The following is a 57,671-nucleotide window of genomic DNA, read 5'->3' on the forward strand; positions in this document are numbered from 1 at the left end:
ATCAGGCCTTGTTTTTCGCCGGTAACCGACATGTACGCTGGTGTTGCCATGGGGTGCTCTCCTTGCGGATAAATTTAAGGTGCCCGGGAGGCGAAATCGCCCGGTGGGTGCCTGACTGTTATCAAGGGGCGTGCCAGGTTTTGCGAAGTCCCCGGAGGGCGGGGGGCAGAGTGCTCTGGCCTGCGATTGTGAGGGTTTTTCACTGGGGAGCGAGGGCAAAAGTGCGCAAGAAGTTGCGCAGTACTGCGCAACTTCTTGCGCACTTGGCTGCAGGCCTCGAAAGGCATGGCCTGCAGGGCAATTGCCCCATGAAATATTACGACCAACTGCGCAACTTCTTGCGCAGTATGGCTCATTGATAGCATTGGCCGGAAACGCGGGTTTTCAACAAATGACCAATCCGGCACCATTTTTTGCCGTTCCGTCACTGGTCAGCCATCTTCCGGTTACTGGAAAGTCGCAAGCCAGAGCCTGTTGTGCTTAACGTCCACAGGTCAGGGGGTTAAAAAGCGTCTTATTAATGAGACACCACCCTCGGCTATACTCCCCGCATTTCGACTTAGGCACGAGGAATCACTGTGAAGAACTGGACGTTGCGCCAACGCATTTTGGCGAGCTTTGCGGTGATTATCGCCATCATGTTTTTGATGGTAGTTCTCTCGTATTCGCGGCTGTTGAAGATCGAAGCCAGTGAAAACAGCGTCCGCGATGATGCGATTCCCGGGGTTTATTACAGCTCGATGATCCGTGGTGCTTGGGTCGATAGTTACTTGCAGACACAAGAACTTCTCGGGCTAAAGGAAGGGCAGGGGATTTCCAGCGAGGATGCGGCGGATTACAAGGCGTTCGAAAACCGCCTGCAAGAACAAATGGCCAACTACCGCAAAACCATGGCCACCGAGCAGGACCGTACCGAGTTCGCCGCGTTCGAGAAGTACCACGACGCCTACATGCAGATTCAGGATCAGGTGCTGGACCTGCACGGACGCAACCTGGAAGCCGATGCGCTCAAGCTGTTCAACGAGAAGCTGACCCCGGCGTGGTACAGCGGACGGATGAAGCTCAACGACATCATCGGCGAGAACAAAACCGTCGCCGATCAGGCCATGGCCAATATCGACGACGCAGTAGCGGCTGCCAAGGTCAGCATGCTCATCTCGCTGCTGGTCGCCGTACTGGCGGCCGGTGCCTGCGGTTTGCTGTTGATGCGCGCGATCATGGCGCCGATGAACCGCATCGTGAAAATCCTCGAAATCATGCGGACCGGCGACTTGAGCGGCCGTTTGAATCTCGACCGCAAAGACGAATTCGGTGCGGTGGAAACCGGCTTCAACGACATGATGACCGAGCTCACCGCGTTGGTTTCCCAGGCCCAACGTTCGTCGGTGCAGGTGACCACGTCGGTGACTGAAATCGCCGCCACTTCCAAGCAACAACAAGCCACCGCCACCGAAACCGCTGCCACGACCACGGAAATCGGCGCAACGTCCCGTGAAATTGCCGCGACCTCGCGCGATCTGGTGCGCACCATGACTGAAGTGTCGACCGCTGCCGATCAGGCGTCGGTGGCCGCCGGTTCCGGTCAGCAGGGCCTGGCCCGCATGGAAGACACCATGCACTCGGTAATGGGCGCTGCTGATCTGGTCAACGCCAAACTGGCGATCCTCAATGAGAAGGCCGGCAACATCAATCAGGTGGTGGTGACCATCGTCAAGGTCGCTGATCAGACCAACCTGCTGTCGCTCAACGCCGCTATCGAAGCCGAGAAGGCCGGTGAATACGGTCGTGGTTTTGCCGTGGTCGCCACCGAAGTGCGACGTCTGGCGGATCAGACTGCTGTGGCGACTTATGACATCGAACAAATGGTCCGCGAGATCCAGTCGGCGGTGTCTGCCGGGGTGATGGGCATGGACAAGTTCTCCGAAGAAGTACGCCGCGGCATGTCCGAAGTGCAGCAGGTTGGCGAGCAGCTGTCGCAGATCATTCATCAGGTACAGGCACTGGCGCCGCGGGTGTTGATGGTCAATGAAGGCATGCAGGCCCAGGCCACCGGCGCCGAGCAGATCAACCATGCGCTGGTGCAGTTGGGCGATGCCAGCAGCCAGACCGTCGAGTCGCTGCGTCAGGCCAGTTTCGCCATCGACGAACTGAGCCAGGTGGCCGTCGGGCTGCGCAGCGGCGTTTCGCGATTCAAAGTCTGATGAGCGAAATCATCGCCAAACGCAGCGCCGCGCAGATGGCGAAGCAGGCGTTGTTCCTGCTGTTTCGCATCGGCAGCGAGCGCTACGCATTGCGCGCCACCGAAGTGGCGGAAGTGTTGCCACGCCTGCCATTGAAACCGATTGCCCACGCACCGCATTGGGTTGCCGGGGTGTTCGCCTATCGCGGCGCGGTGGTACCGGTGATCGATCTCAGCGCGCTGACGTTTGGCAAACCCGCCGAGGCGAGGACCAGTACGCGACTGGTGCTGGTTCACTACCGTGCGGACGAAGATCAACCGGGGCAATGGCTTGGGCTGATTCTTGAACAGGCCACCGACACCTTGCGTTGCAATCCGGAAGATTTTCAGCCCTACGGCCTCGACAACCGTGAAGCGCCATACCTCGGCCCGGTGCGTGAAGATGCGCAGGGGCTGGTGCAGTGGGTGAGGGTCGATGACTTGCTCGATGACGCCGTGCGCACGTTGCTGTTTCCCTCGCCGCCGCGTGATCCGGCGCAACTGGAGGCGCAGTCATGAGTAGCGATCAGCGGTTTTTCGACTTCCTCAAGGAGCGGATTGGCCTCGATGTCACCTCGGTGGGCCCGGCGATCATTGAGCGCGCGGTGCGCCAGCGCACGACGCTTTCGCAAGCGGCGCACGCCGACGAGTACTGGCAACTGCTGCAAGGCTCGCGGGACGAGCAACAGGCACTGATCGAAGCGGTGATCGTCCCCGAAACCTGGTTTTTCCGGTATCCGGAATCCTTCGCCACACTCGGCAAACTCGCGCGCCAGCGTCTCGCCGAGCTGAACAACATGCGTGCGTTGCGCATTCTCAGCCTGCCGTGCTCTACCGGCGAGGAACCTTATTCGATTGCCATGGCGTTGCTTGATGCCGGGCTTAAACCGCATCAGTTCAAGGTTGACGGCATGGACGTCAGCCCGCTGTCGGTGGAAAAGGCGCGGCGGGCGCTGTACGGCAAGAACTCGTTTCGCGGCCAGGATCTGGACTATCGTGACCGTCACTTCAGCGCTGAGCAGGACGGTCATCGCGTCAACGAAACCGTGCGCGAGCAAGTGCGCTTGCAGGTCGGCAATGTGCTCGATCCGACGCTGTTGGCCACCGAGCCAGCCTTCGATTTCGTGTTCTGTCGCAACTTGCTGATCTATTTTGATCAGCCGACCCAGCAGCAAGTCTTCGAGGTGCTCAAGCGCCTGACCCACGTCGACGGCGTGCTGTTTATCGGTCCGGCCGAGGGCAGCTTGCTTGGGCGTCTGGGCATGCGCTCGATTGGCATTGCGCAGTCGTTTGCGTTCAGTCGCCAAAGTCATCCACAGCCAGAACCGATGCCGATTTCCAAGCCGGTTGCGTTACCGGTCAGCCAGCCGATACGCAGCACGCCGCCACCGCCGGTGCGCAATCGACCGTTTGCCGCGCCGACACCGCTGCCAGTGACGAGCAAAAGCGCGAATCCGGACGCCGCCACCTTGTTGGCGAACATCGCCGCGCTGGCCAACGAAGGCAAAAGCGCCGAGGCCCGCGCCGCATGCGATCAATACCTGCGCAGCCACGAACCCGTGGCGCAGGTGTTCTATTGGCTGGGCCTGCTCAGCGATGTCGCCGGCCTGACGCTCGAAGCTCAGGGGTTCTATCGCAAAGCCTTGTACCTCGAACCGCAACATCCCGAAGCGTTGATGCACCTGGCTGCCCTGTTGCAGGCTCAGGGCGACAGCGTCGGTGCCAGACGATTGCAGGAACGCGCCGCACGCAGCGGCCGCACCGCCGACAGTGAGCGAAAACGATGATCGCCGACACCTTGAACGTCACCCACGAAGACGCCCGGGCCATCGATGATTGCTGGAATCGCATCGGCATCCACGGTGACAAGTCGTGCCCGTTGCTGGAAGAACACATCCATTGCCGCAATTGCTCGGTGTATTCCGCCGCTGCCACACGCCTGCTCGATCGTTATGCCTTGCAGCAGGACGAGCGCGACCCGGTGGCGGCGGTGGTCGAAACCGACCTGAAGACCCGATCGCTCCTGATGTTCCGTCTCGGCGAAGAGTGGCTTGGACTGGCCACGCGCAGCCTCGTTGAGGTGGCGCCGATGCAGGCGATTCACTCGTTGCCGCACCAGCGTTCGCGTGCCTTGCTCGGCGTGGCGAATGTGCGCGGCGCACTGGTGGCCTGCTTGTCGCTGGTCGAATTGCTGGATCTGGATGGCAACGCGGCACCGGCGGCCGGCGCGCGGATCATGCCGCGCATGCTGATCATCGCCGCCGATGGCGGGCCGGTGGTCCTGCCGGTGGATGAAGTCGACGGCATTCATGCCATTGACGAGCGAATTCTTGATGCCGCCTCGCAGTCCGGTACTCAAGCCAGTGCCAAATTCACCCGTGGCGTGCTGCAATTGCGGGGTCGCAGCCTGCGTTGGTTGAATGAAGAACAGCTGTTGTCCGCCGTGACCCGGAGCCTCACATGACCCCCGAGCAAATGCGCGACGCCTCGCTGCTTGAGCTGTTCAGCCTTGAAGCCGAAGCCCAGACCCAGGTCCTCAGCGCAGGGCTGTTGGCACTGGAGCGCAACCCGACCCAGGCCGATCACCTCGAGTCATGCATGCGCGCGGCGCACTCGCTCAAAGGTGCGGCGCGGATCGTCGGCGTCGACAGCGGCGTCAGCGTTGCCCATGTGATGGAAGATTGTCTGGTCAGCGCCCAAGAGGGGCGGTTACTGCTGCGCCCGGAACACATCGACGCGTTATTGCAGGGCACCGATTTGCTGATGCGTATTGCGACGCCAGCGAGTGCGCCGCAACCGGCAGACATCGAAGCGTATGTGGCGTTGATGGGGCAACTGCTTGACCCGTCGGCCACGCCGATTCCGGTCACCGCCCCCGTCATGGCCGAGTTGCAGCTTGAAGCGCCTTCGCCAGTTGAATCTGCGCCAGCGCCTTCCATGGAAGCCTTGGTCGAAACATCCGAACCAGTACCCCGCAAAAACAGGCGGACCGCTGAGGGGGGCGAGCGCGTATTGCGCGTCACTGCCGAGCGCCTGAACAGCCTGCTCGATCTGTCGAGCAAATCACTGGTGGAAACCCAGCGCCTCAAACCGCATCTGGCCACCATGCAGCGTCTCAAGCGCATGCAGAACAATGGCCTGCGCGCGCTGGAAAACCTCAATGTCCATCTCAAGGAGCATGCCCTCAGCCTTGAGGCGCTGGAAGCGTTGGAGGATGCGCGGCGCCTGCTTTCCGAATCACAACAGCTGCTGGCCGAAAAGAACGCCGAACTCGATGAGTTCGCCTGGCAAGCCAGCCAGCGTGCACAAGTGCTCTACGACACGGCACTGGCCTGTCGCATGCGTCCCTTTGCTGACGTGCTCAGCGGTCAGGCGCGGATGGTGCGTGACCTGGGCCGCAGCCTCGGCAAGCAGGTGCGACTGGAAATCGAAGGCGAGAAAACCCAGGTCGACCGCGATGTGCTGGAAAAACTCGAAGCACCGCTCACCCATCTGCTGCGCAACGCTGTCGACCATGGCATTGAAACCCCGGAACAGCGCTTGCTCAGTGGCAAACCCGAGGAGGGCCTGATCCGCCTGCGCGCCTCGCATCAGGCTGGGTTGCTGGTGCTGGAGTTGAGCGATGACGGCAACGGCGTCGATCTGGAGAAAGTCCGCCGCAGCATTGTCGCGCGCCAATTATCCCCAGCTGAAACAGCGGCGCAGTTGAGTGAAGAGGAGCTGCTGACTTTCCTGTTCCTGCCCGGTTTCAGCCTGCGCGACACGGTGACCGAAGTGTCCGGCCGTGGTGTCGGCCTCGACGCCGTGCAGCACATGGTGCGCCAGTTGCGAGGTGCGGTGGAGCTGGAGCAGACGGCGGGCGAGGGCAGCCGTTTTCATCTGGAAGTGCCGCTGACCCTGTCGGTGGTCCGCAGTCTGGTGGTGGAGGTCGGTGAAGAAGCCTACGCGTTCCCGCTGGCGCACATTGAACGCATGTGCGACCTGGAGCGCGATGACATCGTTCAGGTCGAAGGTCGTCAGCATTTCTGGCACGAAGGCCGGCATGTCGGGCTGGTCGCTGCCAGTCAGTTGTTGAACCGCCCGGCCAGTCAGAACAGCAGCGAAACCCTGAAGGTCGTGGTGATTCGTGAGCGCGAAGCGATTTACGGCGTAGCGGTCGAACGCTTCGTTGGCGAGCGCACGTTGGTCGTACTGCCACTGGACGAGCGTCTGGGCAAAATCCAGGACATCTCCGCCGGCGCCTTGCTCGATGACGGTTCGGTGGTGCTGATCGTCGATGTCGAAGACATGCTGCGTTCGGTCGACAAACTGCTCAATACCGGTCGCCTGGAGCGCATCGCCCGTCATGGCAACCAAGCCGCAGAGGCAGCGCGCAAGCGGGTGCTGGTGGTCGACGACTCGCTGACCGTGCGCGAACTGCAACGCAAGCTGCTGCTCAATCGCGGCTACGACGTGGCTGTGGCGGTGGACGGCATGGACGGTTGGAACGCGCTGCGTTCGGAGAATTTCGATTTGCTGATTACCGACATCGACATGCCACGCATGGACGGAATCGAACTGGTGACCTTGTTGCGCCGCGACAACCGTTTGCAATCAATGCCGGTGATGGTCGTCTCGTACAAGGATCGCGAAGAGGATCGCCGCCGTGGACTGGACGCCGGCGCCGACTATTATTTAGCCAAAGCCAGTTTTCATGACGACGCCCTGCTTGATGCAGTGGTCGAGCTCATCGGAGGAGCACGGGCATGAAAATCGCAATCGTCAACGACATGCCAATGGCGGTAGAGGCCTTGCGCCGGGCATTGGCCTTCGAGCCGGCGCATCAGGTGGTCTGGGTCGCCTACAACGGCGCCGAGGCGGTGCGCCTCTGCGCGGAAAATACGCCGGATCTGATTCTTATGGATTTGATCATGCCGGTGATGGACGGCGTCGAAGCCACCCGGCGGATCATGGCCGAGACGCCGTGTGCCATCGTCATTGTGACGGTCGATCGCCAGCAGAACGTACACCGGGTCTTCGAAGCGATGGGGCATGGCGCGCTGGATGTGGTCGATACGCCGGCCATTGGCGCAGGCAATGCGCAGGAAGCGGCGGCACCGTTGCTGCGTAAAATCCTCAACATCGGCTGGCTGATCGGCGAGAAAACCCCGCGAGCGCGGCCGGCGCCAATGCCCCAGCGCAGTTCGGGCTCGCCCCAGCGGCTGGTGGCGATCGGCTCGTCTGCTGGCGGGCCGGCGGCGCTGGAGGTCTTGCTCAAGGGGTTGCCGCGCAATTTTTCCGCGGCCATCGTGCTGGTGCAGCACGTTGACCAGGTGTTCGCTGCGGGCATGGCCGAATGGCTCGCCAGCGCCAGTGGTCTGGACGTGCGTCTGGCGCGTGAAGGCGAACCGCCGCAGGCCGGCGTTGTGCTGCTGGCCGGCACCAACCACCATATCCGCTTATTGAAAAACGGTACGCTGGCCTACACCGCCGAGCCGGTCAACGAGATCTACCGACCTTCGATCGATGTGTTTTTCGAGAGCGTCGTCAGTTATTGGAACGGTGATGCGGTCGGGGTTTTATTGACCGGAATGGGGCGAGATGGCGCGCAAGGGCTTAAGCTCATGCGCCAACAGGGCTATTTGACCATCGCCCAGGATCAGCAAAGCAGTGCGGTGTACGGCATGCCCAAGGCTGCCGCGGCGATCGATGCCGCCGTAGAAATCCGCCCAGTGGAAAAGATAGCGCCACGATTGCTGGAGATTTTCCCGAAATGAACAGTTTTATCCGCAATCCTGGCCTCCGCAGTACTCAGGTGACAGCCCATGAATGACTTACAGATCGACGACATTAAAACCGACGAAAATGCCGCCATGGTGTTGTTGGTAGACGATCAGGCGATGATCGGCGAAGCCGTGCGCCGTGGGCTGTCGAACGAAGAAAACATCGACTTCCACTTCTGCTCCGACCCGCATCAAGCCATTGCGCAAGCGGTGCGGATCAAGCCGACGGTCATTCTCCAGGACCTGGTGATGCCCGGTCTGGACGGCTTGAGTCTGGTGCGCGAGTACCGCAATCACCCGGCGACCAAGGACATTCCAATCATTGTCCTGTCGACCAAGGAAGACCCGCTGATCAAGAGCGCGGCGTTCTCCGCAGGGGCCAACGATTATCTGGTGAAGCTGCCAGACACCATCGAACTGGTGGCGCGCATCCGCTATCACTCGCGCTCCTACATGACGTTGCTGCAACGGGACGCGGCGTATCGAGCGCTGCGCGTCAGTCAGCAGCAGCTGCTCGACACTAACCTGGTGCTGCAACGCCTGATGAACTCCGACGGCCTGACCGGGCTATCGAACCGCCGTCACTTCGACGAATATCTGGAGCTGGAATGGCGCCGCTCGTTGCGTGACCAGAGCCAGTTGTCGTTGCTGATGATCGACGTTGATTACTTCAAGTCCTATAACGACACGTTCGGCCATGTCGAAGGCGATGAAGCCTTGCGCAAGGTCGCCACGGCCATTCGCGATGCCAGTGCGCGCCCGTCGGACTTGCCGGCGCGTTACGGTGGCGAGGAATTTGCGCTGGTGCTGCCGAATACTTCGCCGGGCGGCGCACGGCTGGTGGCGGAAAAACTGCGCCAGACCGTGGCTTCATTGAAGATTCCACACATTGCGCCCAGCGAAGGGACGAGCCTGACTATCAGCATTGGTCTGGCGACCATGGTGCCGCAGGCGGGCAGCGATTGCCGCTTGCTGATCTCGGCGGCGGATCGCGGGTTGTATCTGGCCAAGAACAATGGCCGTAATCAGGTCGGGATCGAGTAACCCGACTCCCACGACAAATGCAAACCCTACAGTTCATTAATGCTCGATTCGCCCCGCCAGACGGGCTGCCGTTACAGCCCGATTACGTTATACTCGCCGGCTTTCAAAAGTTCGCCAACGAGTGCTGCCCGCCATGGAAATCAACCCGATCCTGAACACCATCAAGGACCTGTCCGAGCGCTCCGAAACTATTCGGGGGTATCTTTGACTACGATCAAAAGCATGAGCGTCTGACTGAAGTCAATCGCGAGCTTGAAGATCCGAGTGTCTGGAACAAACCTGAATACGCCCAGGAGCTGGGCCGCGAGCGCTCTGCGCTGGCGCAAATCGTCGATACCCTCGACGAATTGAACGGCGGTCTGGCCGATTGCCGCGACCTGCTCGACATGGCTGTCGAAGAAAACGACGAAGGCGCAGTGGGCGATGTCGTCGCTGAACTGGCCCGTCTCGAGGCCAACCTGGCCAAACTCGAATTCCGCCGCATGTTCAGCCACGAGATGGACCCGAACAATGCCTACCTGGACATTCAGGCCGGTTCCGGCGGCACCGAAGCCCAGGACTGGGCCAACATCCTGCTGCGCATGTACCTGCGCTGGGCTGACAAACGCGGTTTCGACGCGACCATCATGGAACTGTCCGCCGGTGAAGTTGCCGGGATCAAGGGCGCGACCGTGCACATCAAGGGTGAATACGCCTTTGGCTGGCTGCGGACCGAGATCGGCGTGCACCGTCTGGTGCGCAAGAGCCCGTTTGACTCCGGTAACCGTCGCCACACCTCGTTCTCCGCGGTTTTCGTCTCGCCAGAGATCGATGACAAAGTGGAAATCGACATCAACCCGTCAGACCTGCGGATCGACACCTATCGTTCCTCGGGTGCCGGTGGTCAGCACGTAAACACCACCGACTCGGCCGTACGTATTACTCACGTACCGACCAACACCGTGGTCAGCTGCCAGAACGAGCGTTCCCAGCACGCCAACAAGGACACCGCCATGAAAATGCTGCGGGCCAAGTTGTACGAGCAGGAAATGCAGAAGCGCAACGCCGCTTCCCAGGCGCTGGAAGACACCAAGTCCGACATCGGCTGGGGTCACCAGATTCGCTCTTACGTGCTCGACGCGTCGCGAATCAAGGACCTGCGGACCAACATCGAACGCAGCGACTGCGACAAGGTGCTCGATGGCGACATCGACGAATACCTGGAAGCCAGCCTGAAATCGGGGCTGTAAAAGACGCAATACAGGATCGGCTGATTCAACGCGATCCCTGTAGGAGCCAGCCCTGCTGGCGATCCCCGGGCTGCAAGGCCCGGGGGCAACGAACCTGATGGAATATCTAAAGACATGAGCGACCAACAACTCGATCCGCAAGCCCTGCAACAGGAAGAAAACTCCCTGATCGCCCTGCGCAAGGAAAAGCTTGCTGCCGAGCGCGCCAAGGGCAATGCCTTCCCGAACGACTTCCGCCGCGACAACTACTGCGATGCGTTGCAGAAACAGTACGCGGACAAGACCAAGGAAGAGCTGGCAGAGGCTGCAATCCCGGTCAAGGTTGCCGGTCGCATCATGCTCAACCGTGGCTCGTTCATGGTGATCCAGGACATGACCGGTCGCATTCAGGTCTACGTCAACCGCAAGACCCTGTCCGAAGAAACCCTGGCCGCGGTGAAAACCTGGGACATGGGCGACATCATTGCTGCCGAAGGCACCCTGGCTCGTTCGGGCAAAGGCGACCTGTACGTTGAAATGACCACCGTGCGTCTGCTGACCAAGTCGCTGCGCCCGCTGCCGGACAAGCACCACGGCCTGACCGACACTGAACAACGCTACCGTCAGCGCTACGTTGACCTGATCGTCAATGAAGAAGTGCGCCAGACTTTCCGCGTACGTTCGCAAGTGATTGCGCACATTCGCAGCTTCCTGATGCAGCGTGACTTCCTCGAAGTCGAAACGCCAATGCTGCAAACCATTCCCGGCGGCGCTGCGGCCAAGCCGTTCGAAACCCACCACAACGCGCTGGACATGGAAATGTTCCTGCGTATTGCGCCTGAGTTGTACCTCAAGCGTCTGGTGGTTGGCGGTTTCGAGAAGGTTTTCGAGATCAACCGCAACTTCCGTAACGAAGGCGTCTCGACCCGTCACAACCCTGAATTCACCATGTTGGAGTTCTACCAGGCTTACGCCGACTACGAAGACAACATGGACCTGACCGAAGAGTTGTTCCGCGAACTGGCGCAGCTGGTTCTGGGCAGCACCGACGTGCCTTACGGCGACAAGGTGTTCCACTTCGGCGAGCCGTTCGTGCGCCTGTCGGTGTTCGACTCGATCCTCAAGTACAACCCTGAGCTGACCGCCGATGATCTGAACGACATCGACAAGGCTCGCGCCATCGCCAAGAAGGCCGGCGCCAAGGTGCTGGGCTTCGAAGGTCTGGGCAAGCTGCAAGTGATGATTTTCGAAGAACTGGTCGAGCACAAGCTGGAGCAGCCGCACTTCATTACTCAGTACCCGTTCGAAGTGTCGCCGCTGGCGCGTCGCAATGACGACAACCCGAACGTCACCGACCGTTTCGAACTGTTCATCGGTGGCCGTGAAATCGCCAACGCCTATTCCGAGTTGAACGATGCGGAAGACCAGGCCGAGCGCTTCATGGCACAGGTGGCCGACAAGGACGCCGGCGACGACGAAGCCATGCACTACGACGCCGACTTCGTTCGCGCGCTGGAGTACGGCATGCCGCCAACGGCCGGTGAAGGTATCGGCATCGACCGCCTGGTGATGTTGCTGACCAACTCGCCGTCGATTCGCGATGTGATCCTGTTCCCGCACATGCGACCGCAAGCGTAAACATTTCAGTTAAAAAGCCGCCTAAAACAGGCGGCTTTTTATTGCCTGTCTGGTACAAATGTATCGTTTGGTTACTTTTCAAATAACAGAGGAATGCCTGTCGTGATGGTTGCAATCGCTCAAGAAGGTGCAGCGGGTATCGCCACTGCGGTCGCTGAAAGTGTTCAGTACCAGGGTCGCAAGGCCAGCCGACAGGGCAGTGAGCAGCGTCGTCAGGACATTCTCGACGCGGCAATGCGCATTGTCGTGCGTGATGGCGTGCGCGCCGTACGCCACCGTGCCGTGGCTGCCGAAGCGGCGGTGCCCCTCTCTGCCACCACTTATTACTTCAAGGACATCGATGACCTGCTCACCGATACCTTCGCCCAATACGTTGAACGCAGTGCCGAATACATGGCCAAGCTGTGGGTCAACAACGAAGGGCTGCTACGCGATATGGTCGTCAGCGGCGACGGCAGCCCCGAGTCGCGCTCGCAACTGGCCGATAATATTGCGCGGTTGATGGCCGATTACGTGCAACGACAGCTGCTCAACCGTCGCGAGCATTTGATGGCCGAGCAGGCATTCCGTCAGGAAGCGCTGCTCAACCCGCGCCTGGCGATTCTGGTGCGCTCGCATCAGCAGATTTTGCTGCAGGGCACCTGCCAGTTGTTTCAGGTATTGGGCTCGCGTGAACCGCAGCAAGATGCCAAGGTGTTGACGGCGATTATCGGACGGATGGAATATCAGGGCCTGCTCAACGACGCCGAGCCTTTGGCTGAGGAAGAGATGCTGGGCATTCTGACGCGGTATATGCATTTGGTGCTGGCTTCGGTGTAACGCAATGTGGTCCGTCTGACGCCGATCCCAATATAGGAGCTGCCGAAGGCTGCGATTTTTTGATCTTGCTTCTAGAGATCAGGATCAAAAGATCGCAGCCTTGCAGCTCCTGCAGGGGTAGGTGATTCAGGTTCATAGGGAGTGTCGAATGAAAGCCTGGCGTGGCGTGCTGATCGCCTTGTCGTTCCTGCTGCTCAGTGGCTGTCTGGTGACGTTCAAGTCGCCGTTGTCCACCAGTGATCCGGCGCCTAAAGGCCTGCTCGGCAAGTGGTCGAGCGTCAATGCCTGGGGCGAGCCGATGAACCTTGAACTGACCCGTCTGGGTAACGACCGCTATCAGGCCGTCACCTATTTCAAAGCCAAACCCCGCGAGCGCGAAGCCTATCCGTTCACCGTCTCGCATCGTGGCAATCGCTGGTACCTGTCGGCGAAAGTGCCGGCGCAGTTCGGTGGCCACTACACCATCGCCGGTTTCGAACTTACCGACAAACATGAACTGGTGGTGTACAACCTCGATCCAGAGCAGATCAATCAGGCAATCCAGCACAAAGCCCTCGACGGTCAGGCCTTCCAGACCGACGACGGCGATGGCGTTCTGGTCGACAGCAACCTCGACAAAGTCTTCGCTTACCTTGACGATCCAGCCAATTCCGATGTCTTTGTCGAAGCGGCGCGCTATCAGCGCAGGGCCGGCGCCAAATAATTCAGTACGTCACGTTTTTACAGGAGTTTCGGGTGGACGATTACCAGCAGTCGATACGCATATTGTCCGATCGCATTGTGCTGGCGCAGACGCCGATCCGTGTTCTTGACGCGGTTAAATGGGACGAAAGCATCCGCAAGGGGTTTCTCAAGGCCAAGGGCAAGGAAATGCCGGCGGTGGATCGCGACTACTACTTGAACCGGCCGCTGGCGTTCGATTCGAGCAAGGTAAAACTGGAATTCCAGAACATCGAGCGCGACATTACTCGCCAGCTCGGCCAGTTCAACCCTGTCGGGCAGATCATGCGGCGCATGTGCAAGGAATACCGCATGGTGGTGCGTATGCTCGAAGCGCGCGGCACCGAGGATTTCGGTCTGATCTCCCAAGAGTTGTACGGTGCTGCATCCGACGCATTCCACGCTGGTGACCCGACCTTGGCCGACCTCGGCCTGATGATGTCCGACTATCTGAACAACATCGATGGCCGTGGCGACCTGAAGGACGAGCCAAAAACCCTCACCGCCAAGGACGCCGTGCACCTGCTGCAAACCCGTCTGAACAAAGTGTTCGGCGAGGCCGAGGAAACCATTCGCGTGTTCGAGTCCGACGGTATCGTTGCCGACGCGGCGGCGGGCGCCGACTACATCAAGATCCGCACCGACGCGATGTTCAACGATCGCGACGTGCGCGCACTGGAAGTTCACGAAGGTCTGGTGCACGTCGGCACTACGCTCAATGGTTTGAACCAGCCGATCTGCACCTTTCTGTCCAAGGGCCCGCCGTCGTCAACGGTGACTCAGGAAGGCCTGGCGATCCTGATGGAAATCATCACCTTCGCGTCCTACCCGAGCCGTCTGCGCAAACTGACCAACCGTACTCGCGCCATTCATATGGTCGAGGAGGGTGCGGACTTCTTGCAGGTGTTCGAGTTCTTCCGCGAGCAGGGCTTTGAAATGGCGGAAAGCTATGGCAACGCCAGTCGGGTTTTCCGTGGCTCGACGCCGACGGGTCTGCCATTCACCAAAGACTTGTCCTACCTCAAGGGCTTTATCATGGTTTACAACTACATTCAGTTGGCCGTGCGCAAAGGCAAGCTTGAGCAGATTCCCCTGTTGTTCTGCGGCAAGACCACCCTGGAAGACATGCGCACCTTGCGCCAGTTGGTAGATGAGGGGCTGGTGGTGGCGCCGAAATATCTGCCGGACCAGTTCCGTGATTTGAATGCGTTGTCGGCGTGGATGTGCTTCTCCAACTTCCTCAATCATTTGAGTCTGGATCGGATCGAGGCAGATTACTCAAACATCCTTTAGACCTGACGCAGACCCTTTGAGATCTGGCAAGCCAGCTCCCACAGGGTTGTTTATTGCCACCATTATTGTGTTCCAACCCGAATATTCGCGAGGTTTCACCGGATGAGAATCCTCGGCATCTTCTGCCTGCTCCTGACCCTTGGTGGTTGCAGTTCACTGTTGTTCTACCCCGAGCCGGGCCAAATCTTCACCCCGGAAAAAGCCCGGCTCGAATACCGCACCGTCACCCTGACCACCGCCGACGGCCTCAAGCTGAACGCGTGGTGGCTGCCGGCCAAACCGGGTGTCGAGGTCAAAGGTACGGTTCTGCACCTGCATGGCAACGGTGGGAATCTGCCGATGCACTTGGGCGGGAGCTGGTGGTTGCCGAAAAATGGCTATCAAGTGTTGCTCGTGGACTATCGCGGCTATGGCTTGTCCGAGGGTGAACCGAGCCTGCCGGCGATTTATCAGGACATCGATGCGGCCTTCGCCTGGCTGGACAAGGCGCCTGAAATCAAAGGCAAGCCGCTGATTCTCCTCGGGCAAAGCCTCGGCGGCTCGATGGCCGTGCATTGGCTGGTGCAGCATCCCGAGCGGCAGAAGCAACTCAAGGCCCTGGTGCTCGACGGTGTGCCCGCCAGTTATCGCAGCGTTGGCCAATATGCCCTCAGCACTTCGTGGCTGACCTGGCCGTTTCAGGTGCCGCTGTCGTGGCTGGTGCCGGATGGCGACAGCGCAATCAATTCAATGCCGCAACTCAACGGCGTGCCGAAACTGATCTTCCACAGCATCGATGATCCGCTGGTGCCGCTATCCAATGGCATCCGTCTGTATCAAGCTGCGCCGCCTCCGCGCGTATTGCAGTTGACGCGCGGCGGTCATGTGCAGACCTTCGGCGACCCGGTCTGGCGTCAGGTGATGCTGCGCTATCTTGACGATCCCGAGCACTTCAACGGCCTGCGCCGTCTCGGCGAAATCCCCAATTACCCGCAACCCCCGAATTCTGAAGATGAGAGTCCGCAATGAGTGAAGAACGTAACGCCATCCCGCTGATCATCACGGGTATCTGCAGCATCCTCGGCACCGTTGGCGCCCTGTGGTACTACGGCTACCTGCATTTCGCCAAGCCTGAGGATGCGCTGCTGCTTAACGAATTCACCATGCTCAAGACCGTTCCGGGTGAGGATTACAAAATCTCGCTGCAGCCTGCACCGCAAGTGGCGCAGTGCATTGATGGTGTGCTGGTGTTGTTTGATACCGAGCAGAAAGGTCTGACCGGTGTGCTGATCAATGCCCAGAAAAAAGCCGTGCGCTGCATGGGCGAAGAGACTCCGCAGAAGCTGGAGCCTTAAAATCAAAAGATCGCAGCCTTCGGCCGCTCCTACATGGGATTTCATTTCAACTGGAGCTGCCTAAGGCTGCGATCTTTTGATCTTCAACAAAAAAGCCCCGCCTGATCGCTCAGGCGGGGCTTTTGCGTTACAGCGTGAAGCTTAGTTCGAGCTGACAGCCGAACGTGGCATCACTGGCTGGTTGTCGTTGGAAATGGTCACTTCCACGCGACGGTTCATCGCACGGCCGGAAACACTGCCGTTCTCGGCAACCGGATATTCCTTGCCGTAACCCTGAGCGACGATGCGCGCTGGATCAACGCCCATTTTCACCAGTGCAGTGCGCACGGAGTTGGCGCGACGCTCGGACAGAGTCTGGTTATAGCTGGCGGTACCGGTGCTGTCGGTGTAACCCTCGACGATCACTTTGCGATCCGGGTTTTCCTGAAGGAACTGGGCCAGTTTATTGATGTTCACCAGACCGCTGGATTTCAGGTCAGCCTTGTTGGTGGCGAACAGCACATCACCGAAAGTGACCAGCGTACCGCGATCGGTCTGCTTGGCGTTGAGGCTGTCCTGCAGCTGTTTGATCTGTTGATCGCGAGCATCCAGACGCGCCTGAGCACGTTGGGCAGCGGCGTTCTTCAGATTGTTTTCAGCGGTACGCAGGGCGATGGTCTGCTTGGCCACTTCCACGCGCTGGTTGGTCAGGTAAGCCAGTTGATCGACCTTGGCCGCGTCTTGCTTGTCCAGGTAGGCCTTGTCGGCCTTGTCCAGGTACTCACTGGCGTCTTTGGTTTCCAGCGCGGCGACTTTGCTCGCCTGCGGGTTGGCTTGCAGGCCGGCGTAGTTGGTGCGTGCGTTTTCCAGGTTCGGATTAGGCGGGGTTGAGCAGGCAGCCAAGGCAACGCTTGCGGCCAGAAGAGCGGGAATCATCAGTTGCTTACGCATAATTTGTCGTCCTTTCTATCGGTAAGAGTTTCAGCTTTGCGGTCGGGATGCGCGCTTACTTCACGGTGCGCTGACTTTCCTGACGCAGTTCCTGAACACCTTTCTGGGAATCCTTCACAGCCAGTTCAGCCTTGGCCGCCTGAGCTTTGCGTTCTGCTACGCGAGCATCCCACTCGGCTTGCTCGGACAGCGTGCGAGCTTCTTCGTACTTCTTGTCGTGCATGGCGATTTCGGCTTGCTTGAGTTTGTCCTGCGCCTGCTTCATTTCAACGGCAGCAAACTCGGTACCACCGGCGCTGACAGCGCTGTTGACCGCAGATTGGGTCACAGCGTACTGCTCGGTCGGTGGATTACCGGCGCAACCGGCCAGTACGAAGCTGGTGCCGATTGCCAGGGCGGCCAGTTTCAGACCGCGCAGGTGGGTAAACGAGGTTTGGTTTTTCATGGTCTTCAACTCCATTAGGCATCTCCTGAATACATCTGAATCCATCCTGGTCGAGGAGCCTTAAGCGTCTTGCAACAGCGCGTTTTTGAAACGCTCGTTCCAGGAGTGGTTACAGGGTCCGACCGGCGGCGGTTTTCAAAAGTTCAGAAAAGATGGCCTATCGCCAAAAAAAACTTTGACCGAATGGACAAGGCTCTAACGCGGGAACTTTGGCGGGGTGGAGTGGTACGCGCGGCGTAAGAAATGAGCGAAAGCGACACAGCATTGAAAGACAAATACATTTCCTGCAGGAGCTGGCTTGCTAGCAATAAGGTCATCAGATTCAGTATGTCAGGGACTGAACTGACGCCATCGCTGGCAAGCCAGCGCACACAGGTTTTGTGTTGTTCCGTCAGTGTTTCTGCTTGTTTTCAGCCGATGACAAATCCTGCAAATGCCGCCGCGACAGCGCCAGAAAACGGGGCGTCGGCCCGACGTCTTCATACAGCGGATCACCCTCCTCATCCGTCGCAACCACAGTCGAGCCTTTCACATACGGCAGGCTCGCTTCGAACTCTTCAAGGGCTGCACCGATCAGTTCGCCGAGGAGTTCTTCAGGGTGGCGTTTGGGGTACATCTCGGCAATCGCTGCCAGACGCGCAGCGGCCTCGACGTCCAGATGAATCGTGTAGCCAGTGTCGGTCAGGCGACCCTTGGCGTTTTCTTCCCAATGCTGGGCGAGTTCACGGATTTTCATGATGACCTCATGTCGCACCTGCTGTAGCAGGCTTGGGTGAGTGTCCGGCGGGGCCGGCGGCAAGCCTTTATGCGGCTTACTGTTGAGACTAGCTTTCGGCCACAAGGTTTAAAGTCCCTTCGTCGCCTGCTTGTAAGAAGCGCTGTAGAGCGGCACTCTCTCAGTCATGCACTCGTTTCTAGGCCGCCCGGATTACCGCTGGAGAACTGCTGATGACCGATATTGATGCACGCTTGCGCGAGGATGTTCACCTGCTCGGAGAGCTGTTGGGCAATACCATTCGAGACCAGTACGGCGAGGAATTTCTCGACAAGATCGAGCAAATTCGCAAGGGCGCCAAGGCGGACCGCCGCGGCTCGATGGATGCAGAACTGAGCGCCAGCCTCAATCAATTGAGCGAAGACGAATTGCTCCCGGTGGCGCGGGCGTTCAACCAGTTTCTCAATCTGGCAAACATCGCCGAACAGTATCAGTTGATCCATCGTCGCGAAGAGTCACAGCCCGCGCCGTTCGAATCCCGTGTATTGCCGCAGTTGCTCGCTCGTTTGCGCAACGAAGGCCACAGCGCCGAATCCCTCGCCCGACAACTTGGGCGACTGGAAATCGAACTGGTGCTGACCGCCCACCCGACCGAAGTGGCGCGGCGCACGCTGATCCAGAAGTACGACGCCATCGCCGCGCAACTCGCCGCACAGGATCATCGCGACCTGACCAGCGCCGAACGCGAGCAGATTCACAACACCCTGCAACGGCTGATCGCCGAAGCCTGGCACACCGAAGAAATCCGCCGCACCCGCCCGACACCGGTGGATGAGGCCAAGTGGGGTTTCGCGGTCATCGAGCACTCGCTGTGGCAAGCGATCCCCAACCATATGCGCAAGGCCGATCAGGCAATGCATGCCGCGACAGGCCTGCGTTTGCCGCTGGAGGCTGCGCCGATTCGCTTCGCCTCTTGGATGGGCGGCGACCGTGACGGCAACCCGAATGTCACCGCTGCGGTGACCCGTGAAGTGTTGCTGCTGGCGCGCTGGATGGCCGCTGACTTGTACTTGCGCGATATCGATCATCTGGCTGCCGAGTTGTCGATGCAGCAGGCCAGTGACGCACTCAAGGCCCAGGCGGGTGACAGCGCCGAACCGTATCGAGCGGTACTCAAGCAATTGCGCGAACGCCTGCGCTCCACGCGCAACTGGGCCCATGCAGCGCTGACCGCACCGACGCCGACGCCAGCGGATGTGCTGCAAAACAATCGTGATCTGCTTGATCCGCTGGAGCTGTGTTTCAACTCGTTGCACGAATGCGGCATGGGCGTGATCGCCGACGGCCCATTGCTTGACTGTCTGCGCCGGGCGGTGACGTTCGGCCTGTTTCTGGTGCGCCTCGACGTGCGTCAGGACTCGGCACGGCACAGTTCGGCAATGACTGAAATCACCGATTACCTGGGCCTTGGTCGCTACGAGGATTGGGACGAAGAGCAACGCATTACCTTTCTGACCCACGAACTGAGCAATCGTCGACCGTTGCTGCCAGCGCATTTCAAGCCGTCCGCCGACACCGCCGAAGTGCTCAACACCTGCAAAGAGATCGCCGCCGCGCCCGGCGCTTCGCTGGGCTCCTACGTGATCTCGATGGCGGGCGCTGCCTCCGACGTACTTGCCGTGCAGTTGCTGCTGAAAGAATCCGGCGTGCTGCGGCCGATGCGTGTGGTGCCATTGTTTGAAACCCTCGCCGACCTCGACAACGCAGGCCCGGTGATGGAGCGCCTGTTGCTGCTGCCGGGTTACCGCGCACGCTTGCAAGGTCCGCAGGAAGTGATGATCGGTTACTCCGATTCCGCCAAAGATGCGGGCACCACCGCAGCGGCGTGGGCGCAATATCGCGCCCAGGAACGGCTGGTGGAAATCTGCCGTGAGCAGCAAGTCGAACTGCTGTTGTTCCATGGTCGGGGCGGCACTGTCGGCCGTGGCGGTGGTCCGGCGCATGCGGCGATTCTGTCGCAGCCGCCGGGATCGGTAGCGTGGCGGTTCCGCACCACCGAGCAGGGAGAAATGATTCGTTTCAAATTCGGCCTGCCGGACATCGCCGAGCAAAACCTCAATCTGTACCTGGCGGCGGTGCTCGAAGCGACGCTGTTGCCACCGCCGCCGCCAACACCGGAATGGCGCCACTTGATGGACGAATTGGCCGCTGATGGTGTCAGCGCCTATCGCCAGGTCGTGCGGGAAAATCCGCAATTCGTCGAGTATTTCCGCCAGTCCACTCCGGAGCAGGAACTGGGGCGCTTGCCATTGGGCAGTCGTCCGGCCAAGCGCCGCGCGGGTGGCATCGAAAGTCTGCGGGCGATCCCGTGGATCTTCGGCTGGACACAAACACGGCTGATGCTGCCCGCCTGGCTCGGCTGGGAGTCGGCGCTGAGCAAAGCGCTGGAGCGTGGCGAAGGCGAATTGCTCGGGCAGATGCGCGAACAATGGCCGTTCTTCCGCACGCGCATCGACATGCTGGAAATGGTTCTGGCCAAGGCTGACGCCGATATTGCGCTGTCCTACGACCAGCGCCTGGTCGAGCCGGACCTGCTGCCGTTGGGCGCGCAGTTACGCGACCTATTGTCGCAGGCGTGCGCAGTCGTGCTTGGGCTGACCGGACAGTCGCAGCTGCTGGCGCATAGTCCGGACACTCTGGAATTCATCCGCCTGCGCAATACCTACCTCGACCCGCTTCATCTATTGCAGGCCGAATTGCTCGCCCGTTCGCGACAGCAGAATGTCGAGCAGGGCAGCCCTGTGGAGCAGGCGTTGCTGGTGTCTGTGGCGGGGATTGCCGCCGGTTTGCGTAATACCGGCTAAGGTTTTTTCGGCGGGGCAGGGCACCCGGTGCATGCGTCGGGTGTTGCTGAATATTTTCAGCAAATGTTTCGCCAGGCGACAGTTAATGATGGGGTTGCGACTTGGGTCACCGCGTCCCAAAGTCGCGGCGGGCGTCGGTTTCTCCGACTTTTGGCGTCTTGTGTGGGCGCAGCCTGCTGTGTATCTTGATCAGCCTTTGGCCGTTTGTGCGGCCACGACCCGTATTTTTCAGGATTCGTCCCAAGAGGCGAGGCCTTTGTTTTGTAAAAGCTTTTTATAAAAAAATTGAGGAGCACATCTAATGCGCGTCATTCTGCTGGGAGCTCCCGGGGCCGGTAAAGGTACTCAGGCTAAGTTCATCACCGAGAAATTCGGCATTCCACAAATTTCCACTGGCGACATGCTGCGTGCAGCGGTCAAGGCCGGTACTCCGCTGGGCGTTCAAGCCAAGAGCATCATGGATGCCGGCGGCCTGGTGTCGGATGACCTGATCATTGCACTGGTTCAAGACCGCATCGCTCAACCTGATTGCGCCAACGGTTTCCTGTTCGACGGCTTCCCGCGCACCATTCCGCAGGCTGAAGCACTGGTGACTGCCGGTGTCGAACTGGACGCCGTGGTTGAAATCGCCGTTGAAGACGAAGAGATCGTTCAACGCATCGCCGGTCGTCGCGTTCACGAGGCCAGCGGCCGCGTTTACCACATCGTCTACAACCCGCCGAAAGTTGCCGGCAAAGACGACATCACCGGTGACGAACTGGTACAGCGCAAGGACGATACCGAAGAAACCGTGCGTCATCGCCTGTCGGTCTACCATTCGCAGACCAAGCCACTGGTGGACTTCTATCAGAAGCTGTCCGCTGCCAACGGCAAGCCAAAGTACAGCCACATCCCGGGCGTTGGTTCGGTAGAAGCCATCACCGCCAAGGTGCTTGAAGCGCTGAGCTGAAAAGTCTGAGTGGCGGCATCATCCACGGCCCGCTTGCGGGCCGTAGTTGTTTATACTGACGCACTTTTTTCCCCACCTGTTTTGGAAACATCGATGAGCACCTTGCTGGCCCTGGACACCGCGACTGAAGCTTGCTCCGTTGCCTTGCTGCATGACGGCAAGGTCACGAGCCATTACGAGGTGATCCCGCGCCTGCACGCGCAGAAGCTGCTGCCGATGATCCAGCAATTGCTGGCCGACGCCGGCACGACGTTGCAAGCGGTTGACGCAATTGCCTTCGGCCGCGGCCCGGGTGCGTTTACGGGTGTGCGCATCGCCATTGGCGTGGTGCAGGGGCTCGCGTTCGCGCTGGACCGTCCGGTGTTGCCAGTGTCCAACCTTGCCGTGCTGGCGCAGCGCGCATTTCGTGAACATGGCGTGAGCCAGGTGGCCGCGGCCATCGATGCGCGGATGGATGAAGTGTATTGGGGCTGCTACCGCGAAACGGCGGGCGAGATGCGTCTGGTCGGAGCTGAAGCGGTGTTGCCGCCGGAAGTTGCGGCACTGCCGGCCGATGCCAGCGGCGACTGGTTCGGTGCGGGCACCGGTTGGAGTTACGCCGAGCGCATCGCGGTCAATCTGAACGGTTCTGATGCCAGCATGCTGCCCCATGCCGAAGACCTGCTGACGCTGGCGCGATTTGCCTGGGAACGTGGTGAGGCGATCCCGGCGGATGATGCACAACCTGTTTACCTGCGCGACAAAGTGGCCACCCCAAAAGCCCGTTAAGCCTTTAAAAGATCGCAGCCTTCGGCAGCTCCTGCAGGGATCGTATTCCAACTGTAGGCGCTGCCGAAGGCTGCGATCTTTTGATCTTCCAGACGCCAATCGTCAGTTTCTGATCCCGCGTTTTAAACCTTTTGCTCTTTATGTGTTCTAGTTATCACTCGGCAGTTTGCTAAGTCGGTCAAGTGCCGCTAAATTGCCATCATTGATACCGAGCATGACTTTATGCGTATAGACGGCGTTTCCACTCAGTCCTACCCCATCAAGCGCAAGCCTCGCAAAGGCAATCCGGCGCTGGACGAATCCGTTGATGATATCGACGGCGAGCTGGAATTCCCGACTGAAGAGCAAATGGCCGCCCGCGCTGCCAAAGCCTCCGCGCAACGCCTGGCCAATCTGCCCGCCCGTCAGCAAGACATGATCTACCACCGAACGATGAAGAAAAGTGTAGCGATGGCTCTGGCCAGCTACCTCAGCACCGCCGGTTTTGTGGATTGGGACGCGGATGTGCTGGGCCTCGATCTGTACATCTGATGGATCTGCCTTACTACCTCGGTTGCCCGTCCTGGAGTGAAAACGCCTGGCGCGAGTATCTTTACCCGGTAGATGCAAAAACCTCCGATTTCCTCAGCCTCTATTCCCAAGTGTTCAACGCGGTGGAAGGCAACACGACGTTCTACGCCAGCCCTTCGCCGGCCACCGTGCAGCGTTGGGCCGAGATCATGCCTGCGCATTTTCGCTTCACCGCCAAGTTCCCCGGCGACATCAGTCACGGCGGCGATTTGCGTGAACAACTGACTGCCGCCGAAACCTTCCTGCAATTACTCAAACCCCTCGGCGAGCGTGTATCGCCGCTGTGGCTGCAACTGTCGAAAAGCTTCGCACCGCATCGGCTGCCGGAACTGGCGGCATTCATCGATGCGCTGGACTGCCCGCTGGCGGTGGAAGTGCGCCACGAGCAGTTCTTCGCCAAGGGCGAGAGTGAGCGATTGCTCAATCGTCTGCTGCTTGATCGGGGCGTGGAGCGTATCTGCCTCGATCCGCGTGCGCTGTTCAGTTGCCTGTCGACCGACTCTTCGGTCATCCACGCACAATCGAAAAAGCCACGAGTACCGACGCGTCCGGCGGCGTTCACGCAGTTCCCGCAAGTGCGCTTTATCGGCCATCCGGAACTGGAAGCCAACGATCCGTTTCTCGTGCCGTGGGTGGCGAAAATTGCCGAGTGGATTGAAGAGGGCCGCACGCCGTACATCTTCCTGCACACCGCCGACAACCTGCTGGCAGCAAAGCTCGCGCAACGTTTTCACGCACAACTGATGCAACGTTTGCCTGGCCTGCCATCTCTGCCTGAGCTATACAGAGAGCCCGCCGCGGAGCAACTTGGCCTGCTCTGAGGCAGATTCGTTTTCCTGCCCAGGAGCCAGTCGATGGACGCGCAAGCCCTTACCCAACAAGCCCGTAAAGCCCAAGCCTTCAAAGCCCTGCATGAGCGTCCGGGGATTTTTGTCATTCCCAATCCGTGGGATGCCGGCTCGGCGAAGATGCTTGCAAGCCTGGGCTATCAGGCACTGGCGACCACCAGCGCAGGTTATGCGTTTTCCCAGGGCAAAGCCGATGGTGCCTTGAGCCTGGATGACACCTTGGCCAACGTCCGGGCGATAGTCGCATCGACAGATTTGCCGGTGGCGGTGGATCTGGAAAACGGTTTCGCCGACGACCCGGCCGAGTGTGCCAAGAGCTTGTTGCGTGCAGCAGAGGCGGGCGCGGTTGGTGGTTCGATCGAGGATGCAACGGGCCGCGCAGACGCGCCGATCTATTGCTTGGAACACGCTGTGGCGCGAATCGAAGCCGCAGTTGCCGCGGTGCGCACGCTGCCGTTTCCCTTTCTCCTGACGGCGCGGGCGGAAAACTATCTGCACGGCAATCCCGATATCAATGACACCCTCCGCCGCTTGCAGGCCTTTGCCGAGGCCGGCGCCGACGTGTTGTATGCGCCGGGTTTGCGCACCGCCGAAGAGGTGATTGCAGTGGTGCGCGCGGTGGCGCCGAAACCGGTCAATGTGTTGATGTCCGGCGGTTTGAAACTCACTGTGCAGCAACTCGAAGAAATGGGCGTGCGCCGGATCAGCACCGGTTCGGCACTTGCACTGGCGGCGTTCGGTGAGTTTTTCCGTGCGGCTGAAGAGATCCAGCAGTCCGGCACCTTCGGCTTCACTTCGCAGTCGATGCCGTACGCCAAAGCCAATCAGTTTTTCAAAGGCTGAGCATGGGACGTTGGATTGCGCTGTTTATTCTGCTGAGCATCGGCGGCGCTGCGATCAGTGTCTGGCGTGGTTGGCTGGAGGTGCCGGCGCAATTCAATCCGTGGGCGCCGCTGGACGTGAAAGCCCCGCCTAACTGGCTGACCGGCTACAAGCTGATGCGCTTGCGCGGCGATCCCGAACTCTGCGCCCAGGCACTGCGCAGTTCCGCATTGCGCGTCACGCCGCAGTCCGACAGCCCCGGTGCCAAGTGCCCGCTGATCGGCGCTTTGCGCGTGCAGGGCGGTGAGGTGGCGCTGAGCAGCAGCTTTCTCGCCAGTTGTCCGCTGGCAGTCGCGTACGCGATGTTCGAACGGCACTCGCTGCAACCCGCCGCACAGGCCATTTACGGCCAGAACGTCGCGCGTCTCGATCACCTCGGCAGCTTTGCCTGTCGCAATATCTATAACCGCGAGAGTGGCGCGCTCAGTCGCCATGCCAGTGCCGATGCGCTGGATATCGCCGGTTTTCGGCTGGCCGATGGCCGGACCGTCAGCGTGCTCAAAGACTGGCCCAAGCAAAATCAGGACGCACAGTTTCTGCGTCAGGTACGCGACGGCGCCTGTGAGGCGTTCAGTGTGGTGTTGAGTCCTGATTACAACGCTGCCCATCGCAATCACATTCATGTCGATGTCGGGCGCTGGAGCGTGTGTCGCTGAGGTTTAAGCGGCGATGCGCAGGTTCTGCAGAACAATCGGGCGTGCCCAGCCGTTATCGAAGTCCAGGGCTTTCTGCTGCTCGACGATTTCTTCCGGCGGGAATGGCGGGTAAGGCTTTTGCAGCAGGTCGAGGTCGAACTCGGCAATCGGCAAATACAGCGGACGCTTCTGCGGCGCGGCACCCGGTTCCGGAATCGGTTGACCGTTGTTGATCACGATCGGACGAACCCAACTGCTGTCGAAGTCCTGCTGCCCTTGTTGAGCCTTGATTTCTTCTGGCGGGAACGGTGGGAACGGTTTGTCCAGCAGCTCCATTTCGAACTCGGCGATCGGCAGGAACAGCGGCTCTGGCGGACGCACCTGGGTTTCAACCACATCGCATTCGCGCTGGCTGATGATGTGTGCGTGCAGTTCGCTGCCGACGGTCGGTTCTTCCGGGCTGGTCAGGTCAACCGGGGGAAACGTGCCGCAGGCCGGCACCACATCACTCGTCTGCTCGGCCATCGCCTGGGCAAAGAAATCCTGCCACAGGTGGCTGACGCCACTCAGTGCTTGAGTGTTATGACGGCTGAAATCGCCATGGGGCGAGATATAGCCAATCGATGTGGGAAGAATGCCTGACATTTTTTTCGGTTGACGCTCAGCTCTGGCAAAATGCGCGTTGAATGAGTTATCGGCGGTTTTTGCCGATCCTTAAATTTTTGAGCGTGTTTTCCAATGATTGAGCAACCCGCGGCCTGCCGTATCCATGTCGAAGCCCTCGGCCCGACGTTCGCTGTGCAAGCCGAGCAGTGGGCCGAGCGCCTGGGCCTGCCGCTTGAAGGGGCCGACGGCGAGTTTGCCTTGCAGGTCGGCGAGCAGGGTTTGCAACTGCAGCAACTGGGACCGGACGCGCCGGGGCCGGTGCGCGTGGACTTCGTCGAGGGTGGCGCGGCGCATCGTCGGTTGTACGGCGGTGGCAGCGGGCAGATGATTGCCAAGGCTGTCGGCGTCGCTCAAGGCGTGCGCCCGCGGGTGCTGGATGCGACGGCGGGTCTGGGCAAGGATGCGTTCGTGCTGGCCAGTCTGGGGTGCGAGATGAGCCTGATCGAGCGTCAGCCGCTGATCGGTGCCTTGCTGGAGGATGGTCTGGCGCGGGCGGCGGAAGATTTCGATGTGGCGCCGATCGTGGCGCGGATGAAGTTGCTCAAGGGCAACTCCATCGAGGTCATGCGCAACTGGGAAGGCGAGCCGCCGCAGGTGATCTACCTCGACCCGATGTTTCCGCATCGCGAGAAAACCGCGCTGGTGAAGAAGGAAATGCGCCTGTTCCGGCCACTGGTCGGCGATGATCCGGATGCGCCCGCGTTGCTCGAAGCGGCGCTGGCGCTGGCGACGCACCGCGTGGTGGTCAAACGCCCGCGCAAGGCACCGTGTATTGAGGGGCCCAAGCCGAGTCATGCGCTGGATGGCAAGTCCAGTCGGTATGACATCTACCCCAAAAAAGCGCTCAAACCTTAACACCGAGTCGCTGCCAATCGCCGGCAAGCCAGCTCCCACAGGTTTTTGCGGTGTACACACAAGTTATGTTCACACCCAGTTCCCAAAGGGGGGAGTGTGCACTACTGGTCACACGATGATCCCTGTGGGAGCTGGCTTGCCGGCGATGGCGTCAGTCCAGACGCCGCAAAGTCAGGGCCGATACGCCCGCATAAACAACCCCACCACTTCCCGCACATGGCTCTCTGAAGCTTCCTCACCCAACGGCTCACCACAGCCATACAACAAGCGGAAATTCCCCGCGCCCTTGATCAAGCAGAAAAAATGCTCCGCCGCATTGCGAGGCAGATCAATGCTCAGCGCGCCGCTGTCATGGATCTGCGTCAACAGCCGCTCCATGCCCTGCACCATGCGCTGCGGGCCTGCCTCGAAGAAGATCAGCGACAGCTTCGGATCCTGACTGCCCAGCGCCATGATCAAGCGATGCAGATTCACCGATTCGTCGCTGTTGATCAGCTGATGAAAGCCTCGGGCAATGTTCAGCAATACCTTTTCCACGGCAATGCCGGCCGGTAATTCGAAGAACAGCGGCGGCAATTGCTCCTCGCATTTGGCCATCACGGCGGCAGAGAACAGCGTCTCCTTGTCGTTGAAATGGCTATAGACCGTCAGTTTAGACACCCCCGCTTCGGCGGCCACCGCGTCCATGCTGGTGTTGGCATAGCCGTGACTCAGAAACAGAGTTTTCGCCGCATCGAGGATGGCCTGGCGCTTGGCCAGATCCTTGGGGCGGCCCGGGCCGTTTGGAGCTGAAAGATTGTTCGACATTCTTCGCTTTTATTACTGGACTGGTGAGTTTGCTATTAATAACATACCCGCCAGTATAATTATTCCAAGCACCATTAGCGAAAGGTCCGTCATCATGTTCCGCCATGCACTGCACCTCACGTGGCCATTTGCATTGCCAGTCAGTCTGGTTTTTTTATTGTCCGCGTGCGGCCAGGAAGAGGCGGCGCAAGTCACCGTACGACCGGCCATGGTGGTGCACCCAGAGCCTTCGGCGCAGGCGATGGAAAGTTATCCGGGCGAGGTGCGCGCTCGCTACGAACCCGATCTGGCGTTCCGCATTGGGGGCAAAGTCAGCCGACGACTGGTCGATGAAGGTCAGCGTGTGAAGGCTGATCAACCCCTCGCCGAACTCGATCCGCAGGACGTGCGCCTGCAACTGGAGGCCACTCGCGCTCAGGTTTCCGCCGCTGAAGCCAATCTCAACCTCGTCCGTGCCGAGCGCGACCGCTACAAAACCCTGATGGATCGGCAGATGGTCAGCCGCTCGGCGTACGACAACGCCGAAAACCTCTACCGCTCCGGCGAAGCCCGCCTCAAACAGATCAAAGCCGAATTCAACGTCTCGACCAACCAGGCCAGTTACGCCGTGCTGCGCGCGCCACAGGATGGCTTGGTGGCCAAGCGTTCGGTCGAAGTAGGGCAAGTGGTCGCCGCCGGGCAAACCGTGTTCACCCTCGCCACCGATGGCGAACGTGAAGTGCTGATCAGCCTGCCGGAGCAAAGCTTCGGCCGCTTCAAGGTCGGGCAACCGGTGTCGGTGGAACTCTGGACCCAGCAGAATCAGCGCTTCGCCGGGCAGATTCGCGAGCTGTCGCCGTCTGCCGACCCAAGATCGCGCACCTTCGCCGCGCGAATTTCCTTTACCAGCGGCAAGGTCCCGGCCGAACTGGGGCAGAGCGCCCGGGTGTTTGTGCAATCGGCCGATGCCGTATCGCTGTCGGTGCCGCTCTCGGCGCTGACCGCTGAAAATGGCGCGACCTATGTCTGGGTCGTTGGCGCCGACAACACATTGAAGAAAACCCCGGTGCGTGTCGGCCCGTTCGGCGAGAAAGTCGTGCCGGTGCTCGAAGGCTTGAACGCCAATGATTGGGTGGTCGCCGCTGGTGTGCATGTACTGCTCGAAGGGCAGCAGGTGCGACCCGTTGATCGCTCCAACCGTGTGGTCAATCTGGCGGACAAGGAGTAAGCCCCGATGCGCTTCAACCTTTCTGAATGGGCGCTGCGTAATCGCCAGATCGTACTGTTCCTGATGCTTTTGCTGGCCATCGTCGGTGCGTTGTCCTACACCAAGCTCGGCCAGAGCGAAGACCCGCCGTTCACCTTCAAAGCCATGGTTATCCAGACCCGCTGGGCGGGCGCGACGGCGCAGGAAGTGTCGCGCCAGGTGACCGAGCGCATCGAAAAGAAACTGATGGAAACCGGCGAGTACGAACGCATCGTTTCCTTCTCGCGTCCCGGCGAATCTCAGGTCACGTTCATTGCTCGCGACTCGATGCATTCCAAGGACATTCCCGAGCTCTGGTATCAGGTGCGCAAGAAGATCGGCGACATTCGTCAGACCTTGCCACCGGGGATTCAGGGGCCGTTTTTCAACGATGAATTTGGCACCACCTTCGGCAATATCTACGCGCTGACCGGCGACGGTTTCGATTACGCCGTGCTCAAGGATTATGCCGACCGCATCCAGATTCAGCTGCAACGGGTCAAGGATGTCGGCAAGGTCGACTTGCTTGGTTTGCAGGACGAGAAGATCTGGGTCGAGCTGTCCAACGTCAAACTCGCCACTCTCGGTTTGCCGCTGGCGGCGGTGCAACAGGCGCTGGAAGAGCAGAACGCGGTGTCCACCGCTGGCTTCTTCGAGACGAGCAGCGAGCGCTTGCAGCTACGGGTCACGGGGAATTTTCAGACAGTCGACGAGATCAAGAACTTCCCGATCCGCGTTGGCGATCGAACGTTCCGTATCTCCGATGTTGCCGACGTGCGGCGCGGTTTCAACGATCCGCCGGCGCCGCGCATGCGTTTCATGGCTGAAGATGCAATTGGTCTGGCCGTGGCGATGAAGGACGGCGGCGACATTCTGGTGCTCGGCAAGGCACTGGAAGGCGAGTTCTCGCGGATCCAGAAAAACCTTCCGGTCGGCATGCAATTGCGCAAAGTCTCCGACCAGCCAGCAGCGGTAAAAACCGGGGTCGGCGAGTTTGTTCAAGTGCTGGTCGAGGCGCTGGCGATCGTGCTGCTGGTGAGTTTTTTCTCCCTTGGCGTGCGCACCGGCATGGTCGTGGCGCTGACCATTCCGCTGGTGCTGGCGATGACCTTTGCCTGCATGTATTACCTCGGCATCGGCCTGCACAAGATCTCCCTCGGTGCGCTGGTGCTGGCGTTGGGGCTGCTGGTGGATGACGCGATCATTGCCGTGGAAATGATGGCGATCAAAATGGAGCAGGGCTTCGATCGCATTCGCGCGGCGAGCTACGCCTGGACCAGCACCGCGTTCCCGATGCTTACCGGTACGTTGATCACCGCCGCAGGCTTCCTGCCCATTGCCACGGCGCAGTCGGGTACTGGCGAATACACCCGTTCGATTTTTCAGGTCGTGACGATTGCTTTGCTCGCTTCATGGGTGGCGGCGGTGGTGTTCGTGCCGTATCTGGGGGAAAAACTCCTGCCGGACCTGGCGAAAATTCACGCGGCTAAACATGGCACTGCCGATGGCCAGGCGGACCCGTATGGCACGCCGTTCTATCAGCGGGTTCGACGTGTGGTGGAGTGGTGTGTGTCGCATCGAAAAACCGTGATTGTGTTGACGGTCGGGCTGTTTATCGCCTCGGTGGTGTTGTTCCGTTTCGTGCCGCAGCAGTTCTTCCCGGCCTCCAATCGGCTGGAATTGATGGTCGATCTGAAACTGGCCGAGGGTGCGTCGCTGGCCAATACCACTGGCGAAGTCAAACGTCTGGAAGCGATGCTCAAGGAGCACGCCGGTATCGACAACTATGTGGCGTATGTCGGCACCGGATCACCGCGTTTCTACCTGCCGCTGGATCAACAACTGCCGGCGGCGAGCTTCGCCCAGTTTGTCGTGTTGGCGAAAAACATCGAGGAGCGTGAGGCGCTGCGGGGCTGGCTGATCAGTACGCTCAACGAGCAATTCCCGTCACTGCGGTCGCGAGTCACGCGTTTGGAAAACGGCCCGCCGGTTGGCTATCCGGTGCAGTTCCGCGTCACGGGTGAGCACATCGAAGAAGTCCGCGCGCTGGCGCGCAAGGTGGCGGCCAAGGTTCGCGAGAACCCGCATGTGGCCAATGTGCATCTGGATTGGGAAGAACCGAGCAAGGTTGTGTACCTGAATATCGATCAGGACCGCGCTCGGGCACTTGGGGTGAGCACCGCCAATCTGGCGAAATTCCTGCAGAGTTCGCTCACCGGATCGAGCGTCAGTCAGTATCGCGAAGACAACGAATTGATCGAGATTCTGCTGCGCGGCACGGTGCATGAGCGCACCGAGTTGTCGTTGTTGCCGAGCCTGGCGGTACCGACTGATAACGGTCGCAGTGTGGCGTTGTCGCAGGTCGCCACGCTCGAATATGGTTTTGAAGAAGGCATCATCTGGCACCGTAATCGTCTGCCGAACGTGACCGTGCGTGCGGACATTTATGGCAAGGAGCAGCCCGCGACGCTGGTGAAGCAGATCATGCCGACGCTGGATTCGATTCGCGCTGAATTGCCGGACGGTTATCTGTTGGATGTCGGCGGTACGGTGGAGGACTCGGCGCGTGGGCAGAAGTCGGTGAACGCCGGGGTGCCGATGTTCATTGTTGTGGTGCTGACGTTGCTGATGGTGCAACTGCGTAGCTTCTCGCGCACGGTGATGGTGTTTTTGACGGCGCCGTTGGGGTTGATCGGGGTGACGTTGTTTTTGATGGTGTTCCGTCAGCCGTTCGGGTTTGTGGCGATGCTGGGGACGATCGCGCTGTCGGGGATGATCATGCGCAATTCGGTGATTCTGGTGGATCAGATTGAGCAGGATATTGCCTCGGGTTTGAAGCCTTGGCAGGCGATTATCGAGGCGACTGTGCGGCGTTTTCGGCCGATTGTGCTGACGGCGCTGGCGGCGGTTCTGGCGATGATTCCGTTGTCGCGCAGTGTGTTTTTCGGGCCGATGGCGGTGGCGATCATGGGCGGGTTGATTGTGGCTACGGCGCTGACGCTTTTGTTTTTGCCTGCTTTGTATGCGGCTTGGTTTCGGGTGCGTCGGGAGGGTTGAGCCTTGGCGGCCTTTGGGCCGACCATGCTCTGGGGTTTTTGGGTGAATATCCGTTTCTGCGGGTGTTGCCGCTGGCGGTTTCGCTCTTACAGCGAGTCCCTTTGGCAAACGCCCCAAAGGAACCAAAGGTCTGGGCCCCGGCGTTCGGCCCGCTCGCTGGGGCTCGGGGTTCCTTCGCTCCGGAATTGATCCGGGGGCATCGCTTCCGGTTTGCTTCGCTGCACCTCCTTTCGATGTATTCGACTTCGTCGAACGGCGCTTCGCGCCCACCCCCGGATCAATCCCTCCACTCAGCCTGCCGAAGGGGCCGGTACGGCAAGATCAAGAGCTGCAGCCGAGCTAACGCTCATCCTGTTGAGTGGTGAGAAGCGAAGCGGGGCGGGGGGGGCTGTTTTTGTTTTTGCTTTGGCTTTTGCTTTGGCTTTGGCTTTTGTTTTTCTGTGGGAGCGAGCCTGCTCGCGATGACGGCCTGACAGCCGACCGATCTCTGCCTGAATGTGCGCTGCCGAAATTGTGGGAGCTGGCTTGCCAGCGATGGCGTCCGACAGGCTCCCGGTTTTCTATCTGAATGCCCCGAACTCAAATTGTGGGAGCGAGCCTGCTCGCGATGACGGCCTGACAGCCGACCGATTTCTGCCTGAATGCGCGTGGCCGAAATTGTGGGAGCTGGCTTGCCAGCGATGGCGGCCTGACAGGCTCCCGGTTTTCTATCTGAATGCCCCGAGCCCAAATTGTGGGAGCGAGCCTGCTCGCGAAGGCGATCTGAAAAGCAAAGTTGTTTAACGGTGTGACGAAAACTCAGAACCTTCCCACATGTTTTTCAGGTTGTCCGTCGGACGTGCGATCTCTAGCCTTGGGCTGTCGCTGCAAAAATCAGCGACCGGGTTTCGCAGCCCGGTTAAACTTCAGACGCACAGCGTCCACCATCCGAAAACGGGCGCTTTTTTATGCCTGTGTCATGGCGGCTGTGCGCGGGATACCTTCGGGTATGCCGGGTGCCTGAAGTCCCGGTCTGCGAACCTGCGTACAGCTGCCACCTAACATTCGTTTCGCAGCGAACGGTGGCGGCTCCACTACTTCAGGAGATTTCGCCATGTTCAAACCCACGCCAAACCCGCCCAAACCCGTCAGTCATCCCAGCACGATCTTCACCGTCCTCCCCGAAGTCGATTCCGAAACACTACTCGCTCACGCCTGTGAAACGCTGGCCTCAGCCAACATCATGGCCACGGAACTGGCGTTCACCCTGAGTGGCCCGACGTGTAATCATCTTCTGGGTATTCAGCAAATGATCTCCCTCGCAGAACTGTCGGTGAACCGCGTCCTCGATCAAGTCGATCCGCAAACCTGACGCCCAACAAAAAGCCCGCTGAACCTGTGAAGTTCAGCGGGCTTTTTGTCGTTCAGAACTTTACAACGTGCCGAACACTTTCTTCGCCAGACTCGTCGCCGCAGCGGCCGGGTTCTTGCGCAGGGTTTCTTCCTGTTTGCCGATCATTTCAAACAAACCGTTGAGCGCTTGCTCGGTGACGTAGTTTTCGACGTTGGCGCTCTTCGCGTCGACAACGCCGAAGGTCGCGGCCTGGCCGGCGAAGGCGTTGTATTTCTGTGCCACGCCAACTTTGTCGGTGGCTTGTTTGACGATGGGCAGGAATTTGGCGCGGATCTGTTCGCGGCTGGATTTATCCAGGTATTGGGTGGCCGAGTCGGTGCCGCCGCTGAGGATGCCTTTGGCGTCGGCGACGCTCATTTTCTTCACGGCGTCGACGAGGATCGGCTGGGCCTGGGTTACGGCAGTTTCCGCGGCTTTGTTCATGGCGGTTTCCAGCTCTTCGACCTGGGCGCCCATGCCGAAGGCTTTCATCTTGCTGGCGGCTTTGCCGAGTTTGCCCGGCAGTTCGATTTTCACGTCAGGGTTGTTGCTGAAACCGCCCGGGGTGCCGAGTTGTTTGACGGCCAGTTGCGCGCCTTGGGTCAGGGCATCCTTGAGGCCTCCGGTGGCGTCTTGCTGCGACAGGTCGGCGAGCGACAGCGCCAGCACGTTGGCGGAGATCATCAGGCCCGCGCACAGGCCGGCGAAGCGAAGGGTAGGGCGGAACATGGCTGCTTCCTTGATAGACAATTAGCGAATGGCGTCGACGCGGATTTTCAGCGGCTGCGGATCGTTGCCGTCGAGTTGCACGGCGTGGTTTTCGGTGGTGATGAACATCAGTTCACCGTTGACCTCGATGCGTGCGCTGACCGAATAGCGGTGGCCGGGTTTGACTTGCACCGGATCGTAGGTCAAGTGGAACGGCAGTGGCACCTGACCTTTGACCGGGCCTTTGTGTTCATCGAGCACCACGGCCGGGGCGTCGGCCAGCGATACGTCTTGCAGGCTCACGCTCAGGGTCGCGCTCGGTGGCAGGGCGATGCGTTGCAGGTAGAACACTTCGCCGTCGAGGCTGGCCTTGCCGGCGGGTGTGGTCGATTGGCAGGCGCTCAATAGGGTGGCGGCTGCGAGCAGGGTGAGTTTTTTCATGACTGATTTCCTACAGGTAAGCATCAAACTTCGGGCTCTGCGGTGACTTGATCGGCCGCATCTTCACTGCGATGCAGCGCCACCTGACGGATCGATAAACGAATCTCCGCCGGTAACACGCGTTTGGCCGCGCCTTCGGCCAGTTCGCCGAGCAGTTCGTGGTAGCTCAGTTTGCCGGCGTCGTCGCGACGCAAAACGTCGAGGTCGAGCAGGGTCTGGATGAAATGGCGGAACAGGCTCTTGTCGAAGAATTCCGGGGCATTGAGGCCGTGCAGGATCGACAGGCGCTGGGCCATGACGGTGCACAGGTCTTCCAGTTCTTCGGCGCTGATGGTGTTCTGCCCGGCGTTGAGCAGCAGCGACACGGTCATGTAGAAGCGCTGCAAGGTCTGCGCGATGCTTTTCGACAGCAGAGTCAGCAACACGAAGTGCCGCGAACTTGGCGCCGGGCGCATGTACACCTCTTTCTCGAAGCGCAGCAGACCTTGCTCGACAAACGCTTCCAGCCACTGATCGACCACAGCGTCGAGTTCGTCCAGCGTCCAGCGGATGAACAACTCCGATTGCAGGTACGGATACAGGGCACGGGTGTAGCGCAGGATCTGTTCGCGGCTCATGCGCGAGGTGCTCTGGAAGAAGCTCGCCAGCAGCGACGGCAGCGCGAAAATGTGCAGCACGTTGTTGCGGTAGTAGGTCATCAGGACGGCATTTTGCTCGTCGAGATAGAGAATCTTGCCCAGCGCATCGTTCTGCTCGGACAGCAGGTCCATGTCCTTCACATGCTCGATCAGCGCGCGGCCATCGCCTTCCGGCAACGTGGTGTGCGGCGAGTAGGGAACCTTGCGCAAAAGCGCCAGGTACAGATCCAGCACCCGTGCCATCGCCCGATCGTCCAGCGCCAGGCGTGTGGTCGACAGGAGGGCGAGCGCGACCAGATTCACCGGGTTGATCGCCGCCGCTTCGTTCAGATGCTGCGCGACTTTTTCGCCGAGGCGATTGGTGGTTTCGTTGAGCCACGCCGGTTTGAATTGCGGACCGAGTTCCTGTTGACGCCAGTCCGGCTGCTCGCTGTCGAGGAATTCCGCCAGTTTGATCGGTTCGCCGAAGTTGACCGCGACCTGACCGAAGCGCTGCTTGAGTGCGCCGATGACTTTGAAGATGTCGAAGATCGACTCTTTCTTCTTGCTCGCGCCGCGCAGCTCACCAAGGTAGGTGCGACCTTCCAGCACCCGCTCGTAACCGATGTACACCGGCACGAACACAATTGGCATGCGCGATGAGCGCAGGAAACTGCGCATCGTGATCGCGAGCATCCCGGTTTTCGGTTGCAGCATGCGTCCGGTGCGCGAGCGACCGCCCTCGACGAAGTATTCGACCGGGAAACCTTTGGTGAACAGGGTGTGCAGGTATTCGTTGAACACCGAGGTGTACAGCGGGTTGCCCTTGAACGTGCGGCGCATGAAGAAGGCGCCGCCACGGCGCAGCAGGCTGCCGATCACCGGCATGTTCAGGTTGATCCCGGCGGCGATGTGCGGCGGGGTCAGGCCGTTGCGGAACAGCAAGTACGAGAGCAGCAGGTAATCGATGTGGCTGCGGTGGCACGGCACGTAGATCACTTCGTGTCCCTGCGCGACTTTCTGTACGCCTTCGATGTGGTTGACCTTGATGCCGTCGTAGATTTTGTTCCAGAACCAGCTCAGCACCACTTCGAGAAAGCGGATCGCGGTGTAGGTGTAGTCCGAGGCGATCTCGTTGCCATAGCGCAGGGCCTGGGCCTTGGCTTTTTCCGGCGAAATGTTTTCGCGTTCGGCTTCGTCGAGGATCGCTTGCTTGACCAGCGGCTGGTTGAGCAGACCCTTTACCAGATTACGCCGGTGAGAAATGTCCGGGCCGATAACGGCGGCTTTGAGATTGCGGAAGTGCACGCGCAGGATTCGCTGGGCCATGCGCACGGTGCGCTCGTGGCCCTTGTTGTGATCGATCAGTTCGCGCAGATGAATTGGCGCGGAGAATTGCACGCGGGTCTTGCGCCCGAGAATCATGATGCTCAGCAGTCGACGCAAGCGTCCGGTGACTGCCCAGCTGTCTGCGAACAACAGCTTCCACGGACTCGATTCGCTGTCCGGCGACTGGCCCCAGAACACACTGACCGGAATGATCTGCGCGTCTTCGGCGGCATTCTGGGTGAGGGCGCTGACAAGGCGCGTCAGGGTCGGCGGCGCGCCGCGTTTGTCCTGACGGCCGAGCCAGTCCGGGTCCGGCGTCAGGTAGAAGAACGCGGCCGGCTCCAGCAGATTACCCACCGACACCGCCAGCACCGGCCGTGGCAGGCCGGCCTTGGTGCACTCGGTGTCGAGCACGGCCAGATCGGTCAGCGAAGGGTTTTGCAGGACGTAGAACACCGGACGACTGCGGTCGAGGTTGAGGGTGAACGACGACTGGTTGATGGTCTCCGAGCGAACCCAGAGATACAACAGTCGGCGCAAGGTGCCAAACACAAGACGGCGAAACGGGGAACGGGTCATACGGCTTCTGCATGAGTGAATAAAACCGAGCGGCTGCTCGGGAGGTCGACAGTTTGCCGTATTCATCGAAAATCGGCAAAAAAGCGGCGAAGTAATCTCCTGTTGAGAGTTTTCGCGCCTGTCATATACTCGGCGGTCTGTCGCCGGGGCCCTTTAAAGGCCGTCGGACGCAGGCTGACGTTCCTCAAAGGCTTTCCTGCGAAAAGCCTGTCCAATAATAAAAAAGGAGTATGAACAGATGGCAACACGTGAAACCGGCAACGTGAAGTGGTTCAACGACGCCAAGGGCTACGGCTTCATTCAGCGCGACGACGGGGTGGACGTGTTCGTGCACTACCGCGCGATTCGCGGCGAAGGGCACCGCTCGCTGGCGGAAGGTCAGCAGGTCGAGTACGCCGTGGTGACGGGGGAGAAGGGTTTGCAGGCTGAGGATGTGGTAGGCCTGTAACCTTGAAGATCAAAAGATCGTCCGATCGCGGCCCGAGCCTTCGGCAGCTCCTACAGGGGAATGCATTCCAAACTGTAGGAGCTGCCGAAGGCTGCGATCTTTTGCTGGTTAAGCGGTCTTCCAGGTGATCTCTTCTTCACCGTCTTCGCTGATGCGCATCCAGCGATCCGCCGTCTCCTCACCTTCTTCCTCAACCCACGTGCCCGGCGCGCAACGCACTTCGACGTTCAGCGCGGCAAAGGCTGCGCGGGCGCAGGCGATGTCGTCGTCCCACGGGGTCGCATCGCTTTCCAGGAACAGGCTGTTCCACTTGCCCACGGCTTTTGGCAGCCAGGTGACCGGGACGTTGCCGGCCTTGCACTTGTAGGTCTGGCCTTTCTGTACCCAGTCGCTGCACGGGCCCAGCGCGGCGCCGAGCCAGGCGGAGATGGCCTTGTGGTCGACGTCGGCGTCTTTCAGGTAAATCTCGATGTCCGGTTGGCGCATGGATGTCCTCACTGCGGGTCTGAAAAATCCATTCGCGGATTTAGCCGGCCCCGGGCATTTGCCCGAGACCAATAGTTATTGAAGAACGAAATAATCGTAGCGCATCGACACAGTGGTCTCGAACGGCTCGGCCTGCTCGATCACTGCTGCACGACGCTCGGCACTGGCGCGCCAGCCGTGGGGTGTCATCGCCAGGAGGTTGGCGCGATCCTGCGGCTTGTCCAGTGTCAGCTTGAATTCCAGGGTTTCACTGTGCGCCAGCGCCATGCCTTGCGGCACCAGGGCCAGATGCTTGTCGTCGGTGTATTCACGCACTTCGTCGTACAGGCTTTCGCGCAGTTCCATCAGATGGCCGCTGGTCGGGCCGACTTTCATCAATCCGCCGCCGACGCTCAGCAGGCGTTTGGCCTCTTCCCAATCCAATGGACTGAAGACGCTGGCAAGAAACTGGCAGCTGCCCGAGGCCAATGGCACGCGGGCCATGCTGGCGATCAACCAGGTCAGTTGCGGATTGCGTTTGCAGGCGCGTTTGACGGCTTCACGCGAGATGTCCAATGCGTAGCCATCGGCATCCGGCAGCGCATCGGCGATCTGCGCGGTGTAGTAACCCTCACCACAACCGATATCGACCCAGCGTGCCGGCGCGTAGCTCGCCGCCAGTTCGGCCAGACGCTTGGCCACTGGCGCGTAATGCCCGGCGTTCAAGAAATCACGGCGGGCCTCGACCATCGCCTGATTGTCGCCAGGATCGCGGCTGTTTTTGTGCTGCACCGGCAGCAGGTTCAGGTAACCCTGCCGCGCACGGTCAAAACGATGCCCGGCGGGACAGACCACGCCGTTATCCACCGCATTCAGCGGCTCACTGCAGATCGGGCACGCGAGCATCAGGCGAGCAACTTGATCATGGTCTGGTAGTAAATCTCGGTCAGTACATCGAGATCGGCCGCCAGCACACGCTCGTTGACCTGGTGAATGGTCGCGTTGACCGGGCCCAGTTCAACCACTTGCGTGCCCATGGTCGCGATGAAACGGCCGTCGGAGGTGCCGCCGCTGGTCGAAGCCTTGGTCTGGCGACCGGTGATGTCCTTGATGCTCGCCGACACCGCGTCGAGCAGTGCGCCCGGCTCGGTGAGGAACGGCAGGCCGGACAGCGCCCAGTCGATGTGCCAGTCCAGGTCATGTTTGTCGAGGATGTCGGCCACGCGTTTCTGCAGGCCTTCAACAGTCGATTCAGTGGAAAAGCGGAAGTTGAACACGGCCACCAGATCACCCGGGATCACGTTGGTCGCGCCAGTGCCGGAATTGACGTTGGAAATCTGGAAACTGGTCGGCGGGAAGAAATCGTTGCCGTGATCCCAGTGCTCGGCGGCCAGTTCGGCCAGCGCCGGCGCCGCGAGGTGGATCGGGTTCTTGGCCAGGTGCGGATAGGCCACGTGGCCCTGAATGCCTTTGACGGTGAGCTTGGCGCCCAGCGAGCCGCGACGGCCGTTTTTCACCACGTCGCCGACCAGCGTGGTGCTCGACGGTTCGCCGACGATGCACCAGTCCAGACGCTCGTTACGCGCGGCCAGACGCTCAACCACAGCCTTGGTGCCGTGGTGCGCCGGGCCTTCTTCGTCGCTGGTGATCAGGAACGCGACCTTGCCTTTGTGGTTCGGGTAGTCGGCGACGAAGCGCTCGGCGGCGACGGTCATCGACGCCAGGCTGCCTTTCATGTCCGCCGCGCCACGGCCGCAGAGCATGCCGTGTTCATCGATCAGCGCGTTGAACGGGTCGATCTGCCAGGCAGTCACCGGACCGGTCGGCACCACGTCGGTGTGACCGGCGAAACACAGCACCGGGCCATCGTTGTTGCCGTGGGTGGCCCAGAAGTTATCCACGTCTTCAATGCGCATCGGCTCCAGTTTGAAACCGGCATCGCCCAGGCGCTGCATCATCTGCTTCTGGCAGTCGGCGTCGACCGGCGTCACGGACGGACGGCGGATCAGGTCGATGGCGAGTTGAAGGGTCGGCGAAAGGTCGGCGTGGGCCGTCATGGAAAACTCCGAAAACTTGAAATTGGGCAAGGGCCAATGTGGGAGCGAGCCTGCTCGCGAATGCGGTGTGTCAGTCAACATAATCGGTGATTGTTACAACGCCTTCGCGAGCAGGCTCGCTCCCACAGGGGATTGAGTTCGGTCAGTAAGACCGGTTATCACGCCAAGCCCCGCAAAATGGCGGTTATCTTAAAGCAAAACGGCGACCATTGGCCGCCGTTTAGTGCATCGACAAGGAATTAGACGGCCGGTGCCGGCTCAGGCGCCGCGGCCGGTTTTGGCAGCGACGACAGGAACGCCATGATCAACGCCGCCAAATACGGCAGCGACTGCACCAGCAACATGACCACCCAGAAACGCATGTCGTTGCTCGGCATGCCGTTGACCAGATAGATCCCCAGCGCCGCGCCCCACAACAGCAGCATGATGAACAGCTCTTCGCGTGCTTCGGAGATCGCCACCCAGAAACCGTGGTTATCAGCGTTTTTCGGCGTGCGGAAGAACGGAATGCTGCTGGTGAAGAAGCCGTACAACACCGCTTTGGCAATGGTGTGCGACAACGCCAGCCCGGCCAGCGCGGCGCAGAACGCATCCTTGAGGTTCACGCCAACGGCGCGACGGTACAGGAAGATGATCTTGCCAACCTTGAACACAAACAGCGCCAACGGCGGGATCGCGAAAATCAGCAGCGGCGGATCGACCCGTTGCGGCACGATGATCATCGCCGCCGACCACAGCAGCGCGCCGACGGTGAAGAAGATGTTCATGCCGTCCGCGACCCACGGCAACCAGCCCGCAAGGAAGTGGTAGCGCTGACCGCGTGTCAATTCGGTGTTCTTGCCGCGCAGCAGGCTGCCGGTGTGGCGCTTGATGATCTGAATCGCACCGTAGGCCCAGCGGAAGCGCTGCTTCTTGAAGTCGATGAACGTATCCGGCATCAGGCCCTTGCCGTAGCTGTCGTGGTAATACGCCGCCGACAGGCCTTTTTCGAATACGCGCAGACCGAGTTCGGCATCCTCGCAGATACACCAGTCGGCCCAGCCCAACTCTTCCAGAACCGAACGGCGAGTCATGGTCATGGTGCCGTGCTGGATGATCGCGTCGCGGTCGTTGCGGGTGACCATGCCGATATGGAAGAAGCCTTTGTACTCGGCGTAGCAGAGCTTTTTGAAGGTGCTTTCGTTCTGGTCGCGGTAATCCTGCGGCGACTGCACCACGGCGATTTTCGGGTCGGCGAAGTGCGGCACCATGTGCTTGAGCCAGTTCGGGGACACGCAGTAGTCCGAGTCGATAACCGCGATCACTTCGGCATCCTTGGCGGTGTGCGGAAGCAGGTAATTCAGCGCGCCGCCCTTGAAGCCGGCCAATGGCGAAACGTGGAAGAACTTGAAGCGCGGGCCGAGGGTTTCGCAGTAGTCGCGCACCGGCTCCCATACTGCCGGGTCCTTGGTGTTGTTGTCGATGATCAGGACTTCGTAGTCCGGGTAATCGAGGGCAGCCAAGGCGTCGAGTGTCTGTTTGACCATCTCCGGCGGCTCGTTGTAGCACGGCACATGGATCGACACTTTCGGGCGGTAGTGCGAATCACCAACCACCGGCAGGAATTCGCGTCGACGTTTGTGAATCCACACCGCTTCGGCCAGTTCATGGGCCTCGGTGAGTAACACGATGAACACCCCGAACGCACCGAGCGCCAGCAGGAAACCCACCGTCAGACTGAACCATGTGCTGTATTGCAGGCTGTAGTCGTATCCGATCCACACCAGCACCGATCCGCAAAGGAAGGCGATAAAGGTCAGGAAGACGCGTCCGCGCTGGCGCAGCGCTGAGCCATCAATCATCAGCAATGTCAGCGACAACAGCGCTAACACCACCGAACCGACTGCCAGCACGCGCCATTGCGGGATCGCTACCACCGGGCCTTCGAAATTGAATTTCTGCTGACGCGCGGCGTTGAACACGCCCCAGTAGGCGCCGACCGAACCCTCGTCGCTGGCCTTCCACGGCTGGTCGAACGCTTCGATCACGAAGTAGTTGAAGCCCTGGCGATTGAGCTTGTTGACCAGCGTGCGCAGGTAGATCGCCTGATCCGCCGGCGACGCATCAGCGCCACCGCGCATGCGACCGTTGCTCGGCCAGCCGATTTCAGACAGCAGCAACGGTTTTTTCGGGAACATCTTCTTCAGGTCGCGGGCACGGTCGAAGACGAACTGGCCGGCCTTGTCGACCGGGATGAATTCCCAGTAAGGCAGAACGTGTGCGGCGATCAGGTCAACGTGCTTGGCCAGTTCCGGGTGTTCTTCCCAGACGTGCCACTGTTCGGACGTGGTGACCGGCACTTTCACCGCAGCACGAACCCGGTCGAGCAATACGCTGAGTTGTTCAGCGGTGATTTCCTTACGGAAGATCGCCTCGTTACCGACCACCACGCGCACCACACTTCGCGACGTGTTGGCCAGTTCGATGGCGCGAGTGATTTCCCGTTCATTGCGCTCTTGATCAGGGCTGATCCAGATCCCCAGAGTCACGCGCAGACCGAACTCTTCAGCCAGTTTCGGAATGTCTTGCAGGGAGCCGTCGACCGAGTAGATGCGGATGTTATCCGTCAACTTGCTCATGATCTCGAGGTCGCGGCGCATCTCGTCGTCAGACGGATACTGGTCCTTCTGTGGGTACTGGCCCTGCTGGAACGGCGAATAAGAGAAACCGGAGATCTGATCCGGCCAGTTGGGCGCGGAGACCGGGCGATTGATCAGCGCCCAGAAACCAGTGAACAGGGCGGCGATTGCCAGAACCACCACCAGGTTGAGACCAAATTTACGCGATGACATAGCTGTTTCGGGTTCCAAAGGCTGTGGAACGAAGGATCGGTAGGCTATACGCCAAAGGGGCGCGCATCCTACACCGGTAGTTCGCCAGTCGTACAACGGACGGGGAAATTACTCACATTGGGCAAGTGCCGTTGACTTAAGTTCTTACACTTGTCGCTTGAAGCTTAAAACTTGTGGCTGCGTAGCCCTATAATGCGCGCCGTTTTTTGGGGTAATGGTCATGAGTACAGAAGATCCGCGGTTTGCAGGCATCGCCCGTTTGTATGGCATCGAAGGCATGGAGCGCTTGCGCGCGGCCCATGTGGCGATCGTCGGCGTCGGTGGCGTCGGTTCTTGGGCGGCTGAAGCCATTGCGCGCTGTGGCGTGGGCGAGATTTCGCTGTTCGACCTTGATGATGTCTGCGTCAGCAACGCCAACCGCCAGTTGCACGCGCTGGACAGCACCGTCGGCAAACCCAAGGTCGAGGTGATGGCCGAGCGTCTGCGCGGGATCAACCCGGACTGCACGGTGCACGCCGTGGCGGATTTCGTCACCCGCGAGACCATGGCCGAATACATCACGCCGAACATCGACTGCGTGATCGACTGCATTGACGCGGTCAACGCCAAAGCGGCGCTGATCGCCTGGTGCAAGCGCCGCAAGATTCAGATCATCACCACCGGAGGCGCGGGTGGGCAGATTGATCCGACGCTGATTCAGGTCTGTGACCTCAACCGCACATTCAACGATCCGCTGGCTTCGAAAGTGCGCTCGACATTGCGCCGTGATTACGGTTTCTCGCGCACCGTGACCCGTCATTACAGCGTGCCGTGCGTGTTCTCCACCGAGCAACTGCGCTATCCGAAACCGGACGGCAGCATTTGTTTGCAGAAGAGTTTTGTCGGCGACGGCGTGAAGCTGGACTGCGCGGGCGGATTTGGCGCGGTGATGATGGTCACGGCGACGTTCGGGATGGTTGCGGCGACCAAGGCTGTGGACAAGATTGTGGCGGGTGTTCGGCGCCCGGTGGAGCGGGTCAAACCTCAGATTTGAGGTTGCCAGTGATGGCCCCTTCGCGAGCAGGCTCGCTCCCACACTGGAATGCGTTCACATGTGGGAGCGAGCCTGCTCGCGAAGGCGATTAACCTGCCAACTCATTCATCCGCTTGAGCACAGCATTCAGGCCATTACTGCGCGACGGCGACAACTGTCGCGACAGCCCCAACTGACTGAACCAGTCCGGCAAATCCACTTGCTGCAACTCATTAGCGGTCAGGCCATTGACTCGCAACAGCAGCAACGCCACCAATCCACGAATCATCCGTGCATCGCTGCTCGCTGCGAACTGCCAGTGGCCATCCTGTAACGCGCCGACCAACCACACCTGGCTTTCACAGCCATGTACCCGGTTGGCGTCGCACTTGTCTGCGTCATTCAACGGCGGCAGACGATCACCAAACTGCATCAACAACCGCGCCCGCTGTTCCCAACCGGCGGCATTCTGAAACGTTTGCAGCGCCTCGGCAGCCTCTACCGGCAAGCTCATCGCAACAACTCCAGCGCCTGATCCAGCGCTTCAAAGAAGCGTTCCAGATCCTCGGAATCGTTGTACAGCGCCAGCGACACCCGAATCGCCCCCGCCAACTCGAAACGCTTCAGCAGTGGCATCGCGCAGTGATGACCCGCGCGCACGGCAATGCCTTGCTCGGTCAGCAGGTGCGCGAGATCCGCGTTGTGGACGCCTTCAACGACAAAACTGGCCAGCGCCAGTTGCGGTTTGCCCAGCAGGCGAATGCCGTTACGCGCCGCGAGGCCACGCAACAGATAGTCATGCAATGCCGCTTCGTGTGCCGATACCGCGTCCTGATCCAGCCCGGCCAGATAGTCGAGGGTCGCACCGAGGCCGATCACGCTGGCAATCGGCGGCGTGCCCGCCTCAAAACCCAGCGGAGCAGGGCGGAAACGTGCGTCGTGATAGTTGGCTTCCAGGACCATTTCGCCACCGAACTGCCACGGCTTCAGCTGTTCAAGCGCAGTATTGCGCCCGAACAGCACGCCGAGGCCATCGGGGCCGTACAGCTTATGGCTGGAAAATACGTAGAAGTCGCAACCCAGTGCCTGCACGTCATGCCGACCGTGAACCACACCTTGCGCGCCATCGACCACGGTCAGCGCGTTGTGCGCCTTGGCCATGCCCAGCAGCGCCGGCAAGGGTTGCCAGGCACCGAGCACGTTGGACAACTGACTGACCGCCAGCAAGCGCGTACGCGGGCCGATCAGGTGCACAGCGGCGGCGAGGTCAATCAAACCGTCGGCGTCCAGTGGCAGGATCACCAGTTTCAGTTGACGACGTTGTGCCAGTTGCTGCCACGGCAGCAGGTTGGCGTGATGCTCCAGGGCGCTGATGACAATTTCATCGCCCGGCTGGAAAAGATGTTCCAGGCCATAAGCCAGGAGATTCAGCGCGCTGGTGGCGCCGTGGGTAAAGATGATCTGTCCGCTGTCACCGGCATTGAGCCATTGCGCAACTTTCAGCCGACTGTCTTCGAACGCCTGTGTGGCATGGGCCCCGGGCAGGTGTTGTGCGCGGTGCACATTGGCCGCGCCGTTGGCGTAGTAATGCGTCAGCGCGTCGAGCAGGGCTTGGGGTTTTTGGGTGGTGGCGGCGTTATCCAGATAGGTCTGGTCTTGCCGTTGCAGGGCGGCGATGGCCGGAAAATCGGCGCGCCAGGGAGAAGGAATCATCATGGGTTATACGCCTGACCCTGTGGGAGCGAGCTTGCTCGCGAAGCTTTTGGCGACTTCAAGGACGCCTTCGCGAGCAAGCTCGCTCCCACAGGTGATCAATGTGCTGCTTAGTTGTGAGCGTGCAGCGCTTCGTTCAACTCGATCGCCGATTTGTGGGTTTTGCATTCCACCGCACCGGTTTCCGAATTGCGACGGAACAGCAGGTCAGTCTGGCCGGCCAGTTCACGCGCCTTCACAACTTTAACCAGATTGTTGTGCTCATCCAGCAGTGCGACTTTGGTGCCGGCGGTCACGTACAGGCCCGACTCGACGGTGTTGCGGTCGCCCAACGGAATACCGATACCGGCGTTGGCGCCGATCAGGCAGCCTTCGCCAACCTTGATCACGATGTTGCCGCCGCCCGACAGGGTGCCCATGGTCGAGCAACCGCCGCCCAGGTCCGAACCCTTGCCGACGAAGACGCCAGCCGACACGCGGCCTTCGATCATTCCCGGGCCTTCGGTGCCGGCGTTGAAGTTGATGAAACCTTCGTGCATCACGGTGGTGCCTTCGCCCACGTAAGCGCCCAGACGCAGACGCGCGGCGTCAGCGATACGCACGCCGGCCGGTACCACGTAGTCGGTCATTTTCGGGAACTTGTCCACCGAGAACACTTCCAGCAACTCGCCACGCAGACGCGCTTCGAGCTGCATTTCCGCCAGTTCGCTCAGGTCGATTGCGCCCTGGCTGGTCCATGCAACGTTCGGCAGCAGCGGGAAGATCCCGGCCAGGCTCACGCCGTGCGGCTTGACCAGACGGTGCGACAGCAGATGCAGCTTCAAGTACGCCTCAGGCGTGGAAGTCAGTTGCGCGTCTTCAGCCAGCAAAGTGGCGACCAGTGGCTTGTGGCTCTCGGCCAGACGGGTCAGCAGTTTGCCTTGAACAGCGTCGATACCTTTGACTGCTTCAGCCAGTTGCGCCGCTTGTGCGGTGGTGAAGGTGATGGCCTGGTTGCCTTCGGTGTAACCGAGGATCGGCGCAACAGCAGCGACCAGTTCGGCCGAAGGGTTGAGCAGTGGCTGTGCGTAAAACACTTCGAGCCAGGCGCCCTGACGGTTTTGCGTGCCGACACCGAAGGCGATGCTGAACAGAGAGTTGGACATGTGAATACCTCTACAAAGAGTGACGGGCTGCTTACTTCAGAGCGGCCGCGTAGATATCTGGCTTGAAGCCAATCAGGGTTCGGTCACCGAGATCGAGCACCGGGCGCTTGATCATCGAGGGTTGGGCGAGCATCAGTTCGATGGCTTTTGCTTGGTCGAGATCGGCTTTACGTTCGTCGTCGAGTTTGCGAAAGGTCGTGCCTGCGCGGTTCAACACCGTTTGCCAGCCGTGCTCGTCACACCATTGGGTCAGGTGTTCTCGGTCGATACCGGCGGTCTTGTAATCGTGAAAGTCATAGGCGACAGCGTGTTCATCAAGCCAGGTGCGCGCCTTTTTCATGGTGTCGCAGGCTTTGATGCCGAAAAGGTGCAACGTTTTACTTGAAACGGTCAAGGAATTGCCCCCTTTACAGGTGCTGGAAAAAAATGGTGTCGGATTATGCCATGACCAAAGCGTTTCGGGCGCCCGGCTTCATTACCCTGCACCAAATCCCTGCAGGAGCTGTCGAGTGAAGCGAGGCTGCGATCTTTTGATTGTGTTTTTAAACATCAAAAGATCGCAGCGTGCCGCAGCTCCTGCATGGGGATCAGTGTCGGCGTGCGACATAGGTGCAACGGTCAGGCGCAGCCTAAACGGCTAATATGGCAGTTCAACGCTGTCGATTGTCCGAGATTTTGATTTATGCAAACCGCTTACACCGTCCTGATCCTGCTGATGCTGGTCAGCGTTTCGCGTCTGGTCGGACGGGTTATCCCACTGCCGCTGCCACTTGTGCAAATTGCCGCCGGCGCCTTGCTGGCCTGGCCGACCCTTGGTTTGCACGTGGCGCTGGATCCCGAGTTGTTTCTGTTCCTGTTCCTGCCGCCGCTGCTGTTCTCCGATGGCTGGCGCATGCCCAAGCGCGAACTCTGGCACCTGCGTGGCCCGATCCTGACACTGGCTGTGGGGCTGGTGCTGTTCACGGTGGTCGGCGCCGGGTACTTCATTCATTGGTTATTGCCGACGATCCCGCTGCCGGTGGCGTTCGCGTTGGCGGCAGTGCTGTCGCCGACTGATGCCGTGGCCGTCTCGGCGATCTCGCAAAACCGCTTGCCGACCCCCTTGATGCACATGCTGCAAGGCGAAGCGCTGATGAACGATGCGTCGGGCCTGGTGACGTTCAAGTTTGCTTTGGCCGCTGCGGTAACGGGCGTGTTCTCGCTGACCACCGCCAGTTTGACGTTTGTATTGGTGGCGGTCGGCGGCCTGGCCGTTGGTGTGGCGCTGAGTTGGCTGGTCGGGCGTTTGCGGTCGTGGATGATCGCTCGCGGGTGGGATGATCCGGCGACCCACGTGGTCTTCATGTTGCTGCTGCCGTTTGCGGCTTATGTGTTGGCTGAACGCCTTGGCGCCTCGGGCATTCTGTCGGCGGTGGCGGCGGGGATGATGCAGAGCTGGCTCGATCTGCTGCCGCGCCAGACCAGCACACGATTGCTCAATCGCAGCGTTTGGTCGCTGTTGGAGTTCGCCTTCAATGGCTTGATTTTCCTCCTGCTCGGTCTGCAACTGCCGGACATCATCAAAGCGGTGGTCAGCCATGAACCGACGTTGTGGCCGGCGTTGTTTTACCGCTGCCTCGATGTGATCGCGATTTTCCTCGCACTGGTGCTGCTGCGGTTTATCTGGGTACAGAGCATCTGGCGCATATCGGTGTTGTTGCGGCGGTTGCGTGGTAAAGGTGCGCTGACGCAAGTGCCGACTGCGCGATCCTGCTGGCTGCTGACCGTCGGCGGCGTGCGCGGTGCGGTGACACTGGCGGGTGTGATGTCGGTGCCAATGTTGATGGGGGCGGACGCCTTTCCCGAGCGTGATCTGCTGATCTTTATTGCTGCGGGGGTGATCCTGTTGTCGCTGGTGTCGGCGTGCATCGCCCTGCCGTTGTTGCTGCGCGGCATCGAAAAAAGCCCTGATGACAAGCGTCGTCAAGAGGTTCGCGATGCCTGGCGCAAGACGGCCGAGGCCGCGATTCATGCGCTCGAAACCGAAGAGGCCAATCAGCAGGACGCCGCGCAAGCTGCGCTGGCGGCAGAATTGAAGGCGCGGATCATGTCCGAATACCGCCATCAACTGGACGTGTTCAACGATTCGGCGGAAGCCCAGGCGCTGGCGTTCCAGATGGATTTGCTGGAGCGCCGATTGCGCCTCAAAGCGTTGCGGGCGCAACGACTGGAGTTGTATAGCCTCAGCCGTCATCACCAGATTGGCGATGACGTGCTGCGAGAAGTGTTGGGTGAACTGGATCTGAGTGAGGCCAATCTGGGGGTAGTGAAGTGATGGAATCACCCGGTTCGAGTTGGGCTTACCTCGGATAAAGTAATTTCATCAGCTGTTTGTCTTTTTTGCTGATCTTGCGGTTGATGGGGACTTCCCAGTCACCCACTGTCAGATCGTTCGCCACCGGGTGATGCATGATCGACCTCTTGTCGTAGGCCGTGTAAATCGCTTCCAGCGTGTCGAAAGGGGTAAACAGGTTGTGGTCGACTTGCGCGGGCGTTAGCGGACCCATTTCCCGATTCTGATAGAACTCGTAGACCTTTGGTTTATCCCAGGGGATTTTCGCCTGCGGATGCTGGTGTTCATGCATCGCGCCAAGGGCGTGACCAAACTCATGAGTCACGATGACTTCGAAGTCTGGATGATCCGGTTTTACACCCAGGTCCATGGTTCTGTCATCAGGATGAATCAACAACGCGTCGGTGCCGAGCATTGAGCTGTTGAAGTTATTGGTAGTGGCGATGCGTATGTCACCCACGAGGTCGTCAACGAACTCGAATTTCAGGTTGATATACGGCAACCATTGACTGGCGGCCTTTATGATTTTGTCTTTATGATCCGCTTCGAGTTCGTCCATGAAGGCAATCTTCAAGGTACGGCCGTTTGCCCATAGCTTTGAATAATTGAATACCGAGCGTTTACGGCGGTTGCCGGTAGTTGCGCTTTTCGTCGTGCCGGCATTAGCCGGATTTTCATTGATGGCTGCCGCGTAAGCTTCTTGGTCGTCAGGCCATTGTATAAGTTGGCAATCTGTCAGTTCGTGCATGGTGAATTTCATCCTTGAAATTAAGAGTCGGCAGTTATTCAGATGCTGCGAGTAGTGCAATTCAAGACTAGTACTTGGCCGACAGACAAGTGCGTTACACAGTTATATGGGCTGTTACTTGGTTTTTGAATGTTTCAAGCAAGTGCGAGCAGGGCACCACAGTTGCGCGTCACTTGAAATTGCCGGGTTGGCGCTGACATGCTCAGGCAGGCAATTGCCCATAGTTGAGGGCAGGGTAGATTTTTCTGGCGAAGGCCTTGTCCTTGTCGCTAAGCGTCAAATTGAGGCCAACCGCGTCATTTCCGTAGATCAGGTTGGTAGTTGGGTAATGCATGATCGAGAGTTTGTCGTAGTCGCCGAAGACAGCTGCGTCCGGAGACTCCAGCTCGAAAAGGTTGCTGTCTACGTCCTCCCTTGTCCAGCCATGTTGCTTGCCCAGGAACTCATAGGCCGCTTCCTTGTTCCACGGGATGCGCGCCTCCGGGTGCAAATGGGCGTGGTGGAAGCCTAGGGCGTGGCCAAATTCATGCTGGACCGTGTGGTCGAAAAGCGGTGAGTCCGGCGTGGTGCCCAAAACCATTGTTGGTTCGTTGAAATCCACTTTCAATGCGTCGGTCCCTATAAACGAATAGCTGTCCTTTCCTTGCAGGGCGATCCGAATCATTCCAGGCACGTTTTCGACCAATTCAAAGGCCAGGCTGACGAAAGGTTCCCACTTCCGGATGCCTAGTTCGATTCGATATTTCAGTTCGTCGGACACGTCATGCATGAAAGAGAACGTAATAGTGCTGGCATTCTCCCAGAACTTGGTTGTGTAACCCAAGGAACGTTTACGGCGCACTGCTGGCGCGCCGTTATTGTTTTCCGGGGATCGCTCGAAGTTGTCTGTCGGTTTTGCCATTCTTACGAGGTTATAATTGTGCATGGTCAATATCCTTATTGATTGCCAAAGTGTCGCCTTGATTCAGCTGGCGTCAAAATTTTTATATTTGAGGGTAATAGAGTTTTGGTTTTCGGTAGGCTCGGTTTTAGTAGAAGTTCGCGCGATTAAGATCGCTCTACAATGGCCTGCGTTTCAAGGGGGAAGTTAGACCGAGCGGGAAGAAGAGTAAATGTGCTCGTTGTAAACGCTTATATCACGACGGCTGATACCCGCACCGGATTGCCCGGTGCGGGCCATGATTACTGTTGGCGAGTAATGAACGCGCGGATCCGCTGTGCCGCCTCAACGCATTCGGCAAGTGGTGCAACCAGCGCCATCCGTACCCGGCCTGCGCCCGGATTGACGCCGTCCACTTCGCGGGACAGGTACGAACCTGGCACCACGGTCACGTGTTCTTCGGCAAACAGGTCACGGCAGAATGCCGCATCGTCACCTTTCACGTTTGGCCACAAATAAAAGCTGCCATCGGGACGCTGCACGTCCATTACCGGGCTGAGGATTTCCAGTACTGCGTCGAATTTCTCGCGATACAAGGAGCGGTTGGCGCGCACATGTTCTTCGTCATTCCAGGCGGCAACGCTGGCCAGTTGGGTTTGAACCGGCATCGCACAGCCGTGATAGGTGCGATACAGCAGGAAACCCTTGAGGATCTCGGCATCGCCGGCAACGAAGCCGGAACGCAAACCGGGCAGGTTCGAGCGCTTGGACAGGCTATGGAACACCACGCAGCGCTTGAAATCCTTGCGACCCAGTTCGACGCACGCGCTGAGCAGGCCCGGCGGGGGTGTCTGCTCGTCGAAGTAAAGCTCGCTGTAGCACTCGTCGGCGGCGATCACGAAGTCGTGTTCATCCGCCAAGGCGATGAGTTTTTTCAGGGTGTCGACCGGAATCAGCGCGCCTGTCGGGTTGCCCGGCGAGCACAGGAAAAGAATCTGGCAACGCTTCCAGATGTCCGCTGAAACAGCGTCGAAATCCGGGTTGAAGCCGTTATCGTCCAGGCACGGCAGGTAATGTGGCTTGGCGCCGGCCAGGAACGCCGCGCCTTCGTAGATCTGATAGAACGGGTTCGGGCTGACCACCAGCGCATCATCACCACGATTGACCACAGTCTGGGTAAACGCGAACAGCGCTTCACGGGTGCCATTGACTGGTAACACGTTACGGGCCGGGTCGATCCAGCCGCTCGGAACGCCGAAGCGGCGTTCGCACCAGCCGGCGATGGCTTCGCGCAGGGCCGGGATGCCGAGCGTGGTTGGATACACCGCCATCTGATCCAGACTGTTTGCCAGTGTCTCGGCGACAAAGCCTGGCGAACGGTGTTTCGGCTCACCGATGGACAGCGCGATCGGGCGCTTGTCCGGGTTCGGGGTCACAGTGCCGAGCAGGGCGCGGAGCTTCTCGAACGGGTAGGGCTGGAGCTGGTTCAGAGCTTTGTTCATCGGTGCGGGGTCTCGTGCAAAGCGGTTAAATCAGGTCGCGCATTCAAATACTGATACGCGAAAGATTGATATCGGGTTCATGGCTGACGCTCAACTGCTCGACAATCGCATCCTGCAAGCGGCTGCACAGCAGCGGATCGGACAAGGGCTGATTTTTCGCATCAGTAATAAAGAACACGTCCTCCACTCGTTCGCCCAACGTTGCAATCTTGGCGTTTTGCAGCGACAGGTCAAACTCCAGAAAGATGCCGCCGATCCGCGCCAGCAGACCTGGTCGGTCAGGCGCGGTCAATTCCAGTACGGTGACCGGGCGTTGCGCATCGTTGTGGATAGTGACCTGCGGCGCGAACGCGAAATGCTTGAGCTGGCGCGGCACCCGGCGCTGAATGATCGTCGGGTAGTCGTCCGGATTGCGCAGAGCGTCGGTCAAACCGTCGCGGATCTGCTTGATCCGCACAGGGTTGTCGCCGATGGATTCGCCATCGTTGTCGAGCACGATGTAAGTGTCGAGGGTGAACTGGCTGCTCGAGGTGATAACCCGGGCGTCGTGAATGTTCAGGTTGAGCTGATCCATCGCCGCCACGGTCACCGCGAAGAAGTCGTGCTGATCCGGCGCATAGATGAAGATCTGTGTGCCGCCCTCGAACTCGCGCTGGGTGGTTTCCTTGATCAGTACCAGCGGCCCGCCATCGACGGGTTGCTGGAGGATCGCATCGCTGTGCCAGGCCACGTCGCCGGCGGTGTGGCGCAGGAAATAGTCGTCACCCAACTGCGCCCACAGTTGTTCGACGTCGTCCGGATCGGTGCCGCCGCGCACGAGGATGTCAAGTGCCGCGCTTTGGGTCTGACGGATCTGCTCTTCGCGATCCACCGGGTTCTCCAGACCGCGACGCAATGCCCGCTTGGTTTCGGTGTAGAGCTGGCGCAACAGGCTGGCACGCCACGAATTCCACAGCGTCGGATTGGTCGCATTGATGTCGGCCACGGTCAGCACGTACAGATAGTCGAGACGGGTTTCATCGCCGACTGCCTGCGCGAAGTCGTGGATCACCTGCGGGTCGGACAAGTCCTTGCGCTGGGCTGTGGTCGACATCACCAGGTGGTTCTGCACCAGCCAGACAATCAGGCGGCTATCCCACACTGGCAACTGATGGCGCTGACAGAACGCCTCGGCATCGATCGCGCCGATCTCCGAGTGGTCGCCATGACGGCCCTTGCCGATGTCGTGATACAGGCCGGCGAGATAAATCAGCTCGGGTTTCGGCAGCTTGGCCATGAGCTTGCTGGCCAGCGGGAATTTTTCCGATACCTGGGTGTACTGCAGCTTACGCAGGTGTTTGATCAGGTTCAGCGTGTGTGCATCGACCGTATAGATGTGGAACAGGTCGTGTTGCATCTGCCCGACGATAAAACCGAACTCCGGCAGGTAACGCCCGAGAATTCCGTAACGGTTCATCCGTCGCAGATTGCGATGAATGCCGATCTTGCATTTGAACAGCTCGATAAACAGGCTGGTGTTGCGGATGTCGTTGCGGAAATTGTCGTCGATCAGGTGACGATGTTCGCGCAGCAAACGAACGGTGTCGGCGCGCACGCCTTTGATTTCCGGCTGCTGGGCCATCAGCACGAATATCTCGAGCATGGCGAATGGGGTGCGGCGGAACACATTGTCGTTGCGCGCTTCGATGTAGCCGTCATGTAGCTGGAAGCGTGAATTGATCGGCTGCGGCGGCGCTTCGTCTTCCGGCGCGAGGATGACTTCCTCGAAGTGCTGGATGATCAGGTCGCTCAACTGGGCGATGCTCATCACCACCCGGTAATACTGCTGCATGAAGTTTTCGATGCTGTGTTTGGCGTCATCGCCTTCGAACCCCAGCAACGTCGCAATCGAACGCTGATGATCGAACAGCAGGCGGTCTTCGGAGCGTCCGGCGAGCATGTGCAGGGCGTAGCGCACCTTCCAGAGGAATTCCTGAGAGGACGCGAGCAACGCATTCTCGCTCTCTACCAGGAAACCTTCGCCGGCGAGTGCACGCAAATTCAGCGTGCCGTACTGACGACGGGCAACCCACAGAATCGTCTGAATATCCCGTAGTCCGCCGGGCGAGCCTTTGACGTTGGGTTCCAGGTTGTATTCGGTATCGTTGTACTTGTGGTGGCGAGCTTTCTGCTCGGCGCGTTTGGCCAGGAAAAACTCCTTGGCCGGCCACATGTGCGCAGTGCTGGTGACGTCGAGCATGCGTTGACGCAAACGCTCGGGGCCGCTGATGGTGCGGCTTTCCATGAGGTTGGTGACCACGGTCAGGTCGGCGCGCGCCTCTTGCGCGCATTCGTCCACCGAGCGAACGCTCTGACCGACTTCCAGGCCGATGTCCCACAGCAATGTGAGAAACCGCTCGATGGAATCGCGGAAAACTTCGTGGTCGGCGCTGTCCAGCAGGATCAGCAAATCGATGTCCGAGTAGGGGTGCAATTCGCCCCGGCCGTAGCCGCCGACCGCGACTAGCGCGATGTCTGCGTCTTCGCTCCAGTTGAACTGCTCCCAGGCCTTTTGCAGGATATTGTCGACGAACCAGGCACGATCTTCGATTAGCCGCCGAATATCACGACCACTGCGAAAACGTGCATCAAGCACTTCGCGGGCCTGGCGAATCGCCTTCTTGAAGGCGGCGATGGGGCTCGCTTTCAGGGCCAGCTCAGCCTGGAACTGGCCACGGTCGAAGAGTTCGGGATCCACCTGCGGCATCGATTGGCTTTCCTTCTATAAGGCTGGGAGCGTTTGTGGATCAGGCCGAGATGCGTGGAATGGTGTCATCGGCACGCAGGGTGAAGATCTCGTAGCCGGTGTCGGTGACCAACAGGGTGTGTTCCCACTGGGCCGAGAGTTTGCGGTCCTTGGTGATCGCGGTCCAGCCGTCGCCCAATACTTTGGTGTCGGCCTTGCCCTGATTGATCATTGGCTCGATGGTGAAGGTCATGCCGGCCTTCAGTTCCATGCCAGTACCGGCGCGGCCGTAGTGCAGGATCTGCGGCTCTTCGTGGAACACCTTGCCGATGCCGTGGCCACAGAACTCGCGAACCACCGAGAAGCCGTTCTTTTCCGCGTGTTTCTGGATAACTTCACCGATGTCGCCGAGCCGGCAGCCGGGTTTGACGATCTCGATGGCCTTGTACATGCATTCCTGAGTGATTTGCGACAGACGCTCGGCCCACACCGGCACTTCACCGACATGGAACATGCGGCTGGTATCGCCGTGGTAGCCGTCCTTGATCACGGTCACGTCGATGTTCAGTGTGTCGCCGTTTTTCAGCGGCTTGTCATTCGGGATGCCGTGGCAGACGACGTGGTTGATCGAGGTGCAGATCGACTTCGGGTAACCCTTGTAGTTGAGCGGGGCAGGGATGGCCTGCTGCACGTCGACGATGTAGTCGTGGCAGATCTGGTTCAGTTGATCGGTGGTAACGCCCGGTTTGACGTGTTCGGCAATCATTTCCAGCACATCGGCGGCCAGTTTGCCGGCGACACGCATGCCAGCGATGTCCTCGGGAGTTTTGAGGTTAACGGTCATACAGGCTCTCTTTGCGCTCGGCGGCGCTTGCTGTTACGGATAGGGTGGCAGGTGTGCGTTTTTTGCGACCCTGAAAAACGCGATTCTAACAGACGAGAGGAGCAAATCCGCGCCTGCATGCATCGCGTCTGTCTATACAATGGTGCCCGCGGCGCCGATTCCAAGAGGGCTGAGCCCATGTCCTTGGTGTGATTGCAGATTTCGAGTTCCGTTTCTGCCTTCCTTGTGATATAAAATGCGCCGCTTTCCGGGGATACCCCGAAAGGCTTAAATCCACACACGTGTCGACACGATGACCTGGGTGCTTTTGGCGTTATGCCACTGGTTGGTCATTGGGATACGTGGAGGCCAAACCCGACTTATTAAGGAACTATCATGTCCCAAGTCAATATGCGCGATATGCTGAAGGCCGGTGTGCACTTCGGTCACCAAACCCGTTACTGGAACCCGAAAATGGGTAAATACATTTTCGGCGCGCGTAACAAGATTCACATCATCAACCTTGAAAAAACCCTGCCAATGTTCAACGAAGCTCTGACTTTCGTAGAGCGTCTGGCCCAGGGCAAAAACAAGATTCTGTTCGTCGGCACCAAGCGTTCGGCTGGCAAGATCGTTGCTGAAGAAGCAGCACGTTGCGGTTCGCCGTACGTCGATCACCGCTGGTTGGGCGGCATGCTGACCAACTTCAAAACCATTCGTGCTTCCATCAAGCGTCTGCGTGACCTTGAAGTTCAAGCCGAAGACGGTACTTTCGCCAAGCTGACCAAGAAAGAAGCGCTGATGCGCACTCGTGATCTTGAGAAGCTGGATCGCTCCCTGGGCGGCATCAAGGACATGGGCGGTCTGCCAGACGCACTGTTCGTGATCGACGTTGACCACGAGCGCATCGCGATCACCGAAGCCAACAAGCTGGGCATCCCGGTAATCGGCGTTGTCGATACCAACAGCAGCCCGGAAGGCGTTGACTACATCATCCCAGGCAACGATGACGCAATCCGCGCTATCCAGCTGTACATGGGTTCGATGGCTGACGCTGTTATCCGTGGTCGCAGCAATGTTGGCGGCGGCACTGTAGAGTTCGCAGCTGAAGAAGCTCCGGCAGCTGCAGCTGAGTAATTGACGCCCTGGCGTTGACTCAGTAAGCAAAAAGGGGGCTTGGCCCCCTTTTTGCCACCTCGAAAACCATTTGTTAACAGCGCAGCTACAGCATCTGTAACGTGCAGCGGCTAACAAGGGTGTTTCGGGAAGAATTGAACGCCCGTTCGATCGGGTGGAATGGTTGAAAACCTATCCAAGAGGAATTTGAAAATGGCAGAGATTACTGCAGCGTTGGTTAAAGAACTGCGTGAGCGTACTGGCGAAGGCATGATGGATTGCAAAAAGGCCTTGACCAAGGCCGGCGGCGACATCGAAAAAGCCATCGACGACATGCGTGCTTCGGGCGCCATCAAGGCCGCCAAGAAAGCCGGCAACGTCGCTGCTGAAGGCGCGATCGCTCTGGTTGAAGACGGCAAGTCTGCCGTTCTGCTGGAAGTGAACTCGCAGACCGACTTCCTGGCTCTGCAAGACGACTTCAAGGCATTCGTTGCTGCCAGCGTCAAAAAAGCATTCGACGAGAAGCTCACTACCGTTGAGCCTCTGATCGAATCGCAGGAAGCTGATCGCCTGGTA

General features: G+C 59.5%; 51 protein-coding genes (1 of these 51 running past the window's edge). 30 read left to right on the plus strand and 21 right to left on the minus strand.

What is annotated here, in order from left to right:
- The first annotated feature begins 578 nt into the window (after positions 1-578).
- The 14 genes from H8B20_RS00005 to H8B20_RS00070 all read left to right on the plus strand — a co-directional run bounded on the left by H8B20_RS00005 (position 579) and on the right by H8B20_RS00070 (position 16,036).
- Positions 579-2,201: a methyl-accepting chemotaxis protein gene (locus H8B20_RS00005; RefSeq protein WP_042560889.1), complete on the plus strand. Its 1,623-nt coding sequence runs from the start codon at positions 579-581 to the stop codon at positions 2,199-2,201.
- Complete coding sequence (locus H8B20_RS00010) at positions 2,201-2,737, plus strand: chemotaxis protein CheW (protein ID WP_042560888.1); 537 nt, start codon at positions 2,201-2,203, stop codon at positions 2,735-2,737. Before H8B20_RS00005 ends, H8B20_RS00010 begins: the two co-directional genes overlap by 1 nt.
- Positions 2,734-4,005, plus strand: a complete 1,272-nt coding sequence (locus tag H8B20_RS00015; protein WP_210622015.1) for a CheR family methyltransferase — start codon at positions 2,734-2,736, stop codon at positions 4,003-4,005. Before H8B20_RS00010 ends, H8B20_RS00015 begins: the two co-directional genes overlap by 4 nt.
- Complete coding sequence (locus H8B20_RS00020) at positions 4,002-4,682, plus strand: chemotaxis protein CheW (RefSeq protein WP_210622016.1); 681 nt, start codon at positions 4,002-4,004, stop codon at positions 4,680-4,682. The genes H8B20_RS00015 and H8B20_RS00020 overlap by 4 nt, the downstream gene beginning before the upstream one ends.
- Entirely contained in the window at positions 4,679-6,967 is a 2,289-nt protein-coding gene (locus H8B20_RS00025; RefSeq protein WP_210622017.1) for a hybrid sensor histidine kinase/response regulator, read from the plus strand. Before H8B20_RS00020 ends, H8B20_RS00025 begins: the two co-directional genes overlap by 4 nt.
- Positions 6,964-7,974, plus strand: coding sequence for a chemotaxis response regulator protein-glutamate methylesterase (gene cheB, locus H8B20_RS00030; protein WP_210622018.1), 1,011 nt, complete (start codon positions 6,964-6,966; stop codon positions 7,972-7,974). The genes H8B20_RS00025 and cheB overlap by 4 nt, the downstream gene beginning before the upstream one ends.
- A gap of 48 nt (positions 7,975-8,022) precedes the next feature.
- A complete protein-coding gene (locus tag H8B20_RS00035) occupies positions 8,023-9,024 on the plus strand; it encodes a response regulator (RefSeq protein WP_042560882.1) in 1,002 nt (333 codons plus the stop codon).
- Positions 9,025-9,157: 133 nt separating this feature from the next.
- Positions 9,158-10,253, plus strand: a protein-coding gene (gene prfB / locus H8B20_RS00040; RefSeq protein ID WP_115146367.1) for a peptide chain release factor 2 whose coding sequence is annotated in 2 segments (ribosomal slippage) — positions 9,158-9,229 and positions 9,231-10,253 — 1,095 coding nt in all. Because the reading frame shifts where the segments join, the coding sequence is not laid out codon by codon here.
- 114 nt (positions 10,254-10,367) lie between these two features.
- The gene (gene lysS / locus H8B20_RS00045; protein ID WP_047299888.1) at positions 10,368-11,870 is read left to right on the plus strand and encodes a lysine--tRNA ligase; all 1,503 of its coding nucleotides are present in this window, start codon (positions 10,368-10,370) and stop codon (positions 11,868-11,870) included.
- A gap of 105 nt (positions 11,871-11,975) precedes the next feature.
- Entirely contained in the window at positions 11,976-12,689 is a 714-nt protein-coding gene (locus H8B20_RS00050) for a TetR/AcrR family transcriptional regulator (RefSeq protein ID WP_047299889.1), read from the plus strand.
- 148 nt (positions 12,690-12,837) lie between these two features.
- Positions 12,838-13,392 (plus strand): hypothetical protein, encoded by a 555-nt coding sequence (locus H8B20_RS00055; protein WP_210622019.1) that lies wholly within the window; start codon positions 12,838-12,840, stop codon positions 13,390-13,392.
- A 32-nt stretch (positions 13,393-13,424) separates the two neighbouring features.
- A complete protein-coding gene (locus H8B20_RS00060) occupies positions 13,425-14,702 on the plus strand; it encodes a flavohemoglobin expression-modulating QEGLA motif protein (protein WP_042560877.1) in 1,278 nt (425 codons plus the stop codon).
- A 102-nt stretch (positions 14,703-14,804) separates the two neighbouring features.
- Positions 14,805-15,710 carry an alpha/beta hydrolase gene (locus tag H8B20_RS00065; RefSeq protein WP_042560876.1) on the plus strand — a complete coding sequence of 302 codons (906 nt, stop codon included), beginning with the start codon at positions 14,805-14,807 and terminating at the stop codon, positions 15,708-15,710.
- On the plus strand, positions 15,707-16,036 hold the full coding sequence (locus H8B20_RS00070; protein WP_210622020.1) for a PA3694 family proteiin: 330 nt from the start codon (positions 15,707-15,709) through the stop codon (positions 16,034-16,036). The genes H8B20_RS00065 and H8B20_RS00070 overlap by 4 nt, the downstream gene beginning before the upstream one ends.
- A gap of 141 nt (positions 16,037-16,177) precedes the next feature.
- Here the strand turns inward: H8B20_RS00070 and lptF are convergent, their stop codons facing one another.
- From lptF to H8B20_RS00085, 3 genes are all read right to left on the minus strand, one after another.
- Positions 16,178-16,966, minus strand: coding sequence for a lipotoxin F family OmpA-related lipoprotein LptF (gene lptF, locus H8B20_RS00075; RefSeq protein ID WP_150594555.1), 789 nt, complete (start codon positions 16,964-16,966; stop codon positions 16,178-16,180).
- Positions 16,967-17,021: 55 nt separating this feature from the next.
- Positions 17,022-17,426 carry a DUF4398 domain-containing protein gene (locus H8B20_RS00080; protein ID WP_042560872.1) on the minus strand — a complete coding sequence of 135 codons (405 nt, stop codon included), beginning with the start codon at positions 17,424-17,426 and terminating at the stop codon, positions 17,022-17,024.
- 376 nt (positions 17,427-17,802) lie between these two features.
- Positions 17,803-18,147, minus strand: coding sequence for a hypothetical protein (locus tag H8B20_RS00085; protein ID WP_047299892.1), 345 nt, complete (start codon positions 18,145-18,147; stop codon positions 17,803-17,805).
- A 212-nt stretch (positions 18,148-18,359) separates the two neighbouring features.
- On the opposite strand from H8B20_RS00085, the gene ppc reads away from it, so the two are divergent.
- From ppc to H8B20_RS00120, 7 genes are all read left to right on the plus strand, one after another.
- A complete protein-coding gene (ppc, locus tag H8B20_RS00090; protein WP_210622021.1) occupies positions 18,360-20,990 on the plus strand; it encodes a phosphoenolpyruvate carboxylase in 2,631 nt (876 codons plus the stop codon).
- A gap of 301 nt (positions 20,991-21,291) precedes the next feature.
- On the plus strand, positions 21,292-21,939 hold the full coding sequence (adk, locus tag H8B20_RS00095) for an adenylate kinase (RefSeq protein ID WP_042560800.1): 648 nt from the start codon (positions 21,292-21,294) through the stop codon (positions 21,937-21,939).
- A 93-nt stretch (positions 21,940-22,032) separates the two neighbouring features.
- On the plus strand, positions 22,033-22,707 hold the full coding sequence (gene tsaB / locus H8B20_RS00100) for a tRNA (adenosine(37)-N6)-threonylcarbamoyltransferase complex dimerization subunit type 1 TsaB (protein WP_210622022.1): 675 nt from the start codon (positions 22,033-22,035) through the stop codon (positions 22,705-22,707).
- A gap of 222 nt (positions 22,708-22,929) precedes the next feature.
- Positions 22,930-23,238 carry a hypothetical protein gene (locus tag H8B20_RS00105; protein WP_210622023.1) on the plus strand — a complete coding sequence of 103 codons (309 nt, stop codon included), beginning with the start codon at positions 22,930-22,932 and terminating at the stop codon, positions 23,236-23,238.
- A complete protein-coding gene (locus H8B20_RS00110) occupies positions 23,238-24,098 on the plus strand; it encodes a DUF72 domain-containing protein (protein ID WP_210622024.1) in 861 nt (286 codons plus the stop codon). The genes H8B20_RS00105 and H8B20_RS00110 overlap by 1 nt, the downstream gene beginning before the upstream one ends.
- Before the next feature lie 33 nt (positions 24,099-24,131).
- Positions 24,132-24,968, plus strand: a complete 837-nt coding sequence (locus H8B20_RS00115; protein ID WP_210622025.1) for an isocitrate lyase/PEP mutase family protein — start codon at positions 24,132-24,134, stop codon at positions 24,966-24,968.
- 2 nt (positions 24,969-24,970) lie between these two features.
- Positions 24,971-25,663, plus strand: a complete 693-nt coding sequence (locus tag H8B20_RS00120; RefSeq protein ID WP_210622026.1) for an extensin-like domain-containing protein — start codon at positions 24,971-24,973, stop codon at positions 25,661-25,663.
- A gap of 3 nt (positions 25,664-25,666) precedes the next feature.
- On the opposite strand, the gene H8B20_RS00125 is transcribed toward H8B20_RS00120, so the two are convergent.
- Positions 25,667-26,287: a hypothetical protein gene (locus H8B20_RS00125; RefSeq protein WP_042560794.1), complete on the minus strand. Its 621-nt coding sequence runs from the start codon at positions 26,285-26,287 to the stop codon at positions 25,667-25,669.
- Between the two features lie 93 nt (positions 26,288-26,380).
- Between H8B20_RS00125 and H8B20_RS00130 the strand changes: the two genes are divergently transcribed.
- Positions 26,381-27,163, plus strand: a complete 783-nt coding sequence (locus tag H8B20_RS00130; protein WP_215729178.1) for a class I SAM-dependent methyltransferase — start codon at positions 26,381-26,383, stop codon at positions 27,161-27,163.
- Between the two features lie 171 nt (positions 27,164-27,334).
- Here H8B20_RS00130 and H8B20_RS00135 read toward each other — a convergent pair whose 3' ends face one another.
- Positions 27,335-27,970: a TetR/AcrR family transcriptional regulator gene (locus H8B20_RS00135; RefSeq protein ID WP_042560793.1), complete on the minus strand. Its 636-nt coding sequence runs from the start codon at positions 27,968-27,970 to the stop codon at positions 27,335-27,337.
- Between the two features lie 94 nt (positions 27,971-28,064).
- Between H8B20_RS00135 and H8B20_RS00140 the strand changes: the two genes are divergently transcribed.
- The 3 genes from H8B20_RS00140 (at position 28,065) to H8B20_RS00150 (ending at position 33,603) form a co-directional block, all read left to right on the plus strand.
- Positions 28,065-29,177 carry an efflux RND transporter periplasmic adaptor subunit gene (locus H8B20_RS00140; RefSeq protein WP_210622027.1) on the plus strand — a complete coding sequence of 371 codons (1,113 nt, stop codon included), beginning with the start codon at positions 28,065-28,067 and terminating at the stop codon, positions 29,175-29,177.
- A 6-nt stretch (positions 29,178-29,183) separates the two neighbouring features.
- Positions 29,184-32,252, plus strand: a complete 3,069-nt coding sequence (locus H8B20_RS00145) for an efflux RND transporter permease subunit (protein ID WP_210622028.1) — start codon at positions 29,184-29,186, stop codon at positions 32,250-32,252.
- Between the two features lie 1,093 nt (positions 32,253-33,345).
- Complete coding sequence (locus H8B20_RS00150; protein ID WP_210622029.1) at positions 33,346-33,603, plus strand: DUF6124 family protein; 258 nt, start codon at positions 33,346-33,348, stop codon at positions 33,601-33,603.
- A 60-nt stretch (positions 33,604-33,663) separates the two neighbouring features.
- Here the strand turns inward: H8B20_RS00150 and H8B20_RS00155 are convergent, their stop codons facing one another.
- The 3 genes from H8B20_RS00155 to plsB are packed head-to-tail and all read right to left on the minus strand — an operon-like array spanning position 33,664 to position 37,298.
- Positions 33,664-34,353: a DUF4197 domain-containing protein gene (locus tag H8B20_RS00155; RefSeq protein ID WP_042557857.1), complete on the minus strand. Its 690-nt coding sequence runs from the start codon at positions 34,351-34,353 to the stop codon at positions 33,664-33,666.
- Between the two features lie 21 nt (positions 34,354-34,374).
- Positions 34,375-34,773, minus strand: coding sequence for a YbaY family lipoprotein (locus H8B20_RS00160; protein ID WP_210622030.1), 399 nt, complete (start codon positions 34,771-34,773; stop codon positions 34,375-34,377).
- Positions 34,774-34,796: 23 nt separating this feature from the next.
- Complete coding sequence (gene plsB, locus H8B20_RS00165) at positions 34,797-37,298, minus strand: glycerol-3-phosphate 1-O-acyltransferase PlsB (RefSeq protein WP_210622031.1); 2,502 nt, start codon at positions 37,296-37,298, stop codon at positions 34,797-34,799.
- Between the two features lie 238 nt (positions 37,299-37,536).
- On the opposite strand from plsB, the gene H8B20_RS00170 reads away from it, so the two are divergent.
- Complete coding sequence (locus H8B20_RS00170; RefSeq protein WP_042557861.1) at positions 37,537-37,746, plus strand: cold-shock protein; 210 nt, start codon at positions 37,537-37,539, stop codon at positions 37,744-37,746.
- Between the two features lie 108 nt (positions 37,747-37,854).
- On the opposite strand, the gene H8B20_RS00175 is transcribed toward H8B20_RS00170, so the two are convergent.
- The 4 genes from H8B20_RS00175 to H8B20_RS00190 form a co-directional block, all read right to left on the minus strand.
- The gene (locus H8B20_RS00175) at positions 37,855-38,232 is read right to left on the minus strand and encodes a hypothetical protein (RefSeq protein ID WP_210622032.1); all 378 of its coding nucleotides are present in this window, start codon (positions 38,230-38,232) and stop codon (positions 37,855-37,857) included.
- A 75-nt stretch (positions 38,233-38,307) separates the two neighbouring features.
- Positions 38,308-39,117, minus strand: a complete 810-nt coding sequence (locus tag H8B20_RS00180; RefSeq protein ID WP_047299901.1) for a putative RNA methyltransferase — start codon at positions 39,115-39,117, stop codon at positions 38,308-38,310.
- The gene (dapE, locus tag H8B20_RS00185) at positions 39,117-40,268 is read right to left on the minus strand and encodes a succinyl-diaminopimelate desuccinylase (RefSeq protein WP_210622033.1); all 1,152 of its coding nucleotides are present in this window, start codon (positions 40,266-40,268) and stop codon (positions 39,117-39,119) included. Before dapE ends, H8B20_RS00180 begins: the two co-directional genes overlap by 1 nt.
- 239 nt (positions 40,269-40,507) lie before the next feature.
- On the minus strand, positions 40,508-43,099 hold the full coding sequence (locus H8B20_RS00190) for a glycosyltransferase (RefSeq protein ID WP_210622034.1): 2,592 nt from the start codon (positions 43,097-43,099) through the stop codon (positions 40,508-40,510).
- 214 nt (positions 43,100-43,313) lie between these two features.
- Here H8B20_RS00190 and tcdA point away from each other — a divergent pair, with 214 nt between their 5' ends.
- Positions 43,314-44,132, plus strand: coding sequence for a tRNA cyclic N6-threonylcarbamoyladenosine(37) synthase TcdA (gene tcdA / locus H8B20_RS00195; protein WP_210622035.1), 819 nt, complete (start codon positions 43,314-43,316; stop codon positions 44,130-44,132).
- 88 nt (positions 44,133-44,220) lie between these two features.
- Here tcdA and H8B20_RS00200 read toward each other — a convergent pair whose 3' ends face one another.
- The 4 genes from H8B20_RS00200 to H8B20_RS00215 all read right to left on the minus strand — a co-directional run bounded on the left by H8B20_RS00200 (position 44,221) and on the right by H8B20_RS00215 (position 47,363).
- Complete coding sequence (locus H8B20_RS00200; protein ID WP_042557866.1) at positions 44,221-44,625, minus strand: SufE family protein; 405 nt, start codon at positions 44,623-44,625, stop codon at positions 44,221-44,223.
- A complete protein-coding gene (locus H8B20_RS00205) occupies positions 44,622-45,827 on the minus strand; it encodes an aminotransferase class V-fold PLP-dependent enzyme (protein WP_042557867.1) in 1,206 nt (401 codons plus the stop codon). The genes H8B20_RS00200 and H8B20_RS00205 overlap by 4 nt, the downstream gene beginning before the upstream one ends.
- Positions 45,828-45,934: 107 nt before the next feature.
- Positions 45,935-46,969: a 2,3,4,5-tetrahydropyridine-2,6-dicarboxylate N-succinyltransferase gene (gene dapD / locus H8B20_RS00210; protein WP_003222105.1), complete on the minus strand. Its 1,035-nt coding sequence runs from the start codon at positions 46,967-46,969 to the stop codon at positions 45,935-45,937.
- A 31-nt stretch (positions 46,970-47,000) separates the two neighbouring features.
- Entirely contained in the window at positions 47,001-47,363 is a 363-nt protein-coding gene (locus H8B20_RS00215) for an ArsC family reductase (RefSeq protein WP_042557868.1), read from the minus strand.
- Positions 47,364-47,651: 288 nt separating this feature from the next.
- Between H8B20_RS00215 and H8B20_RS00220 the strand changes: the two genes are divergently transcribed.
- Entirely contained in the window at positions 47,652-49,283 is a 1,632-nt protein-coding gene (locus H8B20_RS00220; protein WP_210622036.1) for a Na+/H+ antiporter, read from the plus strand.
- A gap of 25 nt (positions 49,284-49,308) precedes the next feature.
- On the opposite strand, the gene H8B20_RS00225 is transcribed toward H8B20_RS00220, so the two are convergent.
- The 5 genes from H8B20_RS00225 to map form a co-directional block, all read right to left on the minus strand.
- Positions 49,309-50,049 (minus strand): M12 family metallopeptidase, encoded by a 741-nt coding sequence (locus H8B20_RS00225; RefSeq protein WP_200613722.1) that lies wholly within the window; start codon positions 50,047-50,049, stop codon positions 49,309-49,311.
- A 202-nt stretch (positions 50,050-50,251) separates the two neighbouring features.
- Positions 50,252-50,974, minus strand: coding sequence for a M12 family metallopeptidase (locus H8B20_RS00230; protein ID WP_228732621.1), 723 nt, complete (start codon positions 50,972-50,974; stop codon positions 50,252-50,254).
- 257 nt (positions 50,975-51,231) lie between these two features.
- Positions 51,232-52,431: a succinyldiaminopimelate transaminase gene (gene dapC / locus H8B20_RS00235; RefSeq protein ID WP_210622037.1), complete on the minus strand. Its 1,200-nt coding sequence runs from the start codon at positions 52,429-52,431 to the stop codon at positions 51,232-51,234.
- Positions 52,432-52,474: 43 nt separating this feature from the next.
- The gene (locus H8B20_RS00240; protein ID WP_210622038.1) at positions 52,475-55,177 is read right to left on the minus strand and encodes a [protein-PII] uridylyltransferase; all 2,703 of its coding nucleotides are present in this window, start codon (positions 55,175-55,177) and stop codon (positions 52,475-52,477) included.
- Positions 55,178-55,217: 40 nt separating this feature from the next.
- Positions 55,218-56,000 carry a type I methionyl aminopeptidase gene (gene map, locus H8B20_RS00245; protein WP_042557873.1) on the minus strand — a complete coding sequence of 261 codons (783 nt, stop codon included), beginning with the start codon at positions 55,998-56,000 and terminating at the stop codon, positions 55,218-55,220.
- Positions 56,001-56,375: 375 nt separating this feature from the next.
- Between map and rpsB the strand changes: the two genes are divergently transcribed.
- A complete protein-coding gene (gene rpsB, locus H8B20_RS00250) occupies positions 56,376-57,116 on the plus strand; it encodes a 30S ribosomal protein S2 (protein WP_042557874.1) in 741 nt (246 codons plus the stop codon).
- 192 nt (positions 57,117-57,308) lie between these two features.
- Positions 57,309-57,671, plus strand: the beginning of a protein-coding gene (gene tsf, locus H8B20_RS00255) for a translation elongation factor Ts (protein WP_042557875.1). It continues 501 nt past the right edge of the window; the window shows 363 of its 864 coding nt (coding positions 1-363); its start codon is at positions 57,309-57,311; the stop codon falls past the right edge of the window.

The organism is Pseudomonas sp. P42, assembly GCF_017973755.1.
Classification (GTDB): Bacteria; Pseudomonadota; Gammaproteobacteria; order Pseudomonadales; family Pseudomonadaceae; genus Aquipseudomonas; species Aquipseudomonas iridis.

Bases quoted from the DNA above. Each gene is read 5' to 3' on its own strand.
- H8B20_RS00220 (WP_210622036.1), top strand. From the start codon at position 47,652: ATGCAAACCGCTTACACCGTCCTGATCCTGCTGATGCTGGTCAGCGTT.
- H8B20_RS00125 (WP_042560794.1), bottom strand. From the start codon at position 26,287: ATGTCAGGCATTCTTCCCACATCGATTGGCTATATCTCGCCCCATGGC.
- H8B20_RS00180 (WP_047299901.1), bottom strand. From the start codon at position 39,117: ATGCTCGCGTGCCCGATCTGCAGTGAGCCGCTGAATGCGGTGGATAAC.
- map (WP_042557873.1), bottom strand. From the start codon at position 56,000: ATGACCGTTAACCTCAAAACTCCCGAGGACATCGCTGGCATGCGTGTC.
- H8B20_RS00160 (WP_210622030.1), bottom strand. From the start codon at position 34,773: ATGAAAAAACTCACCCTGCTCGCAGCCGCCACCCTATTGAGCGCCTGC.
- H8B20_RS00050 (WP_047299889.1), top strand. From the start codon at position 11,976: ATGGTTGCAATCGCTCAAGAAGGTGCAGCGGGTATCGCCACTGCGGTC.
- rpsB (WP_042557874.1), top strand. From the start codon at position 56,376: ATGTCCCAAGTCAATATGCGCGATATGCTGAAGGCCGGTGTGCACTTC.
- H8B20_RS00085 (WP_047299892.1), bottom strand. From the start codon at position 18,147: ATGAAAATCCGTGAACTCGCCCAGCATTGGGAAGAAAACGCCAAGGGT.
- H8B20_RS00055 (WP_210622019.1), top strand. From the start codon at position 12,838: ATGAAAGCCTGGCGTGGCGTGCTGATCGCCTTGTCGTTCCTGCTGCTC.
- dapE (WP_210622033.1), bottom strand. From the start codon at position 40,268: ATGACGGCCCACGCCGACCTTTCGCCGACCCTTCAACTCGCCATCGAC.
- plsB (WP_210622031.1), bottom strand. From the start codon at position 37,298: ATGACCCGTTCCCCGTTTCGCCGTCTTGTGTTTGGCACCTTGCGCCGA.
- H8B20_RS00140 (WP_210622027.1), top strand. From the start codon at position 28,065: ATGTTCCGCCATGCACTGCACCTCACGTGGCCATTTGCATTGCCAGTC.
- H8B20_RS00115 (WP_210622025.1), top strand. From the start codon at position 24,132: ATGGACGCGCAAGCCCTTACCCAACAAGCCCGTAAAGCCCAAGCCTTC.
- H8B20_RS00155 (WP_042557857.1), bottom strand. From the start codon at position 34,353: ATGTTCCGCCCTACCCTTCGCTTCGCCGGCCTGTGCGCGGGCCTGATG.
- H8B20_RS00020 (WP_210622016.1), top strand. From the start codon at position 4,002: ATGATCGCCGACACCTTGAACGTCACCCACGAAGACGCCCGGGCCATC.
- H8B20_RS00010 (WP_042560888.1), top strand. From the start codon at position 2,201: ATGAGCGAAATCATCGCCAAACGCAGCGCCGCGCAGATGGCGAAGCAG.
- H8B20_RS00015 (WP_210622015.1), top strand. From the start codon at position 2,734: ATGAGTAGCGATCAGCGGTTTTTCGACTTCCTCAAGGAGCGGATTGGC.
- H8B20_RS00120 (WP_210622026.1), top strand. From the start codon at position 24,971: ATGGGACGTTGGATTGCGCTGTTTATTCTGCTGAGCATCGGCGGCGCT.
- H8B20_RS00080 (WP_042560872.1), bottom strand. From the start codon at position 17,426: ATGGAGTTGAAGACCATGAAAAACCAAACCTCGTTTACCCACCTGCGC.
- H8B20_RS00240 (WP_210622038.1), bottom strand. From the start codon at position 55,177: ATGCCGCAGGTGGATCCCGAACTCTTCGACCGTGGCCAGTTCCAGGCT.
- H8B20_RS00130 (WP_215729178.1), top strand. From the start codon at position 26,381: ATGATTGAGCAACCCGCGGCCTGCCGTATCCATGTCGAAGCCCTCGGC.
- H8B20_RS00110 (WP_210622024.1), top strand. From the start codon at position 23,238: ATGGATCTGCCTTACTACCTCGGTTGCCCGTCCTGGAGTGAAAACGCC.
- H8B20_RS00105 (WP_210622023.1), top strand. From the start codon at position 22,930: ATGCGTATAGACGGCGTTTCCACTCAGTCCTACCCCATCAAGCGCAAG.
- cheB (WP_210622018.1), top strand. From the start codon at position 6,964: ATGAAAATCGCAATCGTCAACGACATGCCAATGGCGGTAGAGGCCTTG.
- H8B20_RS00225 (WP_200613722.1), bottom strand. From the start codon at position 50,049: ATGCACGAACTGACAGATTGCCAACTTATACAATGGCCTGACGACCAA.
- lysS (WP_047299888.1), top strand. From the start codon at position 10,368: ATGAGCGACCAACAACTCGATCCGCAAGCCCTGCAACAGGAAGAAAAC.
- tsaB (WP_210622022.1), top strand. From the start codon at position 22,033: ATGAGCACCTTGCTGGCCCTGGACACCGCGACTGAAGCTTGCTCCGTT.
- lptF (WP_150594555.1), bottom strand. From the start codon at position 16,966: ATGCGTAAGCAACTGATGATTCCCGCTCTTCTGGCCGCAAGCGTTGCC.
- H8B20_RS00200 (WP_042557866.1), bottom strand. From the start codon at position 44,625: ATGAGCTTGCCGGTAGAGGCTGCCGAGGCGCTGCAAACGTTTCAGAAT.
- H8B20_RS00190 (WP_210622034.1), bottom strand. From the start codon at position 43,099: ATGTCATCGCGTAAATTTGGTCTCAACCTGGTGGTGGTTCTGGCAATC.
- adk (WP_042560800.1), top strand. From the start codon at position 21,292: ATGCGCGTCATTCTGCTGGGAGCTCCCGGGGCCGGTAAAGGTACTCAG.
- ppc (WP_210622021.1), top strand. From the start codon at position 18,360: ATGACCGATATTGATGCACGCTTGCGCGAGGATGTTCACCTGCTCGGA.
- H8B20_RS00175 (WP_210622032.1), bottom strand. From the start codon at position 38,232: ATGCGCCAACCGGACATCGAGATTTACCTGAAAGACGCCGACGTCGAC.
- H8B20_RS00230 (WP_228732621.1), bottom strand. From the start codon at position 50,974: ATGCACAATTATAACCTCGTAAGAATGGCAAAACCGACAGACAACTTC.
- dapD (WP_003222105.1), bottom strand. From the start codon at position 46,969: ATGTCCAACTCTCTGTTCAGCATCGCCTTCGGTGTCGGCACGCAAAAC.
- H8B20_RS00025 (WP_210622017.1), top strand. From the start codon at position 4,679: ATGACCCCCGAGCAAATGCGCGACGCCTCGCTGCTTGAGCTGTTCAGC.
- H8B20_RS00035 (WP_042560882.1), top strand. From the start codon at position 8,023: ATGAATGACTTACAGATCGACGACATTAAAACCGACGAAAATGCCGCC.
- H8B20_RS00135 (WP_042560793.1), bottom strand. From the start codon at position 27,970: ATGTCGAACAATCTTTCAGCTCCAAACGGCCCGGGCCGCCCCAAGGAT.
- H8B20_RS00150 (WP_210622029.1), top strand. From the start codon at position 33,346: ATGTTCAAACCCACGCCAAACCCGCCCAAACCCGTCAGTCATCCCAGC.
- H8B20_RS00070 (WP_210622020.1), top strand. From the start codon at position 15,707: ATGAGTGAAGAACGTAACGCCATCCCGCTGATCATCACGGGTATCTGC.
- H8B20_RS00065 (WP_042560876.1), top strand. From the start codon at position 14,805: ATGAGAATCCTCGGCATCTTCTGCCTGCTCCTGACCCTTGGTGGTTGC.
- H8B20_RS00170 (WP_042557861.1), top strand. From the start codon at position 37,537: ATGGCAACACGTGAAACCGGCAACGTGAAGTGGTTCAACGACGCCAAG.
- dapC (WP_210622037.1), bottom strand. From the start codon at position 52,431: ATGAACAAAGCTCTGAACCAGCTCCAGCCCTACCCGTTCGAGAAGCTC.
- H8B20_RS00205 (WP_042557867.1), bottom strand. From the start codon at position 45,827: ATGATGATTCCTTCTCCCTGGCGCGCCGATTTTCCGGCCATCGCCGCC.
- H8B20_RS00145 (WP_210622028.1), top strand. From the start codon at position 29,184: ATGCGCTTCAACCTTTCTGAATGGGCGCTGCGTAATCGCCAGATCGTA.
- tcdA (WP_210622035.1), top strand. From the start codon at position 43,314: ATGGTCATGAGTACAGAAGATCCGCGGTTTGCAGGCATCGCCCGTTTG.